This window comes from Haloferax sp. Atlit-10N, assembly GCF_003586325.1.
GTDB classification, from domain to species: domain Archaea; phylum Halobacteriota; class Halobacteria; order Halobacteriales; family Haloferacaceae; genus Haloferax; species Haloferax prahovense.
The window spans coordinates 1-55,235 of record NZ_PSYX01000009.1; the positions used below are offsets into that span (position 1 = coordinate 1).

Genomic DNA, 55,235 nt, shown 5'->3' on the forward strand with positions numbered 1-55,235 from the left:
GAACTTGGCCGATCTTTACGAACGTCGGCCCAAGGTTGAGCATCGCCTCCCGTAGACGGCGGGCACGCTGCTCGTGCTGGTCCCGTGGCACAGTGCGTGACCCACCGACGATCAGAAACCGATGCCGATCACGGAGAAAGCGTAGGATGAACGGGGTGAACGTCCCAAGAATACGAATTAGACGGAGAAGAAATCGAACCATGGGCGTTGTCATAGAGTTCTTCCGACGGCCCTTAATACGTGCCCGTCGACCTACTTCGAAATACCCAATCGGCTTGGAGACGGATCTGTGAACAGAATGCCGAGGGATCCCGTCTGCGGTATGCAACTCAGAGTTGACGAAGCGGTAGCTTCAGTCCGGCACGACCAGGTGACGTACTATCTCTGTAGCGAAGAATGTCGACAGCGCTTCGAGAAACAGCCCGCAGTATACACCGAGTAGGGAGCCTACGCACAGTAGCAAATGGCCGACTGACGTTTATGGAAGGGCGAGGCGTACTGCCAGTATGCCAGTTGAGCCGGTCTGCGGTATGGAAGCCAGCGACTCAAGCGAAATCACCGCCGATTTCGAGGGGACGACGTTCTACTTCTGTTCGTCCGACTGTCGTGATTTCTTCGAAGAGCACCCGAAGCGATTCGTCGACGAGCCACGACCCCACCTCTGTGATGCGAGTGGCGTAATGGTACCGCGCTTGCACTACGGCCGCGCCGTCGGTGAGTTCAACCTGACGGTCGCCGACCCGGAATTGCTGAGCGTCGGTCTCGAGGACGACACCGACCTTCAGTTCGATCTCGAACGGGCGAATAAAGCTGCAGAACGATCCTGATTCCTTAGCGAACTTCGGATACTTCGCTACCGTTTTCGTCGACCGATTCTCGAACCGTCATTTCCAAATCCCGGTCCTCTCGAACCGTCTTGATGAGTGCTTCAAGCAGACTGTTATACGCATTCGGGCGCTCTATCATAGCGACGTGACCGGTACGCTGTAGCCTGCAGAAAACGCTCTCGGGAATCCGCCTCGCGGTTCCGCGTGCCACCTCGATGGGAACAATACCGTCGGCTGGTCCGTGGATGACGAGCGTTGGGGCATCGACTCGCTCAATATCGGGGCGACCGTCGTACCCCCAGAAGGCCTCGGTGACAGTCGTCCACGCTGAGCGACGGTGGGGAAGCGGGTTCGATTGCAGGAAGTCCTCAACCACGACCGATGGCGTCTCCTCGTGGAAGCCGACGCTGTAGGCTAACTGCCGGATGAGCGCGTCGTTCGCGGGTATCTTATAGAGTCGGAGTGCCAGAAATAGTCGCAAAAGCGGTTTCTCCCCCGCGGGGGTGAGATCATGATCGCCCCCTGCGTGTAACACGAGCCCGGCTGTGGGATGGCGCTTCGCGTACTCGATAGCGAGGGCGGTACCGTAACTGTGGCCGTGGATGATCGGATTCGTGATACCGAGTTCATCAAGGAGATTCAGGAGGTCAGCTACATGCCCGGAGAGGGACTGCTCCTGCCGCATGGTCGAGTTTCCGTTGCCGGCGAGCGCATACGTGACCAACTCGTGGGGCCCCTCGAACGCGTCTAGTTGTGGATACGGGTTCCAAAGCGACCCGAGACCACCGTGGACGAACACGATCGCCGGGTCCGGCCCGGGGAGGTGAAGCGTCTCCAGTTCAACTGATTCCGACACCGGAACGGGTGTCGGTTCAGGAAGCGTTTCGGAAACGTCGTCGAACCGGACGTATCCCGGTGGAAAAGATGGTGACGCCATACTGAGTTAGAGATACCCCCTGCGGTGGTGTCGAATAGACGGTCCATCTGAGAGCCTGCTCCGAGGATCGTCTCGGTGGACACTAACCATCCTTGACAGTTATCGGTTGAGGGCGATTGTCTGGATGACCGGGTTACCCGTCATCGTGGATCTCATGCCGATTCCAGAGCAGGGCGAACAACCCGCCCATGAGATATCCTGCAACTAACGCGATCATGAGGCCGGCACCAGCCAGAGAGAGGTCGAAATCGACCGTGTCCTCGTACTCAACGAAGTTGGTCCGGGCGACAGTGGCGACCGCTGTTTCAGAGACGCCCGAGACGACGAATCCGATCCATGCAGCGTGCGACGCTGCGAAGATGGCACCGAATATGAGTCCTGCCCGGTTGGCGGAGATTTCCTCGCTCATGGTTCCGCCTCTCCTATCGAGTCATGAGCTGGTCGCTCTTCAGGGGCGGTTTCATCAGCGAACAAACCCAGCATGTCTGTCATACTTGTAGCACCGGCTACGGTCGCCTATTTCACTACGATTGTGGTTTCGATACTGGCATGACAGAACACCTCTCGTTAGAATGTGAAACCGATCCGTGGCTGTAGTGACGATGACCCCAACCTGTCGAATCAAATTTCGGAGTTCTCTGGTAATCGAGCGTCCAGAGCGAACGCTCGGTCGTCCTTTAGAATTGTAAGCGTAATCGACTGAAACGAGGGGAACGACAACCAACATGAAAACGTAGGTGACCATATGGAACTGGCACTCTTCGGTGCGACAGGCGGGACCGGACGTGAACTGACGGCACAAGCGACCGAAGTGAATCACTCGATTCGCGCGCTCACTCGAAGCCCTGCAAAACTCCCACCGAACCAGGCAGTCACCGCCGTAGAGGGGGATGTACTCGATCCGGACGCGGTCGAAGCCACCGTAAACGGATCAGATGCGGTCATCTGTCTTCTCGGTCGAACGTCGGACAATCCCTCCGACGTGGTCTCTCGCGGGACCGCGAACATTATCGATGCAATGCAGGAACGGGGGATCGAACGCCTGGTCGTCCTGACATCGATGGGGTTAGGATCGAGCGTCCAGCAGGTTCCGTGGTACGTCCGCCTTGCGAACGTGACGGTGCTCTATGACCTGATGGCCGACAAAGCCAGACAGGAGGAACTCGTCGCTGGGAGCGGTCTCGACTGGACGATCGTCCGCCCCGGCGGTCTTACAGATGGACCCAAAACCGGGGAGTACGAACACGGCGTCGACATTGACGCCACGGCTGGTCCGATTTCACGCGCTGACGTTGCGGACTTCCTCCTTGAGATCCTTCAGACGGACTCCTATCTCCGTGACGTGCCAGTCGTAACGACGAACCAGAGCGTTGACGCCGAATTCCTCTGGGACCAAGTCACGGCTGTCGCGCAACGTCTACGAGGATGAGTGAATAACCGTCTCACTAATTCACGATTCCAAGATACTTTGCTGAATCGGGAATTCAGGGGTTCGGCGCATAGAGCGCGTACAAGATAGAAAGCATTCCCGCCGCCGCGACTAGTGCAGCCACGAGACCTGCCTGGAAGATTGACACCTGGAGCAGTTCGAATAGAACTCCTTCGAGGAGTCCACCGAGGCCAATTAGTGCGAACCCAAGGGCGACGTAGAGCATCAGCTGTGTTCCGTGGCGTTGGTAGCCGCGATAGGCTTGGTACGCGATAACCAGAGCCAACGCGGTCATGAACAACTTGGCGATGACGAATAATGTGTGTTTCATGAATCAGTCTCCCCGCATGTTTTCGAAGATGGATGTAATCCGGTCCGCGGGATCCGGCCGGACATCGATCTGGATGTCAAACCCCTCGTCTTGGAGGAGGACTTCGATACGTTCGAGACGTGCCTCATACTCCCGATAGTGCCGACCAGCGGGATCGACATGCGTGTACTCTTCGAGAAGTCCTTGCTCAACGAGTGTGTTGACGCGACGAGAGACGGTTGGGCGTGACATATCGCATTCCTCGCTGAGCTCTTTTGCAGAGAGTCGGTCCGTGTTCGTCGCCACGAGAATATCGCGAGCGTACTCGTCGTCGAGTGTGGCAAAGATGGCTGGTGGGCTCAACTCCTCAGTCACACTCGCATACTCGTCCTAGTGGGGTAAAATAGCCGCCCGGTTTTCTGACTCAGAACACTGGCTCACCGGTATATCGTCTCTCTCTGCGTACACTCACTCGGTGAAGTAACAATGTCTACGATTCCCTCTGGCGTCAACCAACTTGAGAGCAAGGTCGGTGGCCTGACCGTCGGTGGCCGCGTCCACAGCCTCAGTGCGTGGTTCGTGCTCGCACTCCGCCTCATGATGGGGTATGCGTTCGCGTACTCCGGGTTCACGAAGATCACGGGCGAATTCGCGGCGGGTGGCTACCTCTCGAACGTCGCGGCGACCAACGGCAACCCCCTCGCGGGAATGTTCGCGTGGATGGGTTCGACCCCGTGGTTCGTCGAGTTCGCGAACGTAGCTGTCCCGTGGGGCGAGCTGTTCATCGGTCTCGGACTGCTCGTCGGCGCTGTCGTCCGCCTCGCGGCGTTCTTCGGCGCGCTCATGATGGTCATGTTCTACTTCGGGAACTGGGACATCGCCCACGGCGTCATCAATGGCGACTTCGCGTACATGCTCGTGTTCCTCGCGGTTGCGGCGTTCGGTGCGGGCCGCATCCTCGGGCTCGACAAGTACATCGAACAGTACGAGGTCGGCGGCGAGGCGCTCGTCGAGCGCTACCCCGTCCTCGAGTACATCCTCGGCTAACCACGCCGAACCATTTCAGGAGAAATACACATGACAAACTCAATTCAACCACGCGGTACTCGATCCCTCGGACTGATCGTCGTCGGTGCGCTGACGGTCGCGGTTATCGGGGGTATGGCCCTGACGCACGCAGCCGTCCCGGACGCGGTGATGTGGGATTGGCACTACGGAATGTGGGACGACGGACACATGACCGGCTGGGGACTATGGGGATGGGGGATGATGCTGTTCGGCCTCCTCTGGATGGCCCTCATCATCGGTCTTCCCATCTACTTCGTCTACTGGCTGGTGGCTCGATCTCAGACTGACGGACCCGCTGAGGATAGAGCCCTCGTGGCTCTCCGTGAGCAGTACGCCCGCGGTGAGATCGACGACGAAGAATTCGAACGCCGCCGTGGCCGCCTCACGGCGAATCGCTGACGTACGTCGCTCCCGAAGAGGAGAGATACTACCGACATCATCCGAGATGGAAATCACGCCCATCGCGGATTTTCAGATGATTCATAGACAATGGGGTAGCTGATCTGTACGAGAGAACCTACGCAGGCGCAGACTCACCAATCTCGATGTACTGACGTTCCCACTCACGGCGGGCTTCGATTTCACGGCGGCCGCGACGCGTGAGGGTATAGACATTCGTCCGCCGGTCTTTCTCGCCTTTCTCGACGAGGCCCTTCTCGACGAGTGTATCGAGGTTCGGGTAGAGTCGCCCGTGATGGATTTCTTTCTCGTAGTACTCCTCGAGTTCCTGCTTGATGGCGAGATCGTGGGGCTCTTGGAGGCTGGCGATCACGTACAGGAGGTCGCGCTGGAACCCGGTCAGGTCGTACATCGTCCCGCTAACTGATACGAAGCGCTATCGCATCCGTCTGTTGCCCCTCAGAGGGCAGTACAACCCCACAGACACCGAATCAGATACCTGTATGTTTATACAGAGGACGGGAGAACAATCGCTGCGTATGGCAGACCTGATCGTCAAATCAGCCGTGAAAGAAGCGCTCAACGACCACAACGTCTCGGCCGATTTCTACGACGCCCTCGATGAGGAAGTTGCTGACCTGCTTGACGACGCCGCGAAGCGGGCTGAGGCCAACGACCGGAAGACGGTCCAGCCTCGCGACCTCTAACGCGGCCAGCGCCAATACCCGGGGCGCATTCTCGATAGTGCGACCGGTCTTTAAGAGCGGCGTGTGAACTATGTAGTGATATGGGTACGCTCACAGAGTCGGTTGACATCGAGAACGTGGTCGCATCGACCGGTATTGGCCAGGAACTCGATCTCGAAACCCTCGCAGACGACCTCCGGGCAACCAAGTACGACCCCGATCACTTCCCCGGCCTCGTCTATCGCATGCAGGACCCCAAGGCCGCGGCCCTCATCTTCCGCTCGGGGAAGATCGTCTGCACCGGCGCCAAAAGCGTCGCCGATGTTACGGCTGCGCTCGAACAGGTCTTCGACGAACTTCGGGGCTTGGGTATTCAGGTCGATGACTCACCTGAGATTGAGATTCAAAACATCGTCTCGAGTGCGGATCTCGACCACACACTCAATTTGAATGCGATTGCGATCGGCCTTGGTCTCGAGCACATCGAGTACGAACCAGAGCAGTTTCCTGGTCTCGTCTACCGGCTCGACGAGCCGTCTGTTGTCGCACTGCTGTTCGGGAGCGGGAAGCTCGTCATTACAGGTGGGAAACGGATTGAGGATGCCGAACAAGCCCTCGAGGTGATCGAGGACCAGCTCACCGAGCTCGGCTTGCTCGGGTAACCGAGTATCGCATATGGCGAACAGTAAATTTGCTCCTTCTAACGATCTGCGTCTGGTTGAGTTCGTGATCGAGACCGATAGAAGTGAATTCACAGAATCATTCTCCCCGATGTCCGGATCGGCTGAAGGCACCGTATAATGATATTTTCGGCTGGACGTCTACTCTTTCGCTCGTTACAGAAGGTCGTAAGATGGAGCTATACAGCAATCAAAATACCCCGAGTGCAGAGTGTAAGACGGCTGGAAGAGTGCTCTATCGTGGAGCAGTCTGCTTAGTAGTTGTCTGGATCAAATGTCCGGAGTGACGTGATCTCGGCGTCGGTCAGTTCACCCTGGAGATATCGGCGTCCGAGCTCCGTAATTGCGTAATAGCCGGCTGTATCATTCGTCCGCTCGACGAGGCCCGCCGCACTGAGCGTTCGCATTCGCCGGCGGACGTGGCCCGCAGATTTCCCGATGTTCGTCGCGATGAGTGAGGGCGACTGCTCGAAGTCCGACTGTTCGTGCCCGGCGAGATATTCGAGCGCAATCATATCAACGCGAGTCAACCACGGGATTCGGGGGCGCATCCCGGGAGTCGAACGCGAAACCTGTGGTTAGTAGCATCGAAACCCCATGATGGAGATATTATATGAGTGTATTTAGATAACGATATAAGGATTCATTAGCCATGAGTCTGATAGTACTGCGATAGTGAGCCAGGATATTCTCCGTGAAACCATCGCTTTCGGCGTTCGCCCGCGCTCGGTTCATACCTCGCCTGATACGAAGATGAGGATACTCCATAACCAATCGCAGTGCCGGGTCAAGACTTCTCGGAGTGAGACAAAATGATGAGGGGACAACCAACACTCTCGACTGAACTGCTCGGAGCGGTGGAACTCAGAACGCATGGATGCCCACATTGCGGTGCAACAGCGACTGTTCGTCTCGTCGGACCGCAGTCAGCTGAGGCATCACCCTGTGGCCATACACTCCCACCAGCCGCATTTGATGAGTTAGAGGACGAAACATGAAGACAATCCCACTCCAGAGGTGGTCACACGAGCCGTTCCTGAGACTAGTCAAGCTGACCCCTTCTTTGAGAGAAATTCGAAGAGTTGACGTTGGACTCTCAAAACAGCTTGAAACAACTATCTGAAAGCTTAGACCATGTCCCTCTCATTGTCTCCAACGCGATATCTGAACCTCCGTACTTGGAGTGCCGTGCCCATCGGAGCGTTCGGTATCATTCACCTCATCGGTAGTGCAGTCGCGTTCCTCTTCAGTTCACAACAACCAGCGATTCATTTGCTGTTCTTCGGTATCCCCGGCACGATAATTCTTGGCGGCGCGTACTGGGTGAACCAGAGCCATCTGTCACCCGCCCGGTATCGGCGGATCGCTGGCTGGATGGCCATCACTGCCATCGGACTTGCCCTCGTTCCGCTACTGATGATCGCCAGTACGTCGATTACTATCGATTCACCTCCATTAGCAATTGTCATAGCGACAGGTGTCGGGGGATTCGGTGGACTCCTCGCAGGTATCAACGAAGCCCTCGCTATCGAACGAGCCCGCGATGCCGAACGGGAACGCCTTGCCAAAGACCACGCTGAAGAGCAACGCGAACGACTTGAGCAACTCAACCATCTCCTTCGACATGACCTGGCGAACGACCTCACCGTCATTCGTGGCCGGACTGAGCTGCTATTAGACGATGTCGACGGGGAAACCGCAACTGAGCTCGAAACGGTCATCCGACAAACTGACGCCGCCATCGAGCTCATCCAGAACGTCAGAGCGTATCTCGAGGCCACACGCAATGACGAAGACACGTTGACCACAAAGAGCCTCTCGACTGTCCTCGAACAGGAAGTGACTTCGCTTCAGTCAGCCTATCCAGAAGTACACGTCGAGACTGACATCCCCGCTGGTGTCACTGTTCGTGCCGACGCATTGCTCCCGTCCGTGTTCAGCAATCTACTACGGAATGCTGTCGTTCACAACCCCAGCACTCCACCAGAAATCCATGTCGCCGTCGCGCGGGAGGATGCAACGGCGACGGTTCGCATCACCGATAACGGACCAGGCATTCCGGACCACGTTCTCGAGAATCTGTTCGAGGCGGCTGACCAGGGTGATCACGGCTTCGGCCTCTACCTCGTGAAAACTCTCACCGAACGATACGGCGGCTCGGTCACTGTCGAAGCGACCAGTGACGAGGGAACTACAATCGCTGTCACGTTACCACGGCAGATAGCGTAAGTTGTGCTGGGACTGGGAGCGAATCCACCACTCACTGGCTCCGACGAGTCGGTCGTACGTGTCAGCGATGATTCTTGGGACCTTTATTCATCAGTACAGCCTATTCATCGTACCGATGACCGACACAGAAATCGAGTCTCACGGCTACTCTCCGATGGACTACGATGTGGATAGCGAGAATGACGAGGTGTACCAGCGGTGCCTGTCCTATCTTCTCACCCACGCACCGATCAACCGCAACGATACCGTGGTAGATATCGGGACGGGAACCGGTATCGTCGCGCTCGAACTCGCGTCGGAGTGTGACCACGTGGTCGGACGGGACATCTCCGACGAGTGGCTCCAGTACGCCCGAGAGAAGGCCGAGCAACGCGGTGTCGAGAACGTCTCGTTCGACCATGGGTCGTTCCGTGAGCCCAACGTCGACGAACCGGTCGATGTCGTCGTTGCAAGCTACGCGCTGTATATGGCCTACGACGAAGGTGGTGAGGACGAATTACGTGCAGCCATTGACGGACTCGCGACCGTGAACCCGCGGTGTATAGTGGTGGCCGACAAAATGCACTTCGGGCCCACGCAGACCTCAAACGATTACGAAACACTGCCACCGATTGGGACCGTCGCCAATCTCCTCGCAGGTGCAGGCTTCACGCTCACGGATGTCGAAATCATCAGTGAGTCAGTTGGCGTCCTCATCGCCACCCGGTAGCACCAGTTGATCTCAGCGGCAATCTACCGAAGCGTAGATCGGTATTGAAATCAGCACAGGTACTATCCCGTAACCCACTGCTGAATCCCTATGTGAGATAGTAAGTTCTCAACTAAGAGTCAGTATCAGCGGATCCAGGCTGTCTCTCCTCTGATTAGAACGTGGCCTGTCTGTCTCTACCGACTGGTACTTAATACGGCATCCTCCTTCTCTTCTGAAACTCTGGAACAGCGGAACGTTCAAGCAGACCACGTATTTTGTTTCAGTTGACCGTGCCGTTCAGAGCACTCGACGACGGGAAGATTGTCACCCCTACAGAGGTCGACGATCAGGAACCCGTCGAATGTCCTGAGTGCCGAGGTATCCTTTATCCTCGCGACGGCGACCACCGTGCCCGCCACTTCTATCACGCAGCCGACGACGCAACTGAGTCCTGTTCAAAGGCGAGCCAGGGAGAATCAGATACCCACGCTCGCTGTACGGCACTGGCGGTCGCTACGCTTGCTGACCAATATCCGAATGCAGCACGCGTCGGGGCTGAAATCACAATCGACGCGACAGGGACGCCGACAACCCCCGAGACTCGACGGGCCGACGCCCTCGTTGAGTTCAATGAGGAAAACCCCTTCTTCGGAGGCGGCCTCATCATCGAGGTTCAACACAAGCACCACAGCAAGGACATCGAAGGGACCACCCACGATTACCTTTCAGCGGGGTACTCAGTCGCGTGGTTGGAGTCTGAAGACTTTGGTGACGAGCAGCTGGACTACCAGGTCGCCGATAACGCGTTCCGAGCCGACGACGGTCGTGCTTTCACCATCCGTGAGTACGACCCGTGGAAGTTCGACACTCGTGTTGAAGCGAATCTCGACTGGAAGGAGGAATCTCGAGGCTGCCATTTCGTCGAAGAATACGGGAGCCACAATTGGAGCCAAGTACCAGGATATGCGCATCCGGATGGGTACGAATACGAATACTGCTGGTGGTGCGGATCACGCCGGCGGTACGATCATGAACTAACCAGGTTCGTATACGACTACGAGGGGGTGCTCGCACCAGAGGTCGACATCGAAGTTCTTCGTGACGCTGTTATTCCCTATCCCGATGTTGCGGACGATTTTGACGACTGGAAGAACGGCGACTCGTTCGGTCGTGGAAGATCGTTTGAGGGTGCATTAGCAAACCGTACCGATGTCGCACCGTGTCGCGGACCACACGGCATTCACGAATGGAGGAGAAAGAAAGTCATCAAACGAAGGTACGATGATCGCGTCGACGTCGCGCTCTGGAAATGCCAGCACTGCCCTGTTCACCTTCTCACGAACCACACCGGGCAGGGGGAGACGGAGGCGGCAATGTTGTTCGGAAAAGCTCCAAACCCGGATTGGGGATTGGACCACCTAAATGGAAATCCACGAAAGTGTAACAACCGATCTCACCACGAACAAGCGGACTGGGACTATTGCCCAGACTGCTTTCAGATAGAACCATAGGGATGGTAGTCAGAAGTAGAGAAAATTAGCTCAGAGATCGAGGTAATGCACCTCTCATCAGGGAGATTAGCCTAACAGTGCGTTGCCCGTGTTTTATACTACGGTAGCGTATCTTCCTCGACTATGGAGGCCTACTTGGATTCAGTTACCGAGTCATTTCTTGAAGGCGACCATCAGCTCTCTCAGCTGTCTGTCTCTACGTCTGTGATCGAGTCCGATGATTCTTGGAACCTCGAGGAACCGATTCCAGTCGGAGAGATCATCAATGCCTTTCGCGTCCAAAAGACACTGGTTCAGCAAGGTGGTCAGGTATTTATTCCTCTCCACGAGGATGATTCGGCAGAGCTGACTGGAGAATATCTTATTTATCGCCGAGAAACTGACGAGACCCTACTTAGTGAGGATTCTGACCCACATGAGCTACACTTTCTGAATGCTAACACGGGCGGGGATGATTTCCGAGAGATCAGAGAGGCTGCATTGACGTATCTAGCGTATCGAATGCGGTTCTGGCACTCTAGTTATTCGCCATCTGAGCTACCCTCATACTTGCCTTCTGAGTATTTCGATGATCGTCCGCCACAACCACCACGGGAACTCTCGGCTGTTGATCCCCTATCGGATGATGAATATGATGACTTTATCGACGCAACGGAGCAGGCGATGGCGAATGAGTTGGAGGCGGAACGACGGTCTGTCTGGGACTCCAATAGAGGAATGTCTATCGATAGACTGCAGCGGGAACAAGGCGGAGATGGAATCGCTTCTGCGGGATACTCCCGTTTAGCTGAGGATCGTATTTCTGTTTCAGCACCAGGGTCTGGAACGCACCGTAATCCAGTCCAATCGACTTACGGAATCCACGAGGGCAACATTGTCGGGGTTGCGTCAGGTGGTGATTCGAATTCGCCGGTCGTACCGGGCATCGTTACGCGTGTCGGGTTGAGTGATTTCAACATAGAGCTTGACTGGGAGGCGACAACTCGGACTTCTCAAGCGAAGGATGATCTCCGACGGGCAGACCGGGTTTCTGTTGCGATCCTCGACCGAAATATTGCTTTCCAGCGCGAGCGTTCGGCTTTCCGACAGATGGCCGACTCCAGTTCGGGCAAGCAGCTTCTAGCAGGTGATTCATCTCTCTCGTTCGATGCACCCTTATCGGTTTCACTGAATACTTCGCTCGAATTGAATTCCTACCAGCGTCGGGCAGCGATTAATGCTCTTCGAGCAGAGGATGCGTACTGTATTCATGGGCCACCAGGAACAGGAAAGACCCGAACACTAACAGCGGTCATCCAGTCCGCAGTCGAGTCGGGGGAACGTATCTTAGTCTGTGCACACTCAAATCAAGCAGTAGATAATCTGATCGCTGGAGAGAGCAGTCCGGATAACCCTGACGAGGAGTCTCTCCACGGGATAATCCAAGCAGAAGGATACCGAATGGCACGAATCGGCCGGCGAGACCAAATCACGTCTCGAGTTGTTTCCACCCACTATGCAGATGAAGAGACGGACCGGGCTCAGATTGTTGCAACGACGACCAACAGCGCAGATCGACTTGATCTGGCCCGATTTAGCTTAATTGTGGTTGATGAGGCAACGCAGGCGAGTATCCCGGCAACTGCAGTCCCATTTCAGCTTGGATCAAAGTTTGTGTTGGCTGGCGACCATAAGCAGCTCCCGCCGTACCATTCTGCTGAAACCGCGTCAGATGAAGCGTTCTATCCGTCATTGTTTGAGCATATATTGGACCGATTCGGAGACGATGCAAAAACCACACTTAGAAGGCAATACCGAATGCACGAATCTATCGCCAATTTCTCTAATAAGGAGTTCTACGATGGACTTTTGCTCCACGGTGAACCGAACAGATCGGCGACTATCTCCGGGTTACAACCTCTAGTTGGAATAAATATCTCCAACCCGGAATCTAATCAAGGGAATTCACGTGAAAATCCATCCGAGGCGGAGGTAGTCGTTGCACAAGTTCAGAGATCACTGAACGCCGGAGTTGATGCAAGTGACGTTGGAGTGATCACGCCATATACTGGTCAGAAAGGTCTCGTAGAGAGTGAGCTGGCTTCAGAATTTGATGCAGATACAGCAGAGAAAATCAAGGTGCAAACCATTGACTCCTTCCAAGGAGGTCAACGAGAGGTAATCATTGTCTCTTTTACGGTGAGTAATGATCGGAACAACTCTGGGTTCTTGGCGTTCCCAAATGAGGGGCCTCGTAGATTGAACGTTGCACTCACTCGTGCAAAGAAGCGACTCGTATTAGTTGGTGATTGGGATACACTCTCCTCAATCGCTCCCCACCGCGATACTTCTACAAGTTGTGCCGATCTGTATCGTCGTCTCTTGGACTATATCCATGAGCAAGGTAGGATGGTCGGGTAGACTATCTCTGAAAACGAATACCACAAATTAGTGCCATATGCCGATATGGGGAGCTACATTGGCTCTTCTACTTGGAGACTCATCGTAATTAGATGCTCTAAGGTCTGGATTGAGTAGACATCTGTAGAACTGGACTGCTCTATTGCTTCTGACATCGGTTCTGCTATAGTTTGTCCGCCTTCTCGCCCCATAATCAGGTTGTAGACAAGATTCAAAATCACCTTCGACATCTGCTTGCACACCTCACTGTTCACATGGTAGAGGTTCAACTCAGCGTCGTAATGTCGGTTCCCCAGCGATTCCGTTTGGAGTCTAAGAAAAAAGAAGCCCCATTGGTCCTGCTGTACAGCTTCCATGTCGTCTATTAGGTCTTCAACCTCGGTATCCAACTGTCCGAAAAGCCCCTCTTCCCAAAGCCACTCAATATCCGCCATCGTGACTGATAGAACGCGAAATCCGTGCTTCAAATCATTCAGTAGCGGTCGGAATCCTCGCCAAAAATTGAGGGCGGCATTCGCAGCTGCGATATGTAGGTCGGGATCTTCAACGAAGTCTAATTCATTTGTTTCCTCGTCGTAGACTGCGGAACACCCTAAGAACTCTCGTGCGATCATCTCCCGGTCTGTTGCATCTATTTCATCGATGACCTGCTCAAACTCAATTAGATCCTCCGGCTCCTCCGCTAAGCGGCTAACTGAAACCATCTCGCCGTCATCAATTTCAACTGTAAGCTCATCAAGGACACTGGCGATATCCCGTGTATAGGTATCCTCTTTCACCATCATCCAGGGCTGCTCTGGATTCCGAGCATTCACCGCGAACAGGTGGGCATATAGATCGGATAACTGAGCTAGAATATAGAGCGAGTCCATTCCGTCGTAGCGATTGTAGGGGTTGAGTTTCTTGATTCGGTTATCCCAGTAACCGAATGCGAAATTGCGACGCCATAAGTCTGCCAACGGGTTCTCCAAATCGAGTTCCTTCATATTGACCTCCTTGAGGTAGCCAGGACCAAAGGATATCGAAAAGTGACTATCCAACCTCTGCCTCTTGGTGTGAATACGATCCCCTGTCAGATTTGCAATCAGGCGAATCCACATACTCCCAAAGGTATACAATCGACACGGGAACAATTTGAGTTGTTATGGGAAACAGCCCTCTTGAGGATAGACCAACGTCCCTAGGTGGCTATGGTAGTATTGTCCCCTATCATGCTCCGATGACATATGATCCCCTTCGTGGTGATGAAGGGGTTGTTGTCCATTTCCCTACAGAGGGTTACGAATCTCCGGATCAGATACTGGATCGACTGACTCGGGCATCCCAAATGATCGATGTCAGCACAGATCCGGGGAGCCTCTATTACACAGCCATTTGCAAGAATTTCTCTTGGTATGGGACGGGGGTTGAGAATCTTCAGAGCGATCTACAATCCTCTTGGGAGCTTTCTGAGGCTCTACGAGACACATTAGAGGAGCGCCATAGCGCAGACCTCGAGATTCACAGGCCGTGCTTTGTGATCCTCGCTCCTACCCGCTACGGGATTTTCTGGTCTACGCTACGCGGATTCAAAGACAGAGACGAAAATGGGAAAGACTACGAAACTGTGTATGACCGCCAAGCTGGCGTTTTGATGGAAAACCCGGTGCTCTCTTGGCCTGCATTAGAAGACCTCGTTGACTCTGATGGACCAATCCCCCTTGTCACGACGGACGTAGAGACTGCAAATCGGAATGGCAACGATCGGCCTCTAGAAGAAGTAATCCCCATTAATCATGAGCGAACTGGTGATGCAGATATTCTAGCTGCGAAAAACCTGTATGAGAGCCAGGACGGGAGCTCAAGCCAAGAAATTCGGGAGGCAATCGACAGGACTGATCGTCTAACCTATCGAGTTAATGGCGGAACAATCGGATTCGAGAAAGAACGGGAATTCCGAGCAGAGGGTCTGTCGTTGCTACGTCCAAAGGATATCACGCTTGGGGGATGGCCAGTCGTAATCGGTACACCGACTTGTAAGGCCATCTCTGACGCCTAACTACAGGTTTCGCAGAATGGGTTCCAATCCCACTCGAAAGTTGAATTGAGGTAGAGTAACAGAGATCAGCACTAGGTTTATACCGCTTGGCAGACTCCTTTCCAGTATGAGTCTCGAAGAGACGGTTGACTACCTCGCTGAGGAATTTGACCTCGAGCGAAGTGAACACGTCCGTGAGGTTGGTCAGTCGGTCGCCGAGCTTCGCGACTGATCAGAACATTTCTCTGAAGTCCCGTTCGACGAGTCCGTCCTCCAGATACGTGATGAACTCTTGTTTCGTCGGTCCTTGACAGTCGAGCAGATCGTCCCGCTCTGCACGTTTGAGGACTGCCTCCGCGAAGTCCGTACAGTGGGATTCATGCTGCTCAGCGTACTTCGACAGGGCTTCTCGCCAGTGCATATCCAGCTCGAACTCGGCTAATCGGATTTGGATCCCATCTTTCCGTTCGACGAGGTCGACGTCCAACTCTTCGAGTTGCTTGAAACGGAGGTTGTTCCGGCGGACCGTGATGAGCCGTTTGGAATCGACGATATAGGGATCGACCCACTCTCGCCAGGAATCGTCGTCGACGTGCGTTCGTGGCATCTCAAAATCCGGGTCCACACTCTCAATACAGAACTGCAGCATCGCGATGCCAGTTCGATGATTCGCATTCGGGAGGGAATGACGGAGGATCAAATTCGACATCACCTCTCCAGAGACGGTCGGAAGTGGTGCTCCCCAGGAGACGTGATCGAGTGCCTGCTGGACCTTTTGCGGTTCGAACTCCTTGTAGAGCCGGAACTCATCCTCATCTCGAACATCGACCGCGGCTTCGAGCAACTCTACTAATCGGAATGCGACAACCTGCCCAGCACGGGGGAGGTCACGAATACGGTCGCTCAGCCATTCCTGATCGAAGTCGATGTCTTGGGCAGATTCGATCTCTGAATCGCCTTCGTAGAGCACATAGACTGGAGCTTCGAAGGGGTACCCGATGAGCTTTGTCGACTCGTCAGATTGCTCTCGCTGAGACCGGATTTCTGCTACCGATGCCGAGCTATATTTGAGTGAGAAATTCTCGGCCTGTGGGTGGTGATAGAAGACGAGCCGAGCCATCTTACTGTGGATTCGTGGGAAGTGGGTAAAGCAGTCCCGCTTTTATAATGATTCTACGACGGAGTGGGTGCGTTCACGTCTTCTAAATACTGACTTTCCCACTCACGTCGCGCCTCGATCTCCCGCAATCCGCGTTGCGTGACCGTGTACACGTTCGTCCGCTTGTCGAGTTCACCCTTCTCGAGCAGTCCTTTCTCGACGAGGTCGTCGAGATTCGGATAGAGGCGGCCGTGGTTGATTTCCTGTTCGTAATAGTCGTCGAGTTCGTCCTTGATTGCGAGCCCGTGTGGTTCCTCGAGCCCGGTGGTTACGTACAAGATGTCCCGCTGGAACCCAGTCAGATCGTGCATCTGTCTGTTTCCCGTTTTTGAGGGGTGGCATATGTTTTCTCTGGTACTCAGAGGCGAATATCCGATACGACAGGGTGGAAATTCCACTTATGAACTTCGAACATTTATATAGCGGACAAGAGAAGTCCGCGATGGAATGTCTGACCTAATCGTCAAAGCAGCCGTGAAGGACGCACTCTCGGACCACAACGTCTCGGCAGATTTCTACGACGCCCTCAACGAAGAGGTCGCCGGACTGCTCGACGACGCCGCAGAGCGTGCCGAAGCGAATGACCGGAAGACGGTCCAGCCCCGCGACCTGTAGGCCCGCTTAGCGTAGCCAACCCCCGTCACTCGAACGTAGCTTTTTGAGGTTCCTGTACAGAAGTTAGGAAACGGAGATGGCGGACGCACCGGATACCGAACGGCAGGCGGTCGACCCCGACGCGAAAGAGGTTCTCAGCGTGTCACAGCTAAACGACCGGATCGCGTCGGTCGTCCAGGACACGCCTGCCCTCAACGGCGTCCGTTGTATTGGCGAAGTCACTGACCTCCACCAGAACAGTACGGCGCTTTACTTCACGCTCACCGACGGCGGCGCCGAGCTCCCCTGTATGATCTGGGCGAACCGCTACCGGGAGATGGACGTCGATCTCGAGGACGGGACTGAAGTCATCCTCGAAGGCGATATCGATTACTGGACCGAAGGTGGGAAAATCGACCTCAAACCGTGGAAGGTGATCGTCGTCGGCGACGGCGATCAAGCAGCTGCTGTCGAACGACTGCGAAGTGAACTCGAAGAGCGTGGCTGGTTCGACGACGAGCAGAAACAGCGCCCGCCGGCGTTCCCAGAGCGGGTTGGGGTCGTAACCTCCCTCCGTGGCGATGCCCGCTATGACATCCAGAACGCGATTCACGAACAGGACCCTACCGTCGACATCCTGGTGAAGGACGCCACCGTCCAGGGGTCGGAGGCGCCCACGTCCATCGCGAACGGCATCCATCATCTGGACCGCTCCGAGGACGTCGACTCAATCATCGTCGGCCGTGGCGGCGGGAGTGATTCGAACCTCCAGGCGTTCAACACCGAGCGGGTCGCGGAAGCTATCTTCACCGCGAACACCCCGACCGTCACGGCGATCGGGCATACTGACGACCGGTTAATCGCAGATCAGGTCGCGGATGTGGCAACGATCACGCCGACGGCCGCTGGCGAGTATATCGTGAATTCCCGCGAGGAGTTCTTCGCGGGCGAGGTCAAGCCGCTGGCACAGCAACTCGACGCTGCGTACGAAACCTTCCAGCAGGAGCACGAACATGAACGAGAGCTTGCTGAAGCAGTCGACGAGGCGGCCGTACCCGAGGGCCTCCCGCCGGTCTACTACAAGGCCGCAATCGCTGTGCTGTTGTTGCTGTTGTTGGCCATCACTGGGCTTTGGTTGGGGGTGATCTAAGCGTGGCAAACGACCAAGAGATCCACGACCGGCTGGCCCGTGTCGAAGAAATCATTGAGCAGCTCGATGCGGACGAGTGTGACCTCGATGAAGGGACAAGGCTCCACGAGGAAGGTCAGGAACTCTTGGCCGAGGTGCGAGAAATCCTCGACAACGGGCGTGGAGAGGTCGTGGAACTCGAGTAGAGGCCATCCTAACCTTAACCAACAGACAACGGCATCTAACCCCGTTGTTGGTTAACGGTACCTTTGCAAGGTGAACGGACTCTCCGGTTATAATTTACTTTAGATTTTTGCGCCAGTTGGTGGCCAGAAAGCATATACCGATCTTCTAGCTATCGCACCACCATGGACCGGGGCTCAACCGGTGCATACCCACCCCGCACATATGATCACACGGGCAGTCACCATCGAAGACATCGATGATCTGTACCTGACGTGGAACAGCCATATCAACGGTTCCGCCCTCTATCGCCGCGCCCTCCGAGATGAGATGGAGCTTCGCGACGTCGACCCCGACGAGCTTCGAGATCTCTTCGAACGGGCCCGCGAACAGGGCTACACGAAAGACGAGATCGTCGACGAGACCAACCGCTACGCTGATCTGAAAGCACTCGTCGACGACGCAGAGGAGTAACCCGCTATGTCACAGGACAATACGCCCTCCGAGACGGCTTCGAATCGCGCTGAAAGCCAGTCCACGGCATCGAGTAGGCTTCCCAGGCAAGCTATGTTCATCGTCGTCGCCCTGAGCCTGTTCGCTGTGGAACCCGCCGCCGCACAGACGAATGCCGTCTGTAGTGCGGACAACCTTCCCAGCATGATCGAGGGCTTCTTCCAGCTTACCACGGCGCTGGGCATTGTCGGCCTCGCAGTCGTGTGGCAGGCTGACTCCCTTATCGAGATGTTCACGATCACGCCCGAGCAGAAGAAGGGCCTCAAGCGGCACAAACGGTCGGCGATGAAGTCCGCGGTCGTCCTCGTCGCCCTCGGCCCACTCTACACCGTCGCTGGGTCGATGATGAACCTCCCGTTGGCGCAGTGCGTCGACCTCGCCCCCTGGTAGGCGACTACCATCCCCGTCGCGAGCCCCCATGACACAACGAGAGCTCTCCGTGCTAATGGCCGCCCTGTTCGTGACGAGTTTAGTCACAGGTCTCGTCACTGCAAGCCCGCCACGGCCAGGCACGGAGGGAAATGGGCTCACTGAGAATGAATCAGCGACGCTGTGGTCTCGCGACGCGGACAACTACATCACCCAGGAAGAGTACCAGCAGCGCTACGGCGAGAGTCGGACCGCGATGCACCAGCTCGCAAACGGGACGGACATCACGTTCACGCGCCCGCCGGCGACAGCTGCAACGTGGACGCGAAACGATTTCGCTGATCTCGAAGCCGGTGGGTCGGATACGTCCGTGCATCCGCGCCACGCGTCGCTCGAAGATGGCGTGTTTATCGAGGACGCCCACGCCACGGTGTTCGCAGTACAGCCGTCGACGCGAGGTCACTTGGAGTCGGGTGACACACCGCTCTATATCGCGCCGAACGGCACGATGCGGGGGTTCGTCGACTATCGCGTTCGCGTCCCGAACGGAAGCTCTTCGGGGAACACGACGATCGAGTGGTCGCTCACGAGCAACGAGGTCGAGGAGGTTCGATTGCAGAAGGACGGCGAAACCATCGTCGAGCGCGACGGCTCGCACACGCCGGCCCTCGACTACCAGATCGAGGATGACTGGAGTGCAAACCTCACGCTTGAAGCCGAGATCAGCGTCCGGTTGAAGAAGACCACGCGAATCGACCGAGGCGACGAGACCGATGTCGAGGTCACGTACCGAACCGAATCGCTCAACGTCTCGGATTCGATCGCCGTCGAGATCTACGACCTCTCGGCGTACCCCTACTACGCCGAGTACCCCAATGGTGACGCCGGTCTGGCTATCTTCCAGTCCAGACCGTGGCAGGGGTACACGCTCACGGAAAATGGAAGCGCACGAGTGCGTGGCGTCTGGCGGTTCTACACCGCACGGAACACCAACTGGGATACACTCGTCAGGTCGAACCGGACCGACAGCGCCACCGTCGAGTCTGACGCGATTCCGGTCTATGTTCACGCGTATCCGTCGCGAATCGGCCCGCGTGCCGAACCAGTTCGCGATGGCCCAGAGATCATCGACACCTGGGGCACTGACCGACCGTCTCCGGACGGCACTCTCGGTGAGAACATCAACATCGACATCGTCAACCAGTCGTACACGACGACGTACGGTGTTGCGGTTCGCGCCGAGAGCGTCGACCGCGACGCGCTCCAGGTAGCGGGGATCGTGCGGGGTGTGAACGCCTCAATTGTGGCACCTGACGCTGGCTCTGAGCGGCAACTCCGGCGCAGTAATCTGACTGTTGAGGTTCTCCAGCAGAACGAAAGTCAGGCCACACTCCGCATCGAACTCCGAGACAACGAGACCGGCGCACCAATCGTGCTCAGCGATCCCGACCGACGATATCCAATTGGCGGGAGCACTCGCAACGGCTACATCACCATCGCGGAGCAACGTGTCGAGACCAACGCCTCCGGGGTGGCGATCGTGACGATCGACGAGCCGGGCATCTACACGGCTCGGTACCATCCGGGTTCGTGGCTCGGGCACGACCCCGCGTATGTGAGTGCGACGGCAACTGCTCGGTGGCATCCGCTCGGCACCATCGACGGTTGGTTCGCGTTCATTTTCGAGGTCGGCTGGCAGCTCATCCCGTTTATTGTGATGTTCTACGCAGGCAAGCGGATCCTCCGAATGCTCGGTCCAGAAGACATCTTCCAACGGAACCCATAGTCATGACTAGAAACCACCCACACATCAGTCGGCGAACCGCCCTCCGAACAGTCGCAGGTGCTGCCCTCGTAAGCGTCGCTGGCTGTCTGAACGACAATGGCGGTTCTGGGACGCCTGGTGACGGAACGACCTCTCCAGATGGCAACGGCCCACTTACACGTGTCGCTGTCGAGGGGACAACACTCGTCGTCGAACTCTCCGAAGAGACCGACATCGACCAAGTCAACCTCATCCAGCCGAACGGCGAGCTATTCGGAAAGCGTGACGTAGCCGCAGGTGCTCAGCAGGTCTCATTCGAGATTGGCACCGCGTATGCGCCCGGTGAGTACCGCGTACTCGCGTTGAAAGGCGAGGAGACAGTAGTTGAGATCACGACTGAACTCCGCCCCGAGATTCAGATACAGGATGTTGGACTCTATCGGAATAATCCAGATAAGCCGTGGGACGAAGTCTATGGTGAATCCGAGACAGACCGGATCAAGAATGGCGAGGCATTCGTCACGGTAGAGAACACAGGAAGCGGTCCGGAAGCGATAACTGAACTAATCTTCTCCGGGGACGTTCCCAATCCAATTGAGAACCCCAGAGGCAGTGGAATGCACGAAACCGACCGGGTAGTAGTCTCCCCTGGTGAGACGGCCGACCTGTTCAGTAGTTCGTTTCCGTTCGGTACAGAAACTGAGGACGGGATGGGATGCTCCCCAGAAGGGAATAGTGGCCAGTTTACTGTTATCGTTGAGACACGGGTCGGTGGAAATCAGGTCTCAAGCACCTACAACGTTCAATACACTGGTTCCGACGATATGACTGATTGTGAGGTCACGATCACTGAGGTATAACGATGGTCGATCTCATTGATGTCGTCCTTGAGGGTATCAAGGGCGTCGTTGAGTGGTTCATTGGGCTGTTCATGGACGGTCTCAGATCAGGGTATGAAACTCTGACTGAGGGAATGTTCGGGACACCTACTCCAGAGACGAACGGAGCTTTTGTCTTCGGTGAACCAACCAATGCACCCTGGCCAGCGATTCACGATGCTCTCATCGGCGGCGAAATCATGCTGGTTGCCCTCTTGCTCCTCGTGATGAGCGTTCAGGGCCGTCACACGGTTCGGATCTTCAATATTGGAAGTACCTACGAAGCCCGAAAAACGAAGAAGACGGCCTGGGTCGGTGCTTTTCTAATCATTACGTGGTATTGGGTTGGAACTCTTGCACTCTACCTCGTTGACGGATTCACTATCGCCCTGATGCCGGAGCTTTCCTCGGTTACGGAGGCGATGATTGGATTCTTGGAGGTATCTATCACAAACCCAGGGCTGGGACTATTGTTCGCCGTGATTGGTGGAATCTCGATGTGGGCGCTGGAGGCGCTGTTCTACATTCGGATGATTCTGCTGTATGTCTACTTGTACGGAATGCCGATTGCATTTGCACTGGCCTACGGAAACATTCCGGTCGTATCCGATATCGCGATGGGGTTCTGCAAACGGTTTGTCCCGTTGGCTGTCCTCCCGCTCCCGGCAGCGATGGTCCTCAAGGGGTACGACTTGATCTACGGCGGTGGGACTCTCACACCAGGAACAGCGTTTCTCAAATATCTCGTTGCTGCGTCCCTCCCGCTGGTCGCCCTCTACATCACGTGGAAGACGTTCAAATACGCGACCCCGTTGACGGCCAAAGTCGTCGGCGGTGCAACGAAAGGCGCAGCACTCGTTGGCGGTGTCGCCGCTGGAGCCTACGTCGGTGGCGCCGGCGTCGCGACGACCGCCGCTCGGTGGGGGCCGAAAGCCGCCGCTGGCCACGCCGTCGCGCAAAAAGCGGCTGCCCGCGGTGGTCATGGAGGAGACGATGGCGGGACGCCATCGTACCGTCGAACAGAGAATGACCCTGGTGGAGCGACAGCCGAATCGGCGAGTGACGGACGCGGGATGGAGTTTGATCGAGGAATCCACTAACAATGTCAACAGATCAAGACGCGGCCGCACGGCGTATCATGGATCAGTTCGGCGAGGAGAGTCGCATCCCGTATCTCAATATCGAGGAAGGAGACGTTGGCATGCTCATCGCCTTCCCCATTATTGGGCTGTTTATCGCTGGCCTCACCGGGATCGAATCACTGGCCCTCCCGTTCGTTGCTGGCGGGCTTGGCTTTGGCGTCGCCGTCATCTACGTCTCACCAACCCACCTGAACGCCTGGACGTGGACCAAAGACGTCTATCGGTACCTCAAACGGCCTCAGGTCACGTTCAGTGCGCCCGCCGACGCCGACACGAGTACCAACGAGTCAGAGCGGAACGAAGGCGGACTCGCGAACTACACGCCGTTCAAGCCGGACGAGCGGACACAGGACCTCACGAACATCAAGCGGGCGTGGCCGGGCGCTGGTGCCATCCAGCGTGAAGACGGCGCGATGGAGGCGTTCATCGAGATCGATCCGGCCAACATGGACTTCGCGATGTCCGACGACTGGGCGCAGCTCCAGGATGCTGGCGAAGAGTTCGCCAACAAAGAACTGGACTCGAAGCTCAAACTCCACGCCACAACCCGTTCATTTCCGGTGGAGCAGATCACCGAGACCATCGAGGAGCGCCTCACTGACGAAGACGTCACGGAGAACCCGATTTTCCGGGAACTCCTCGAAGAGTACCGGGAGACACGGCCGAAAGAGATGCGTGACCGGGGTATCCAGCAGGTCCGGTACTACATCGGCGTTGAAGTTAGCCCGATAGAGGTCTACGACCGCTTCCGCGACGAGGGTACCCCCGCCGAGAAGCTGACCCAGTTCCCCGTCATCGGGTTCCTGTTCAACCCGTTCGTCACCCGCCGCGAGGACCTTACCGACGTCGAACGTCGTGCGCAGATGTTCGAGAAGCTCGACAGTCGCGTCAACGACGTGCGATCCGAGTTCATCCAGCAGGCGTCGGGGTGGTCCGCACGTCGACTCAGCACGGTCGAGCTGTTCGTTCTGAATATGGACTTTTGGAACGGCCGCGAACACGACTACGACGAGGCAGAACGTGCCGTTCGCGACCAATCGATCATCGGCCACTCACGCCGGGAGGACCCACACGATGCGTAACGTGATCCTCCAGGCAAGTGGTGACGCGCTTGGCCCCGTCGCCGAGTGGTTCCAGAACCTGACACCAGCAGAGGGTGCAGTACTTGCCCTTGTGGTGGGTCTCGGCCTTGGCGTCGGCAGTAAGTACCTCTGGGACCGCTTCACTGCGGATGATGAACCAGACGTGGACTTTACCGATGTCCTCGACGAGGAGACACTCGAAGAAGGCGAGGCCGAACGCAAGCTCCTCGACGACATCTCCGAGTCGCACAAGACCGTCACCGCGCCCGGAGCTGTCGAGTGGGAAACGCGCGCCGCACGGGTCGGCGAGCAGTGGACGACGACGCTGTATATCGCTAACTATGCCGACTATCCCAACGACGGGTATCTGAGCGACCTCTTCGAGATGACCGACGTCCAGTTCGATCTGACGGCCCACATCACGCCGAAAAATCAGGAGCGGGCCCGGAACGAACTGCAAGACATCGCTGACGACCTTCAGGTGGATGCTGACCTCGAACAGAGTATCCGGAGCGCCTATCTCCAAGAGCGCGCCAACGAGGCCGCAGCGACGTACAAGGCCGTCGAGAACGGCGCGAACGTCTTCGACCAGGGGATGTTCATCACGGTCCGGGCCGACGAGAAAGACGACCTCAGAGACGCTGTCCAGAAGGTCAAGAGTGCGCTTCGCGACGACCCGGCGAACCTCACGCCGAAGACCGCAATCTGTCGGCAGGACCTCGCCCTTCAGTCCGCCGCGCCCATCGGCGACAACGAGTTCGGCCGGACATCGATTGCGCTCGGTGGCGCCGTCGGTGCGTTACTCTCCTCGCCGCACAACGCGACGATCCTCGAGGAGGGCGGCGTCGAGTTCGGGATTCACAAGGACAACCAGAGCCCCGTGGTCATCGACCCGTTCGCCCGAGATAACGGGTACGCGATGTTCACCGTCGGCGACACGGGTTCGGGGAAGTCGTTCAGCTCCAAGCAGAACTTCATCCGCTCCATCGAGCAGAGCAAGGACCGTATCGGCATCATCCTCGAGCCGTTGAACAACTGGGCGGGGGTCTCAGAGGCGCTCGACGCCAAGCGAATCACCGTCGGTGGGACGCTCGGGCTGAATCCGCTGGAAATTCGAGAGACGCCCGAGCACGTCCAGCGGGCGATGGGCGAGGACGCGAGCCCGTTCAACGAGAAGCTCGACGACGCGATGAGCTTCCTCACGAACTTCTTCGCCCTCCGGGGCATCTCACTGGGAGATCGGCGCACCACGCTCGAACTCGCCCTCAAACGTGCCTACCAGCGCAACGGCATCACCGACGACATCTCGACGCACAGCAATCCGAGTCCGACCATCCGCGAGATGATGGACGTCTTCGAGGACATGGTCGACGACCCTGAGGAGTTCGTCGTTCGATCCGACGAGGAGGCAGGGAAGATCAAAGAGGACGCGACGTGGCTGCTCGATCAGCTCCGCCCCTTCGAAGACGACGGTCGCCACGCGAATCTCGGCCAGGAGTCCGACTTCGACATTCGGGACGAGAAGGTCATCTACCTCGACCTCGCTCAGCAGGAGGGTAGCGTTGACAGCAGCACGGCGCTGACGATGCAGCTGCTCATCTCGCTGGTCTACGAGCGAGCGAAAGTCTCGGAGAAGGAGGTCGTGTTCTACATCGACGAGGCGCGCTACATCATGCAGGACGCCGCGAGCCTGGCGTTCCTCGAAACGGTGTTCCGGCACCACCGCCACCACGACCTCTCGATCCGCCTGGTCACGCAGACCGTCGACGAGTTCTTCGAGCACGCCGAGAGCGAGGCCATCTTGGATCAGTGTGCGGTCAAGCAGTTCCACCGCCTCGACGGGATGGACGAGGAGTGGGCCGACGAGTTCGGGCTGAACTACGCGCAGATGCGGTTCGTCCAGGACGCCGTGCCGGGCAACGAGGACGCCGGCTTCTCCGAGGCCCTGGTGGGCGTCGACGGCGAGTGGCGCGGCATCCAGGTCAAAGCGATGCCCAAGGAGAAGCAGGTCATCGACTTCGAGCCAACCGAGCAACGGCGAGCCTCACTCCCCGGGACTGGTGAGAACGCCGTGGACGCGGACGTGCAGGCGTTCCAAGATGAGATTGAACGCCGAGCGACCGACAACGGACAACGCTCACCTGAGCGGACGCCAACAGAGACTGATGGCGGGGAAACGGGAGGTGACGACGATGCGTGAGTACCTTCGCGTGACGCCAACCTCCGAACGCCTCAATCCGGAGCGTCTACCGCAGGCACTGGAGAGCCTCCACAAACTGACCTCAACGGACTCGACAGGGCTAGCTGACAAACTCAATCCGCTACATAGCGACACACCGCTACGATTCGAATTCCTCGCGCTCAGCGAGGGGGCGGATGACCCCGTCGAATTCTACTACGGTGCCGACGACCATCTGGATACCCTGAAGAAACGGCTCCGGTCGATCTATCCCGAGACGTTCGACATCGAGCGTACCGAGGTCGACGTCGCATCCCGACTCGTGCAGCCTGTCGAATTCGACCGCGAGACATTCGTCGAGCACTATGAGTCAGGCGATCTCACGTACGAGTTCGGCTCTGACGAGCAATACGAGTGTGGCACTGACGACAACAGTCAAGCGAGGCCAGGGGACGCTGAATCAGTCGCGGATGGAGGAACAGTCGGCAACCAGTCTCCCGACCACTTCATCGAGATCGGCGATACTGCCCTCGAACTCGCCCCACCAGATGCGATTCCCGAGGATGAGCCACTCACGACACTTGCCAAACCAACGGTAACATCGGAGGGGACGATACTCGCCCGGCCAGCGACCGAATCCGTCTCCCCACTCGGCGTACGGTGGCAGGGGTCGGCAACTCGGAAGCAAGACTGGATGACCTCACTCTCGCCATTTACTGCCGACGACGAAGCAGAACTCCCAGCCGTGGATCAACCAGGGGGTGCGCTCGCGTCGCTCGTCGATCACCTAATGGAGGCGACAGCACCAGTAGCGTTCCAGGTCGTCTTCCAGCGACGCGAGAACTGGCAGTCCGATGCCGACCTTCGCAAGGAGGACGTCATCGACGGACGAGACACACTCGCACAGGAGATTATTGGCTCCCTCTTCGAACTCGACGATCAGCCGGAGAGTCGGGATAGAAACCAGCTGAGCGACGCGGTTGCAAAACGTGTCGCGGCAATCGAGGCAACAAATCCGAAGCGGTCGTTCACCGCGAACATCCGAGCAGTCGGGATTCCATCCGGTGGTGACGGTCGCGATGATCTCGATGAGCGGATACAGTCACTGGTCCCAGTATTCGACCCGCTTGACGGGCCGTACTACCAGGTTGAAGCCGAGCGGTTGCGTGACAGCGGCTTCCGGGCAGCCACGAAAGACCGGAACGCACGAGCGGCGCTGCAGCGGCTCTTGGATCGTGAGATCACGACTGGCCGTGGAAAGACCCGACCGGAGTTCGTCCTGAGTGGCCGAGAACTCGCGCACTTCGTACTCGTCCCCTCCTCGGAACAGCTTACTGTCGAAGGGGCACGTGGGACGCGTGCAGAACAGCAGAGTCGGAATCCGTTGCCCCGTCCTCATCAGGACCTCATGCGTGAGTTCCGAGACGGGATGGCAATCGGGTATGCCCTCGACGACACCGGCGAGGCCGAAGACGTGCCGACACACATTCCACCCGGGCTGTTGCCCACTCATTTCGGTCGGTTCGGAACAACCGGCTCTGGGAAGTCGAAAGCCCTCATCAACGACCTGCTGTCGCTGTACGACAACACCGAGGGGCCGACGATCCTCATCATCCCGAAGAACGACGATATGGCCCAGAATTACATGCGGGCTCACGCGCGTCGGTTCGGAATGACCGACCTCGAAGAGAACGTCGTCCATTTCCCGATCCCGGACGTGCTCCCTGGGTTCTCGTTTTTCGATCTCGAACCGTCGGTGGAGAGCGGACGGCGCCGCGAAGACGCCGTCCAACGGAAGGCCGACCACTACGAAGAAATTTTGAAGCTCGTGATGGGAACCGACCGCTACGAGCGGGCGACTGTGGCCCCGACTCTCATCAAGACACTCATCAAGGCACTGTTCGACGAGGAATACGGGCGTGAGAACGGGCTATACCGAGCGTCCACGGACTACTTCGCCCACCGACAGCTCGAACACGTCGTCGACCAGCTCTGGGAGGCTGGGCCACCGAACGAGAACATCGGCGACGCCCCACGGTCGAGCGACGAGGAAGTCACGCGGACGATTCGACGGCAGCTCCAGTTAGATCCGAACACCTTCGCGAACGTGATGGGTGGTGTCGGAAACCGCCTTGCGTACATTTCACAGGATACGCATCTGCGGCAGATCTTCAACAATACCGAGAACCAGTTCGACTTTCGGGATGTCCTTGACGAGGATACGGTCATCCTCTTCGACCTCGGCGACCTCCGCGATGACGCCGCCCGGATTATGACCGGTGTGATCCTGACCAATCTCGATGCAGCCCTCAAGGATCGCAAACAGGCGCTCTCCCAGCACTCGGACGACTACGTCGTGAACTTGCTCGTCGACGAGGCAGCGTCGGTCGTGGTCTCCGACATCATGAACGATCTCCTCGAGAAAGGGCGGGGATTCCGGCTCTCTGTTGGCCTGTCGATGCAGTTCCCCGAACAAATGGAGGCTGAAGGTGGGCGGAAGATCTACCTGAACGCTCTGAACAACATCGGCAGTTCGCTCATCGGGAAAATCAACGTCGACCGAGAACTGGCGCGAGCGATGGCCCACGAAGAAATGGACCCCGCAGATTTCGCCAATCGGATTCGTTCGTTGCCGCGCGGAGAGTGGATCGCCAGCCTGCCAAGCCCGACGTTCGGTGAAACGGGTCCGTATCCGTTCAGTCTCGAACCACTCCCGATTCCGCCGGGCCACCCTGAAAGCGAATCTCCACTCACAGCGCGTGAAGAGGAGGAGTTCACTGAGACGCTCTCCTCGATGCACGAGGACATCAGTGACGAACACGGCGTGCCGGCTGCAACAGACGCCTCAACAACGAGAACACCGACCGACGGACACGAGGTGCTCGATATCGGGAGCGACGACCTGGACGTCACGATTGCGAACGTGGTTCGGAGTCTTCAGCTCCGAGAGGGATGCCGCGAGGAGAACGGCTGGGTAGCCGTTGAAGCAGTTGACGACGAACTCAGACGGCTCTTCGACGACGTCGACGCCGAGCCGCCGTCGTATGATGCACTCGCGGACATCCGAGAACGATCACGATACCTCGATACGACCGTCGATATCGACGCCGACGAGCTCCGCATCCGGCTCACTAAAGCCGGAGAAGAGGTCGCAACACCCGATACTGGTGACGTGCAGGCCGCTGGTGGAAGTGCTCACGACGCAGCACTCCGCCAGATCGAGGAAGAACTCACTGCACTCGGTTTCACCGTCTCGATCCTCGCACAGGATGGCAGCGAGAAACCTGACGCGAGGGCGAGCCACCCCGACGTTGCCGATCGATTCGCCATCGAAGTCGAAACGACGACACCCGAGAATCCCGCGAAGGTACTCACGAATCTCCGGAAGGCCCAAGGAGCAGGGGATATCCCGCTGTTTGTCGTTCGACCAGGAAACGACGAAACTGAGTGGGCCAAGCGCGTTGACGGCATTCTCACACCACCCGTCCGTACCCTTCAGAATGACGCGACACGGTTCTACACGACTGACTCGAATCTCACGTTCAACGGTGGAGCGACCGAAGAAGGTGGAGTGACGGCCGTGCGACCGGCGACCGACGACGAGAACGGGACCCAGAACATCTGGCAGCGTGATGGCGACGAGATCGTCCTTCGTGATACCAGCGGGACGGAACACATCCGCCTCCCATCGCCTGGAAAACTCTCGAAAGATCGTGTTCCGGCCATCTACAGCTACGACCACGCTGCCGACGAATACGTCGTATACGAGCACGGTGAGCAACACATCTACGAGACGAAACCGGCGTTCGAGGACGACTGGGTACGTGTCAAGAAGCCATTCGTCCCCGAAGCCGAACTCCCCGTACCAGATTACACACGTTCGACGTATGGCATCGTTATCCTTCACGATGAGGCGGAATCGGTCGTATATGAAAACGATGAGAAGCGGCCACTCTCGGCAATCACCGACGGGCCGCTCCGTCCGGCATCGCCCGAATCAGCGGCCGCTGACGAACTACCTAGTCAGATCGAACAGGCAGATGAGACTGTCGAGGAAGACCAGGAAGACCAATCGCCACCTTCTTTCGAATCGTTCGTCGACGAATATCTTATCGAAGACGTGGATGGGGCCGTGCCGAAAGATGACGTATTCGGCCTCTACAACGACTGGGCAGAGGCACACGGCATCGATGATCCGCTGAATAAGAGCTGGTTCACACGGAAGCTCAACACCCACATCGAGGTGGACTCCACGAAGAAGCGAATCGACGGGGAACCCGTCTGGCATTACACTGGTGTCCGCATTCGCTCTGAAGAGAGATCAGAGTCATGAAATGGACGTACACGGTCCAATTCCCGATATCATCGCGACATCTCGGGGCCTGTTCCACCCAAGCAGAATCATGATTTCAACTCACCAGACTCACAAGTCGAGAATCCCCCGACGGCGGCATGTTCCACCCAAATTCTCAATGGGCGGAACACCAACGAACCGACCGAAATGGGTGGAACACGCTCACGTCCAGCGATTTGCAACCAGCAATAGCGAGTGTTCCACCCAACAACCAACTAGGATAGAACGGGGGGTCCCCGTTGGGACCAAGGGATTGGATCGAGACGTAACGCAGAGAGAGTTCTGTGCTGGCTCAGAGCCAGTGAGAGCCATGCGAGGTGCTACGTGAGGAATGAGTGACCCTATCGTCAACGAGCCGGAGGCGATTCCGGAGACGTTACGCGACCGCGACCAGTGGGTGTGCTGGCGGGAGGCAGAGCGGGACGGCAAACCGACGAAGATTCCGGTGACGCCAGGGGCTGGGGGGTTCGCGTCAGCAACAGAGTCGGAGACCTGGGCGAGTTTCGAGGCAGCACTCGACTACACCGAGACGGAGCACGCCGATGGCGTCGGGTTCGTGTTTACCGACGACGACCCCATCGTCGGCGTCGATCTGGACGACTGCCGCGATCCTGAAGCCGGCGACGTCGACGACGCGGCACTGGACATCATCGCACGACTCGACTCCTATACGGAGGTGTCACCGTCCGGTACTGGCTATCACGTCTTGATTACCGGCACACTCCCCGACGGGCGGAATCGGCGTGGGAGCGTCGAACTGTACGACATGGCACGCTTTTTCACCGTCACTGGCGATCACGTCGAGCGGACACCCACTCGGGTTGCACGCCGGCAGGACGCGCTCACAGCGATTCACCGCGAGTACGTCCAGGACACCGAGCGTGACACAGCACCCGAGTCCGAGCACCATGATGGCGCTGACGACCGGTCACTGACGACCGGTGCAGCCGACGTTGACGTCGACCTCGAAGACGAGGACCTCCTCGAGAAAGCGCGCAACGCATCGAACGGCGAGAAGTTCGAGCGGCTTTGGAACGGAAATACGGTCGGCTACGACAGTCAGTCCGAGGCCGACATGGCGCTGTGCTGTTTGCTGGCGTTCTGGACCGGTGGTGACCGAACCCAAATGGAGCAGCTGTTCCGCCAGTCGGGATTGCTTCGGGAGAAGTGGGACGAGGTCCACTACGCTGACGGGTCGACGTACGGGGAGAAGACCATCGAGCGAGCGATTGCAACCACGTCGGAGTTCTACGACCCGGACGCCGGCGACGACGCCGCAGATCCCCACGGCACACCTGACGGGGTCGCAACTGGCGGGACGCCTGACGAGGCAGACCGGAGTCGTGCGTATCTGGCGGAGAAAAACCGCTTGTTGAGTAAGCGCGTCGACGAACTCGAGGCAACACTCGAACAGAAGACTGAGCGGATCGAGACCCTCGAAACAGAGATCGAGCGCCTCACCGACGAACTCGCAGCCCGTGACCAGGAGACTGCGCAATCCCACGAGGAAGACTCCGGTACTGCGATCGAGACCGGTGATGACTCAGAGCCAGCCTCTCTGTTGAGTCGATTCTTCGGTGGCCAATCTTAGTAGCGGCGCCGCTTCACCGCCATCCGAAAAGCCCTCCCTCGAGCGTTCTGATTCTGCGAGCCGAGAAGATTAACCAACAGACTCGCTATATCGCGCTATTTGTTGGTTAACTACGCTCAATCTCGCCGCAAAACGGGGGCTACCGGGGGGAGACTGCATTGCAGGAAACTATTCCTCGAAGTAAGAACTATATCCTTCGCGCTGCAATCCTGAATATGTCCGGGACAGACGCCGCCGATGGGCCGCCCCCCTTCGAGGAGCCGTTCAGCAGCGACGACGTCGAACAGCGCATCTACGGCACCATCCTGCAGACCCGCGAGCCGACGACGGCGAGCGCGATCGCCGACACTGCCGACTGTGACCCCAAGACCGCCCGGAAGTATCTGGGGTGGTTCGACGACCTCGGCATCGTCACCCGACACGACGGCCATCCAGCCACCTACGAGCGCAACGACGCGTATTTCGAGTGGCGACGCATCAACCAGCTCGCGGCCGACCATTCCGTCGAGGACCTGCAGGATCGCGTTCGCGAGGTGACGACGCGCATCACCGAGTATGAAGAGGCGTACGACGCCGCGTCACCGGCCGCGGTCGATGCCGTCGCCGCCGCGGAGGGCAACGACGAACGGACCATCGACGACGTGTACAGCGACCTCGGCGACTGGGCGACCGCCCGCGAAGAGCGAGACTGCTACGAACGGGCGCGCCAGCAACGCACGGGTAGCGAACGCGAACAGGCATCCGGGTAGCCCGCTCGATGGTGCCACCGACAGGCGATGGTGGGAGCCCGGCCCCCATCGATCGCCCAATCCTCGAGTTCCTTCAGACACGGCTCCAAGCGACGAGGCAGGTCTCCGAAGCGGTCATCACGGATGCAAGCGGCCATCTCGGGCTTCAGGTCGTCTTTGCCTCATCGTACTACCCAGCACCCGTCGACGACGCAACCCTGACTGTCCGCTGGTACACGAACGACGACTTCACAATCCACTATCGAGAGGTCCATTCGGAGCACACCTGGGAATGCCGATGGGATCAGCATCCGAACCCCCACAATACGCGCGACCACGTCCATCCCCCGCCCACCGCCCCGACACCCGGTGATGATGACTCCTGGCCGACCGATCATCGTGATGTCCTGCAACTGGTCCTCGACGAGGTCGAAGACCGGATTGCAGTACTGTGGGACGAATAGACGACTCCCCCGCAGTGGCGTTTATCGCGCCGACCAAGGGTGACGGCGCTCAGCCCGATAGGCACCACCACGAGAGCCGTCGTGGTGTCCAGTCTGGTGTCAGCTGAGTGCAGTCACAGGTGAATCCATGTCTACGTTCAGTAACTCCGAGACAGCGAGTGCATCGCCGTCAGAAAACCACACGAGGCCACCCCGAGAGACCGAGGACACAGATTCGCAGCCGTCGTGGCCAGACGATGCCAGCAGCGAGGATGGAACGCCAACGCTCAGGCTGAACCACTGTCCGGAATGCGGGGCTCGTCGCTTCGTCTCGAAACTCCTCGTGTACGAGGTCACAGGCTACGACGAGGGCGGCGAGCAAGAATTCCGCCGCCAGCACGTCCGGGCAGAGTTCGAATACACCTGCAGCGATTGCCAGACGACACTCCGGACGCTTCCCGCAGATCGCCGCGATTACTACGATGAAGTCGCAGTCCTCGAAACGGAACGACGGGCAGCCCTCCGTGATCAACTCCGCCAGCTGGGGAGGCGGGTTTGGCAGCGCCTTGCAGCGCGGACGACGTGGCTGGCACTCGGGCTCGTGACACTCGTGACCGGGCTCGTGATCGCACTCTAACAGACCGACAGGGACCGACAGCAAGGGGTGGCTCACAGTAGGTGTTGGAGTAGCGTCATGCTCCCTTCCAACCAGGAACGAGGCTAGCTGAAGGCAGATCGCTGACGTAGGACATCGTGCCCGCACCGCAGGTGTGTCTATCGGCGCCAGGAGGCGTGAGGCGCGCTCGAAGCGCGTGCAGAAGCGTGAGTTCCTATGCCTGGTCAAGATATCATCGACGACACGACAGACGACTACGAACGACTCGAAAACGAACTCGTTGCACAGGATCGGGATGCGTCCCGAGTCGCGACGGCGGACATCGATGAGGCGACTGCCCGCCGTCTCGTTGGCGACCTTGTCGAGGACGATGTGGTGACGCCGATCCCTGACCAACGCATTCTCGTCCACGAGCCCAGTAGCAAGCCCTTCGAGTCGATCACCCAGCTCGCTGTGTTCCATCGTGGCTGGCAGGCCGCCACCGACGCCGACCCGGAGGACAACTGATGCAACAGACGCTTTCTGGGTGTGCGTTCTGCGATTCACCGCCCGGTGCAGAGATGGGCGAGGCGCATACGTGGGGGAAAGACGAACGGGTGACGCACCCAATCTGTGTCGACTGCGCCACCCAGACGCGGTCGGATCCCGACGAGCGCGACCACCACGCCTGCGACGGGTGCGGACTGGTCGTCGACGCCCTCGCGGCACTTACCCGGTTCCGCGTCGAACTCGGCCATCTCGAGGGGCCGCTCCAACTGTGTGCTCGCTGTAGCCCTGGTGGGCTCGCGACGTACTGGACGCGTGACCTCGAGGAGCATCTCGTGGACGGGTGACGCTTGGCCGAGTGAGGCTCACATCGTACACACGAAAACGGCTAAGTGCGTTGGCTCACAATGTACACATCATGAGCACCGATAAGAAGCGCGTGCAGTTTCGGGCCCCCGATCGCCTCATCGACCGGGCCGACGCACTGGCCGCAGTCCTCGGGGAAGACCGAACAGACGTCCTCGTGACCGCGCTTCGGGAGTACCTCCAAGAAGCTACTCACGACGACGCACTCACCCAGGAGATCGCTGCCGCCTATTACGACGATGAGATCACCTTCGAGCAACTCAAAGCGCTCGTCGGCGCCGAGGAGGCGGCAAACCTCCGAGTGTTGAAACAGCAGTTGGACGAGGACTTCATCGACGAGGTCGCCGACGCTTAGATGTCGCGGCTTATCGCAGACGCCTCCGCCCTCGTGAGTCTCGGCATCGTTACTGACGACGATCCCGATCCACTCGCACTTTGTCTCTCCCGGTACGAGGTCGTCGTCCCAACGGCGGTCATCGATGAACTCCGAGAGATCGCCTCCTACGATGACGTCCATGGACACGCCGCGTCCGCCGTCCTCGACCAAACGGAGTCATTCACGACACAATCGGTGGACCTCGATGCCGAGTTCCCCCTCGATGACGGTGAAAACGCGGCGGTCACGCTCGCGAACGATCTCGATGCTGCGCTCTTCCTCTGTGACGAGTTCAACCAACTTGGCTTGATCCACGCCTCCCTCGCTGATACCAGGCTCGTCACAACACCGACACTGCTCTCGGTTCTCGTTCGAACTGAACACCTATCAGCTGCTGATGCGCGGCTGCTCCTCGATGCGATCAGTGACGCCCGTAGCTGGGGCGCGAACAGTTACGTGCAGCGAGCTCGCTCGTTGCTCGAGGAGCCCTGACACCATGGAGGATCCTTCGAAGTGATTTGGAATGTCCGATAACGACGCTCTCTACGACGTTCGTGAACGAACGAAGAACCCCGAGCACGCATCAGTTGACGACGTGGTCGAACTCATCCTCGAGCGCGCACAGCATCCCCGGACGGAGCACCGGGATGCACATCTCGACGAGATGATGGCGACTGTCGTCGACAGGTACGGGACCGGCCCCGTCCGAACTGTTATCCAACGTATCCTCGTCGACCACCACCCCTTTCGGACTGCCACGCATGACCTCGAGATGCGTAACGTCGACGGTGTTCGTATCGGGACAGCAGCCGGCCAGTTCCTTACAGAATTGAACGCGCAGCACGACGATTGAAATACAGTTTCTGAAAGCCCTCGGCCGCTCGGCATCCCGCGACCACCGCTGCGCTCCTCGTGCCTGTGGTGCTTGCGGGGTCGGGGGACGACCGAGACGGCCTCGCCCTTTCTGAGTCCGCCAGGACGGTAGATGCCTCACCGAGCGACGTAGCCGGCTGAACAGGTGTGTACGTAGCGGCCCGCCCCGCTCGCCGCTGCCGCCCTCCGCGTCGCTCGCGACCGACCATTCCGGGCGTGCGGGCGCTCTCCGCACCGCCCGCGCCCGTTCCGGGCTAAAATGGATGTGCCCTCGGCGCCAGCGGGTATCCCCGTCGGTTGCGCCCCTTGCGGGCTTTCGCGTTCCAGCGCTTTGTGCCGCCTGCGCTGTCGCGCGCCACACCGCGGCGCGCGTTCTCGGCGACAGTCGCCCTGGACACGGACCCGCACATCGGGCCGGACACGAGCGGGCATATCCCGCTGGCCGCTCGCTCCGGGCGGGTCGGCGCGCGGTGCTGGATGATCGTCCGCCTCGTGCGCGCTCTCGCTCGCGCCCACAGGGCGCTCGCGAAGGCGCGAGCGAGAGCGCGCAGACGAGTCTGTCGGTCGTTGTCGTCGAGGAAATCCGCGATGTAGGAGCATCGCGGTGTCGGGCGCGTGAGCGCCTTCAGGAACCAGTGAGTTCCAATGTCAAGTAAGAACGTCTCCAGTGAAGTAGTTTCGGTCGATGAACAGGCTTTCGAGAAACACGATGAAGCTGAGGTCGACGAGGATGGGTTCGAGGTCGTCGACGAGACCCCGGAGTTCCGAGCGACGGTCGACATGGAAGTACAGGCGAAAGTCGATTCCAACCACCCAGATGCGCGGGTCGAGGAGGGCCCGGATCACATGTTCGGGAAGACTCTCGAACAGGAGGAGCGTATCGAGGCCCGGGAAGCCGAGCTGGAGCACATCAGTGCCCAGGCGGAACTCAGTCAGCAGGAGGGACGCGCGAAGCGGACGCGGGAGGTCGTCGTCGAGCAGTGTGGCCGGGACGAGCCCGAACCGGTGGAGTGCACGGATCCCCGAGAGAAGCTGACGCAGGAGGAACTCGCGGCGGTGAACAAGCAGGCGATGCGGATCAGCGATGAAGTGCAGGGCGGCTGGTCGAGAGCGGTCGTCGCGAAGCAACTGGCCGAGAAGGTGCAGCGCGGAGAGGACGTGACGAAGGCGGTGCTGGAGACCCTTGAGGAGTTGAAGGCGGCGCCGGGGGCGATCGTGCCCATCGCGGACGTGCCGGACGTCCCGGTCGGTGAGGTGACAGTTCAAGGAACTGTGCAGACCCTTTGGGAACCGAGCAGTAGCGCGATTCAGCAAGTCGGGCTGATAGCGGATGACAGCGGGAAAATCAAGTTCACCTGCTGGGAACGGTCGAATCAAACCGTGGTGCGGGAAGGCCAGACAGTGCGGTTCCGGGCAGCAGCGAAAAACTGGTACGAAGGTCGGTGCTCAATCGCGCTGACTGGGTGGTCGGATATCCACTTCCCAGAGCGCGGTCGGTGGTGGGAAGCATAGCCAGTCGGAGCACTCTTCTTTTTTTGCTGTGTGCCGGACCGACCCAGACCCCGCCACCCCACCCTCCGCTCCGTGCTCGCTTCCTACGGTCGCTGCGCGCGCAGCCACGACCTTGCGGACTAATAGAGGAGATCATAGACAGTCCCTCCAGAGGTCGAGATCAATCTATGCTTCCTGACGTGACTAGTACGTAGAGCGTGTGGACTGAACGAGGTGGTTCACCAGCGACGAGCGGCTTCATAGGCTACTGTGGTTGGGAGGAGGACAACCAGTAAGACGAACGTGATTTCGCCTATTGTTGGGCCAGACTGCGTGAGGGCGCTATAGACATACAGTGCGGCGACAGCAAGCACACCGACAATAGCGGTGATGTATCGAGGATCACCCCACGAGGACGGAAATTCTGAACCAGACATACCTTTCGAAATTCCTGCTGGCATGATATATCTTCCCTCTGTATGCAACACGGAAATTCTATCGAGTACTGTAGGCTGGTCTCAGCGGTCAATTCCCCGATATAACAGGGTGTTATATGTCGTGGCTATCAAAATAACCATATGCCAACAACTGTGGATAACGAGGAAGCCGACCGTTCACGCACAGAGTTGGCCGGGCTCGCAGCCTTGGGGCTCGCGTACGTGTTCGCCGGTCTGGGGTTGTTCTACGGACTTGCAATCGACTCAATGCAGGTGTTCACCGCTGCAGTAATCGCGATTTTAGTACTGCTGGCTGTTTCAATGGGCATCATCGTACGGAACGAACCATTTGTTTCCCGAGAGAACGTTGTGATTTCAGTCTGTGTATTCGTAGCGGTGGCGCTCTTCCTCGGATTGAGTACCTTCACTGCTCTTCCGTATACCATGCTTGTCGGCGTCCTCATTCTCGTCGGCGTAATTATTCCTGGGCTGGTTCTTCAGTATGGGCCGTCAATTGTCAATTGAGATGGCTCACTCAATACCCTGTAACTACCAATTAGAGTGGTCGGTCGATGTTATGGGATGAAAACAGGCGATGGTGAGTTGAGGGAGGCTTATCGTACATAGCGCTCGTTTGATAGAATCCAACTGTTCTCAGATACTGCCCGTTCGAACCGTTCTCTGTGGCTATACCTCGACGGCTACGCTGACTGCGTCTCTGCACGAGTTTTCCGGTACAAATAGACGAGCAGCCCTGGTACTCCCAGGAACCCATACGTGACCCCGCGAAGTTGCGGCGAGGACAATCCTCGTTTCACCGAATCCCGGTACACATAGTACCCGACCGTCGGCCAGAAAATCAAAAGATACAGCCCCATACGAACGAGGAGGCCGTTGTATGCAGTGAGCCAATCCATACTCACGCCGTCGACTGTTGTCGCCGAGCGACACGCCAGATCAGGACCCCGAGCCCGACAGCGACAACGTAGCCGAGGACGATGAGCGGGTCACGTCCGTTCAGGAGCACGTCGTAGAGCACGACGAACCCTCCAAGCACACTCCCGACGATCAACCAGAGGAGCTGGCTGCCTTCGGTCTTCGCTTTCAGTTCGAAGCCAGTCGCTAGACGGATCCCGACCATTACCGCTGCCAGCACCGCTGCTGTGAGGAGTGGTAATCCAAGCGCAGTGAGCGCTGTCGCCGCAAGCACATCTGTCGACGTGAGGATGAGCGACCAGCCAAACAGGCCGATGGCCAGCCAGACGACGCTCCGCCAGAGCTCCTCGTTGATGATTTCGCGCGTATCGGGTTTCATAACGGAGAACTACGACTTGGGCAACAATAAATGTAGTCTGGTTGGAGTTCAGACATCCCGGTCGAGGAGGAGCCAGGGCGACGCGCCCCTTTTTTGCTGGTGTGTAGCGGTCACCGCCACCTCCCACCACCTCCACGGTCCGGGCTGCTCACGGCGCTCACGCGCCGTTGCGCGGCCGGGCTTTCGCCACTGCACCTCATCGGAGTCAGCGCCGTTCCGTGTGGTATATTTGTGCCCCCTCATGGGTGAGGGGCATTCCGAGAGACGGAGACCAGGTGATCCCCCTCGTGCGTATTCATGGCTACCAGAGAGATCTACGAGACGACGTTCGACGAAGACGTCCAAACCGAGACCGACTCGAACCAGTGTCCCGAGTGCGATGGCCGGGTCACCACCAACGCGGTCGAAACCGTCTGCGAGGACTGTGGCCTCGTCGTCGACGAGCAGCGAATCGACCACGGGCCGGAGTGGCGAGGATTCGACGAAGACGAGCGCGAGCGCACAGGCGCTCCGTTGACGGCGGCGCGGCACGATCGTGGGTTGTCGACGAAGATCGGCCGCGGGACCGATGCAAACGGGAACGAACTCTCAGGACAGAAGCGACGGCGGCTCGCTCGGATGCGCCGTGAACAGACGCGTGGGCGGTTTCAGTCGAAAGCCGAACGCAACCTTGCACACGGGCTTAGTGAAGTCCGCCGGATCAGTAGTGCACTCGAACTGTCCGAAACGATCCGTGACCAGGCCTGCCAGCTCTTCCGCAGCGCTCAGAACGAGGACCTCCTGCAGGGCCGGTCGATCGAGGCGATGGCCGCCGCGAGTGTCTACGGCGCGTGTCGGTGTAACGGGCGGCCGCGAACGCTCGACGACATCACCGAGTCGGCGCGCGTCGAGCAATCGCGGATGACGAACGCATACACGACGCTGAATACGGAACTTGGCCTGCCAGCCCAGCCCGTGACGCCCAGCGCGTTCGTTCCGCGGTTGGCGTCGGAGCTCGACGTCTCCGATCAGATCCGGCAGCGGGCTCGGCAGTTGGCGGAAGCATCCGAATCGACCGGAGCAACCACGGGGGTTCGACCATCCGGGTTCGCTGCAGCCTGTCTGTACAAGGCCGGACGCGAAGACGGACGGTGGCTCACCCAGTCGGACGTCGCTGACGTTGCGAACGTCTCGGTGGTCACCGTGCGGACCCACCGCGACGCGCTGGACGAACTGGCTGTCTAACGCCCACACTGCTGATTTTCGATTGTATGTCTGTAGGCTGATTGATGTGAGAGCCATTATTTAAACCCGAAGACGAAGCATGATACGGCCAGATCACTCTATGACCGACCAGTACGCCGACTACGAAGCCCTCCGACCGCTCGGCGAAGCGACCCACGTTCCCGACGATCAACTCGCCAGTAGTAGTGGCGAGCCCCGGCGGCAACGCTCTGGTGGCGTCGACGCGGGCTATCCAGACGACCCGACAGAAGGTGAGACCGAGTGCGATTCCTGTGGAGCGTCGATCCCCGCTGGCCAGTCGAAGTGCCGGTTCTGTCTCACGAACCATCTCGAAGCAGCCGACGATCAGGACACATCGACTGCCGAACAGACTCTCCTCCATATCATCCACATAGTCGTTGAGGCGTCGACGTTCTACGGCGCCGTCGGGAAGGGATCTGCTGCGGCCACCCTCCTCGCGAAGGCAGACGATGACCCAGTAGTCGATGACTGCAAGCTAATCTATGATCTCGACGAGGAACCGGCCCCACGGCTTGTCGATCAGTGGCCCTCGCTCCCCTCGGCGACACGGGTCACGTCTGAATGTGGTAATCAGCTGCTCGCGGCTGCTCGTGAGCGGACGGCGTGGACAGAGACGACGCAGTCCTGTCACGACGGCGAGCACACGACGTTCCTCTACGAGGAAACCGGGAGTGGGGTTCACTCCGAAGATCGTCTTGCAAGCCTACGTGAGGACGCAGACGGCGACCTCTGGCTGGTGCCAGCGATTGCGGTCCAGGAATCCGTTGACAAGACCGATACCGAACAGCCACGACGCGAGCGCCCGAAGAGAACTCACCTCGAGTGTCGGGAGTGTGATCGGAAGACTAAGCATCGATTCCGCGAGTTCGAGGCTGTCCCCGATGACGAGTGGACCGGGCAGCCAATGTGGGGCTGTCAGCGGTGCGGCACGCCACGCTACGGGCCCGAACCCGAAGCCGATCAGTAAAGACGACGTCAAATTAACCAACAATTCTGGTGTCGGCTCGGAGTTGTTGGTTAACAGAAGCCAGCTCGCGACCACCCGACGATACCACACCTGCTGACTGCCCGCCGGTGTTTTTCGGCGCCGAGAATTGGCGGAGGCGCACACATGGATCCACGAGACACCCCCGGCTATCGACTCCACCGCGCGCTCAGTAGCCTCACCAGTATCGACAGCGACCAATTGGAGCCCGCTGATCGAGAGCGAATTAGCACCGCGACGACGCTCCTCGAGCAGGTAGATTTTCTCACCCAACCGAATACGACGAGGGACGGTGACATCAACAGAGAATCCTGACAGCTCGACGCATCGGCAGCGCAACGTCATGTGGCCGTCACAGCGTGAGCAGTTGCTCGCCCCCTGAAAGGGTGCGGGGGCGCGAGACCGCTCCCGAGAACAATCCATGGCAACATTGCAAGCCGCAACGACATCGACCGGCGCGCTCGTATCGGATCCACAGGCAGTCCGCGAGCTCTGTGAGAACCACTGCTTCGGGACGCTCAACTGGGAAGTGGACGACGACGGCGAACTCGTTATCTGGGGCTACGACAGCTTCGAAGTGTACGAGGCCCGTGAGAACGGTCTTCCTGACTACGACGGTGGCATCGTCACTCACGAGTTCCTCCGGTCGCTCGCGGAGTATCTCGAACCGAACGAAGAATTCGACATCCAGACAGCCGGATTTACCAAGTGCCGGTTTCCCGTGCTGGCGAAACGGTACGTCGTTCGCGACGGCGAAGTCCTCCACGCGGACCTCAGTTCCCCCGACCCGATCGACGAGTAGCGTTGTTCGTCCCCCGGGAGGGGTGCGGGGCGATCCAGTCGTGGGTCGTCCTGCAAGGAGATTGTTCAATGGGCCACCGCGCACTCGTTGCGTACGAACGCACAGACGGACAGTACACGCTCCACTACTCTCATTGGGGTGCAGCGAATCTCAAGCTCAAGCACCGAATCTCGGCCGAAACACCGTTCGGTGGCGACGACACCGACTCGAAGTGGGCGAAACAGCTGCTGGCGGAACTGGCCGATGGCCTCGAAGCAGATGGCGTCGACGGCTACCTCGCCGGCGAGGATCGTCCGTCGTCGGTCGTCAAGCCGAAGCCCCGTGCCACCGGGCTCACCCTCGACGAGATCGTCGCGGACCACCTCGACTATCTCCACCACGAGGCGATCTTCGTGGTGTCACCCACCTTCGAGGTGACCGCCTATCGGACGCTGTGGTTCGGGCTGCAGTACGACTCGGAGACGGTCGAACAGGGAGAGACCGTCGGGAACGGCGCGCTCGCGACGGTGCGCTGGTACGACGGCAAGCCGGTCGGCGACGGCCACCTACAGGGACAGTTCGCGGCCCTCAAAGACGTCGTCGGCGACATGCTCGATAAGGGCGTCTTCACGCCGTCAACGGCGATACAGTATCTGAAACGGAAGCTCGCTGAGCGGGTCGGAGACCGACAGGAGCTGCTCATTCCGACCGGAGAATCACCCTTCGAGACAGCGAGTCTCGGCAAGCCGTAACACCAATCCCTTAGTGGATATCGGGGGACGTCTAAGTATGTCAAATCAGTCTGAAGATGACGTTCGTGTTTGGCTTGTCGAACGGACGTACTCCGATGACGAGCAGAACCTGATCGTCCTCACCTACGCAACACCCGATGGAGAACAGTACTATCGGAAGGAACGCGCACTCACGTCCTTCACCGACGTCCGAGATACGACAGCAGCAGTCGATGCTGAACCCGGCAATCTTGGCATGGTCGATGACCCCGACCTCCAGGAGCAATACGCGGCCGAAGCACAGCGAATGCAGGAGGTTCACGACCCGGACGACGTGATCTGATACCCGCCAGTAGACATCGCCCCAAGCCATGGGTTATGTCGTGGCAGGCCTTAGTCGGGGTATGCGCGAACTCGTCTTCGCTCTCGAATACGAGCCCGGCTGCAACAGGGTGGCGGACGCCCTCGCAGACCACCCCGACGCTCGCGTTCGTTCACTCTCGCTGCACGCCACTGCCGACCAGCTCTGGCGAGTCGACCATGCCACCGGCACTCCGGACGCACTCGACGCCATCGAGGACGCGTTTCGCAACAGCGACTACTACGCCGACTGTCTCGCCACCGAGGACTGCGGCGCAACCCAGACCACCCGTGTCCTCGACCGCACGGACGACACGCTCATCCTCTACTCCGACTGGGAGCGGACCCCTGCCTGTGCCTCAGTCCCCCACATCGCCCGCGACCACCTCGGCGACGGTGTGCTGTTCGAGACCCGTCACGAGGGCCGCCACTACACGTGGCGGCTCATTCACTCCGACGAGGGCGATGTGGCGGCGTTCTTCGATTCCCTCGGGGTTGCCGTCGGGGAATGCGCCCAGATGGAGATGCTCCGCACCGCGGATACGACGACATCAGCTGGGGGAGGCGACGGGACACCGAGCGGCCTGCCGCCAGCACAGGAGGCCGCACTCCAGGCCGCTGTCGAACACGGCTACTACGAGTCACCCCGCGAGGTCGACGTCGGCGAACTCGCCGAGCATCTCGACGTGCCACGGTCAACACTCACCTACCGACTCCGTCGGGCGGAAGAACATTTGGCGAAGCAACATGTCGCCGGCGAGCGGGTAGCGGAAGAACGGCTGGCATCGCACTGAGGGCCGCAGTTGGAATATTCCAACAAAGACATATGGAACTCCCACTCCTACCGTGAGGTAATGACAGAGAATCCGGACGCAGCAGGAGAAACGAGCGGCGGCGGACAGCGACGTGAGCTGACCGCCCGCCTCGCCGTTCCCGAGATGGACTGTCCCTCTTGCGCCCAAAAGGTGGACAAGAGCCTCCAGCGTGTCGACGGCATTACTGACGCCACGCTCCAGCCGACCACCGGCACGGCCAACGTCACGTACGACCCTGATCGGACTAGCGAAGCCGACGTAATCAAGGCGATTGAAGGCGCCGGCTACGAGGTCGTCGGGGGCTCGGACGCTGAGGGCGATGATGAGGACAACCAGGCGACCGACGGCGTCGACATCGCGCCACCATCGGAGGTCTGGACGAGTCCTCGCGCGAAGAAGACGTGGCTCGGCGCGGCGTTCGTCACGCTCGGCCTCCTCTTCGAATTCCTCCTCACCGGACAGAACGTCACGGTGGCGAGCGTCCTCGAGTACCCGCTCCACATCGCAGATGTCCTGTTCCTCGGCGCCGTCGCCGCCAGCGGCATCCCCGTCGTCCGTAGCGGGTACTACTCCGCGAAGAACCGAAGCCTCGACATCGACCTGCTGATGGGGACGGCGATCATCGCGGCGACCGGTATCGGCTACTTCGTCGAGGCCGCCACGCTGGCCGTCCTATTCAGCATCGCCGAGCTGCTCGAGGACTACGCGATGGACAGGGCACGGGACTCCCTGCGCGAGCTGATGGAACTCTCGCCCGACGAGGCGACCGTCCTTCGCGATGGTGAGGAAGTGACCGTTCCCGCCGAGGAGGTCGACGTTGGCGAGACCGTCGTCGTCCGCCCCGGCGACAAGATTCCGCTCGACGGAACGGTCATCGACGGCGAGAGTGCAGTCGACCAGTCGCCGATCACGGGCGAGAGCGTCCCCGTCGACAAGACTGCCGGCGACGAGGTCTACGCCGGCGCGATCAACGAAGAGGGGTACCTCGAGGTAGAGGTCACCTCGACCGCTGGCGATTCGACGCTCTCGCGCATCATCGAGATGGTACAGGGCGCACAGGCGAAGAAGACCGAGTCTGAGCAGTTCGTCGACCGCTTCTCCGGCTACTACACACCCCTCGTCGTCGTGCTGGCAATCCTGACCGCCGCTATCCCGCCGCTGGTTATCGCCGACCCCATCTCGGTGGACGTGGCCGGGTACGGGTTCACTTTCGCCGGCGACTGGCAGACCTGGTTCATCCGCGGGCTCACCCTGCTGGTAATCGCCTGCCCCTGTGCGTTCGTCATCTCCACACCCGTCTCGGTGGTGTCGGGCATCACCAGCGCCGCGAAGAACGGCGTCCTGATCAAGGGCGGCAACTACCTCGAAGCGATGGGCGAAGTCGATGCCGTCGCGCTCGACAAGACGGGGACGCTCACGAAGGGCGAACTCGCCGTCACCGATGTCGTCCCGGTCGGCGACACCACTGAGGATGATCTGCTCCGTCGCGCCGCCGGGCTGGAGCGGCGCAGTGAGCACCCCATCGCTGCGGCGATTCTCGCCCGTGCTGAGGAGGCGGGCGTGGGCGACCTGCCCGACCCGAGTGGCTTCGAGAGCCTCACGGGGAAGGGCATCCGGGGCGAGATCGACGGCGAGACGTACTATGCGGGCAAGCCCGCGCTCTTCGAGGAGCTGGGCTTCGACCTCGCTCGAGCACGCCGCGAGACAGACGGCGGCGTCGTGGCGGAAGAGGCGACCGAGGCCGACGACGGGGCGTTCGCCGAGGACGCGCTCACCTCACTGGAGCGGGAGGGCAAGACGGTCGTTATCGTCGGGACGGAGTCGGAACTGCTGGGTGCGATCGCCATCGCCGACGAGGTACGCCCAGCCTCGAAGCGGGCTGTCGAACGCCTGCACGAGCTGGGCGTCGAGCGCGTAGTGATGCTGACCGGGGACAACGAGGGCACCGCCCGCGCCATCGCCGAGCAGGTCGGTGTCGATGAATATCGCGCCGAACTCCTACCCGACGAGAAGGTCGACGCGGTCGAAGAGTTACAGGCGAAGTACGGTGAGGTCGCGATGGTCGGCGACGGCATCAATGACGCCCCCGCGCTGGCCACTGCGGAGGTCGGCATCGCGATGGGCGCGGCGGGCACCGACACCGCCCTCGAAACGGCTGATATTGCGTTGATGGGCGACGACATCGGGAAACTCCCGTACCTGTACGACCTGTCGCATACGGCCAACGGCGTGATCCGGCAGAACATCTGGGCGAGCCTCGGCGTGAAGCTTCTGCTCGCGTTAGGCGTGCCGCTGGGCCTGGTCAGCGTTGCGCTGGCAGTCGTTGTCGGAGATATGGGGATGAGCCTCGGCGTCACCGGGAACGCGATGCGGTTGTCACGAATCGAGCCCGATCGAATCATCGACGCCTGATTCTGCGGCGGGAAGTGCGGGCAGGACGCTCTTCTTTCGGGACTTACCTCCGCTACATCGAGACTAGTTGTGGTTTGTCTGGGGCAGAAAGGACTGAGCCCCACCGTTGGCTCGTGATTTGATGCCCGAGAATTCAGACGACGATCCATTCCACGATTGCGAGTTAGATCCCGACGCAGTCCTCGGGACGCGCACCTTCCACGATGTCCTGTTCACCGATGAGACGGAGACACCGGTGAACGTGCTCACTGGCGAGACGCCCGCACATTCACAGGCGACCGTCGAGGAAGCGAAGGAGTTCGCTGCGAGTATTGACACCGACACGCCACAGATTGCACTTCCGGCGTCAGTTGAGACGCAAATCGAGACGCAGAGTAAGCCCTACACGTCGGCTGCGTTCTTCCACTTCAAGGCGACGGGCTCGCTAAGGCGTCACCGCGCCTACCACGCCGCATATGACTCGGATGCGTTCACCGTCGACTTCGAAGCTGACTACGAGTCCGGAAACCTGACCATCACAGTCGATCGAACGAACGAGTCCTAAGAATCGACCGCTAGATCAGGGTTTTTCGAGCGCCGGCGATGGGTGCCGGCGCAGCAGGAGCGAACGATCAACCACTCCCGGTGCGTCGGCGTTTCGAGGTGTTCGAGATGCACATGGTAATTTACGCTCTGGTAGAAGAATCGACCCACGACGACGCACTGGCCAGCGGAAAGTCGGTGTTCGACCGCCTGGTCGGCGCGGACCCACACGCCGGCGCTGTCTTCGACTACCACGTGACGTTCGATGAGGAGGACACGTCCGTTGCGGGGAAGGCGCGATGGGGTGAGTTACCGACTGCAGCCCCCGTCGACTCCGATGACGGCCAAGACCTGCTTGAGCGTGGCTGGGAGGCGACGAAAGAGGAGTTCGAGCGCAATCTCGAACGGGTGAGGGAGGCACTTGACGAACTTTCCGATGAGGAGATCATGCGCGACGAAGATCTCGCTCGGCACGCCTTCCACCAGGTCGGCGCCTACGACGGGCCAACGATCTTCCTGTACAACGAATATGCGAACGGGATCCGTCACCGTGAGCAGCTGGATCGAGTGCTGGAGGAGAGCGAGGAACTCTGGATCGTGCCCGCCGACGTCCACTTCTAACAGATGTCCCGGATCACAAATTGGAAGCGCGAGAGTCGGTCGCCCACACTCGCATACCGGAACACCGAGACCGGAGCTCGGGCAGTCTTACACCGAGCACCGGACTCGTACCGCTACAAGTGGCGTGGCGTAATCCTCGTCGACGGCTACCCAGTGTGGTCGCGGGGGTACGAGACGAAAGACGCGAAATCGTTCCGTAACGAGCTCCGGGAACGGCCAGCGCCCGAACTGAGTTGTCCCGAGTGTCCGAACAGCGATGTGGCAATCGGCGGAAAAACGGCTGACGGCGCGAAGGTTCAGCGTTGGTTCGAGTGTCGGAGCTGTGGGTACGAAGCATCCTCGAGAATCGTGTACGGCGCCGAGCGCTGATTGATTGGAACGTATCTGCGATGGTGTTTATTTTTGGGCCAGAATGGGTGGCCCGTCTCAATCGGGCCAGATCCACAGATGAGTCTGGAAGTCATCGACCGCCACAGCGAAGCACTGTTCGAGTGCCTCTGGTGTCCCGTCTGCGGACACGAGGTATTCAGTCACATTCCCTTCGAAGGTGTGTTCTGCAAGAACTGCAACACACAGGTCGAACTCCAAGAATCCCGAGAGACACGTGGATACGAGGAGGCCGTCCTCGCCTGCTTCGACACCCACTCAACGTGGAACCTCCACGTCGACGAGAAGCTCCGTCGCGACCTACCCGATGGGTCGGCACGGGTGAAGATCCTCGGCGCACCAGATGCCTACAAGGTCGACTGGTGGAGTCCAGCACCTGGGGAGGATTGGGAGCCTGTCGAGCGTGGTGAATTCGACGACGTGGAGGAACCAGACGAGGTGTCACATCTCGCGTAGCGGATTGCAATCCCGCAACGACTGCGTGGTGTTGTTTCTGCGCCGGCGATGGGTGCCGGCGCACACGCGCCGGCGAGTACCGATGTCGACACGGAGCCAACTCCGATTCGTCCAACGAGTCGAACAGACCGGTGAGACAGATGGCAGCGCCGACCGCGTCGCGCAGGTATACCGGCATTCGGATGGCCACCCGAGGAGCGTCCTCCGGGATCTTGCACAGCTGAAAGAGCTGCTCGATGCGACCCGGGCCGAGCGCGGACCGGGCTACGCGGCGGCGACGTTCGTGTTCCTCGACAAGCTCTCGACGATCGACCTCTATCTGGATGGCGACCCAGAACGAACGATCGACGCGGCTCAGCCAGCGGATCTCCTCGAGCCGTCCAATATGGAGCATCTGGACCAGCCGCTGTTCCTGCTGGGACACGGTGTCGAAGATCCATCTGACGGCATCCACGGCGACGAGGAATACCTCTACGTCGTGGAACTCCCGACGGAGAACCCGTTCGACGAGCCGACCGAGTGGACAGTCAAAGTGAGCGGTCACTCCGCGTTCCCGCGCTGGGACGGCCCGATTGACGAGGCCTTCGAGCAGGCCAGCTGGCAGTTCCACGGGTCGCTAGAGACCGCACTCACAGACGTCGTCACTGAATAGGAATTTCGTCAACCTAAATCCAGAAACGTATTTATATGAATGGGGCTTAGAGTGGACACAGATGCTCACTAGAGCCGGACTCGCTGTCATCGATGCGTTGAGTACCGGCCGGGACGCGACGGCGGCTGACCTCGAGACGGACACCGAGTATTCGCAGGCACATCTGTACGACGTCCTCGATGAATTGATCGAAGCGGGGCTGCTCGACGAACGCCGTGGGCCCAACAACCAGCGGCGGGTCCACCTCGCCGGCCACCCGGTCGTCGAAGCGTACCGGACCCTGCAGTCGGAGCTCAGTCACGTCGAGTGGCCCGACCTCCTCTCGGCAGCCACACTCCGGGTGTGCTGGTATCTTGACGAGCCGCGCCGGGTGGCCGAGATCGCCGAGCGACTCGACATTACGCGACAGGGCGTCCACAAGGCGTTGTCACCGCTCAAGCATCGCGCGATGCTGTCCCCATCCGGCCCGGAGTACGCGTTGAGTGCGGACCTCTCGCCGCTGCTGGCGTTCGCCCGTGCCGTCGTGCAACACGAGCACCGGTCGCGAGTCCGGACACTCGCGCCGAGTGCGACCGTCGAGTGGTGTGATCCAAAGCGAGCACTCGTCCACATGCAGACAGCCGCGGATACGGAGGCACTCGAGGCCGCCCCCGACTGGCAACTGACTGGGCTCGCCCGGTTTGCAGAGTACGGCCTGCAGTTTTTCCTCGCGGGCGAACCCGCGTTCTGGTATGCCCCGGACGAGGAACTCACACCTGCCGACGTGGTGTGCCACACGCTCGTCCGCGATCGCGGGTCCCGCCGCGTCAGCTATGCGATGCTCCTGATCGAGGAGTTGGACATCGACCAGGAGACGCTCACGGAGACGGCGCGGTGGTACGGGGTGGAATCCGCAGTCGCTGCGATGTATCGGTCACTCCAGGGCGAGTCCGACGGCTCGGCGGAGTCCCCTGTCATCATCCCGAGTGAAGCAGAATTCATGGCGCTCAAAGAGCAGTACGGTGTCTCATGACCGTGTTCAGTGGCGGCGACGCGATCAGAGAGTTTCTCGAGGAGTTCGACAGCTGGCTCTCGGAATCTGTGACGGTGTATCTCCTCGGCGGGTCTGCGATGACAGTTCAAGGGTTGAAAGACCAGACGGAGGATATCGACCTCGCGCTGGGTGTGGTGTCCGAATTCGAGCACGTCTATCAGACGCTCACGTCCCAAGGATTCACGGTCGTTGACGAGCCGACCGAGTCGTTCGAGGGGGTCGGAAAGACTGTCGAGTTGCAGCACGATGCGCGGGGACTTCAGATCGATCTCTTCGAGCGGCAAGTCGTCGGGAAAGTGTGGATCACCGACCGGATGCACGACCGGGCAGCGGAGTTCTGGGCCGGGACCCACGCGACAGCATTCGTCCTCTCCGATGAGGATATGTTCTTGCTCAAAGCGGTTTCCGGTGGTGACCTAGCGAGTGGCCGGCGACGCGACATCGAGGATATACGGACGTACGCCCAGCGAGGGGTAAACTACGAGGTGATTCTGAACGAGATCAACGAGCAGCGACCGTTCAACACCGGCGCGACTGAAGCACAGCAGATCCGCGACCGCTCGCACCCGCTGTTCGCAATCGAGATGGCGGTGAACTCCCTCTCGGGACTTCCGAATACATTCGCGTCCCAGATCACGGAATTCGCCACGGAATTCGAAATCGAATACACCGTTCTGGGAGCGGTCGACGATGGCATCGACAACGTCGACGCCATCCGGGAGCGAGTCCTCGCGAATGTCCGGGCGCTGTCGGACGACCAGGAAGACGCCGTCGACGACGCGATTGACCGACTGGTCGCCAAACAGATTCTCGAGCGCGACGGGGATGTAGTTCGTCCCCGGTAAGCAAGCACTCCGGTCACAGTTGGTGTTTTCCGTCCCGCGAGGGGTGCGGGACGGCCCATCCGTCCCGACCTACGAATGAGTTCTGCAAGCGACAGCAAGGTTGCCCCCGACCACTGGTGGTTGTACCGCCGAACAGACGATGATCACTTCGTGTTCGCCTAGAGTTCTCGACATCCGTCCTCTGCTATGTCCAGCCACCCTCGGACTGGTTAGTCCGGGTTGACCGGGCCGAGGGACGATCCTTTTCACCAGCACGACCTCCGGCCGCAAGCGGCAGCGTTCGACCTCGCCAAGAGCGTCATAGAGCTTTGCGCGTTGCTGCATCGGGAGGTCGTCACGGAGCGGAGCCAAGCGCGAAAGCCGATATAGGTTGGTTCCCGACCACCGGATCCGCGGCCGTGAGCAATCGGGGGACTGAGCGCAGTCCAGACACCGCCCGTCGTTTCCAGCCCTCGGACCAGCTACACCGCGGCCGAGATCAAGGCCGAAAACGTTGATGGCAGCTAACCGAGCATACCGAGCCTCCCTATCCCCTGAGTCCGGAAACGACCGAGTAGAACGCTCAGCCATTCGACTCTGATACAAACAGCTCGGTCCAATAGATCTCGTCGTCGTACCGGACGATGTACGAGCCGGACACTGACGAATCCGACTCGTCGTCCTCGTAGACCGGCGTGGCCTCGGATTCGCGAGCAAATCGATCAACGAGTTGGCTGAATGCCTCCGGGGGATCACCCTCGTCAACCTGATACCCGTGGTCGTGTTCAATCGCCGTCGACACGACCGAGGTCTGCTCTTCGGAAAGATCAGTGAGGACAAACGCATGATCGGCCCGTACCGACCGGCCAAATTCCGCCGCGGATGCATGGACCTGCTGGGCGGTATACTCGTAGGTGCGTTGCTCAGTTCCGCTCGATTCCTCAACGCCAACGCGAGCCGTGGTGCCGCTACTCCACTCAATAATCTCATAGTCGGGGGACGGAACCAACACGGAGTCAACGATCTCGTCATCGGTATAGACGGTCTCCACGCTCTGTGCCTCAAAAGGACCCCCGTCGTCCCATCCGAAGCGCCCAAGGACGCCCTTGTCGACCGTTGGTAGATTCTGGTATCGGATCGAGTCCTCGTCTTGGCTAGCACTCTCGACTGTCGAGAGCGTGAGGCGGAATGTGGTTGCTGATTCCGCGTCGAGGACCTCGTACGAGAGTTCGTAGACCGACCCGTTGTAGATGAAGGGGCGGTTTTCAGGAGCCGGTGCGTTCGTCGCGGTAACTGTCTGCGATCCGTTCGAGATCACGGCCGTCGCCAATTCACGCTCCGACGTACGGTGCTCTAAGTCGATTCGGTACGTGACGCGTCGTGCGATCTCGGTATCCGAGACCGGCGTCATCGCAAAATCCGCCACGGGCGAGGTGCCGGGATCACCAGCGTTCCCGGGGGTAGCACCGCTTCTGGTGCCAGTACATCCCGCGAGCGAGAAGGCAAGCCCGCTTGAAATCGAAGCGAGGACTGCTCGCCGGTCCATATCTCCTCTTATTCATCACGAAATTATAAACTGCCGGTAGGCTAAACCGGGTGTTTGAGTCTTATATCGAGAAATCGTCCACCCGTCTCAATTATCCAGCCTAAATCCCCTGTATCCTAGAATATCAGATAATTCCTTTTCACGTTCTGTTTGTTGACCCCCCGAGAGGGGTGCGGGGGGTGCTCGAACGAGCAGCTCCCGAACAGACCGATGAGTAGACCTAGCGACACACACTCGCACGAACAGACACGTCCACCGAGCGACCGCGACATCGCCTACGTCGGGTATCGGCAGAGCGGGCGGGCTATCGTTGAGAAACGTCCTGGTCACGAACGGCTCACGCCAGAGCGGAGTCTCGCGCTGGTAAAACACAGTCCCTCGGGCTTCGAATGGGGATATGGCGGCGGTGGTCCGGCGCAACTCGCGCTCGCACTCCTCCTCGACTACACGGGTGCCGAAGCGTTCGCCCTCGATCACTACCAAGCATTCAAAAACAAGGTCGTGAGCCAGTTGGACTGCGCGGGGTCCGACGAGTATTGGCGACTCACCGCCAGCGAGATCGACGCAGCCCTTCGTGAGACGACTGACGAGCCAGTCGCACCGACCATCTAAGCACCACTCACCGAGAGCAATCCATGTCAGAACACACCCAGCCATCTCGTGCGGATGACGAATCGGCCGAAGCCAGTGAGCAACCGACACAAACGGAGTACATCGAACGCAGTGACGTCGGCGTCTCCCTCACCGTGAAGCTCAAGCGTGGAACCGGTACCAGGGATCAGGACGAGGTGATCGCGAAGGCGAAAGGCAAGACCCTCGAAGACGCCCGCGAGGACATGGAACTCCTCCGGGAGTACATCCACGATCTTGCTGAGGACGCTCGCCAGATCCAGCCAGCAGCCCCACACGAAGAGTAATTCTTTTGGGTGATGCACAGAATTGTGTAACCATAGGATGTACGAAGTATGCGGTGAGAAGGAACTCAAGGTCATCCTCGCGCTTGACCAAGGCGATTCCATCTCCGGCGTCGCGCGAAAGATCGACGAGAACCGGGAGACGATTCGGCGCGTCGTGAACCGCATCGAAGAAGCGGGATACGTCGCGTACGATGATGGCCTCCAGCTCGTCGATCAGACGCTCCGAGACGCCGGTCTCGAGTTCCTGACGACGGCAGCAGCCACCTCGCCGCCATCCATCACGGAGGTGTACGTTCTCCCCCAGTTCGCCGGCCTATACTATGCATTCACATCCATCGATGCAGTCTACGTCTGGACTCGCGGTGGCTACCAGGTCGCCCGCGACCCGGAGGATTATCCCCTGTTCATCGCTGTTCGCGAGCAGGACGTCGACGCCTGGAAGACGTTCTTCGATCGGTTCGGAATTCCGACTGCGGAAGAACGCCAGCCCGCTGACGACCTTGATGGTGCCATTCAGGTCGTCCTCGAGCCCCGGCCACAGATCGATGCCGAGATGGTCGACGGACGGCCTGTCATTCCGCTTCAGGAAACCGTGGCATTCGCGAACGAGTACTACGCAACCTTTCAGTCTGCCCTCGACATGCTCGGCCGAATGTACGACGACGTCGACACCGATGCGAATTATCGCCGGGAGCCCGCCTGAGCATGAGCCAGGAAGACCGCAGTGAGGCGCTCATCCAAGTTCTCGATGAACTGGAGCAGTCAAATATTGGATTCGTCCTCGTTGGTGGGTACGCGATCAGTCAGTTCGAACCGCGGTTCTCGACTGACCTTGACCTCGTCATCGCTCCGGACGACTACGATGAAGTCGTTGCATTCCTCGAAGCGCGCGGGTTCGAACGGCAGGCTGACCTCGAAGTCCCACCGGAGGAAACCATCTATAATCGTGAAATCGAACTCTTTGAGCGCACTGAAGGGCTGCCACATCCGGTCGGCGTGGATATTCTCGTGAACGGCCTCGGCTGCCGACAAACCAAGGCAGAGTGGTCGTTCGACTATCTACGCACACACAGCTCTCCGACGACGATTTCAGGCGGGACTCGGTCGACGACCGCACGCGCAGCGGATGGAGAAGTGCTCGTCGCCGCCAAACTCCATAGTGGTCGAAAAACGGATCTCGCGGATGTGCTTGCAGCGATTCCCTCAATTGACCTCGACACGGTCGAAACACATCTGCATCGCGGAGACGCTGATTCGCTTCGTGAGCAACTCGGTGATGCACAAGCCTTCATCGAAGAAGGCGGGTTGGATCACCGATTCAAGAGCATGTTCGGCCAATCGTCAGCATCAGCCGAAGACATCGAGATGCTCCTCGAGTTCCTCAAACGACAACAAACGTGAGACAGCCCCCCACGTGAGTCCAGCACCGACGACATCTGTGCATAGCTGTCACTGAGAGAGAAGCGACTAGGGAGAACGGACGCTGTTTGTCCTCGCCTCAGCAGGAGCGGAGGCGACCATCCGTGAGCGACACAGGAGAACAATACCCAGACCCGAACGAACTGTCGCCAGCACAACGTCTCGAACCGCCGAATACGCGACTCATCAACGCCGGTATCGTGACGATCACCGACATGGAAACGCTGCGAGCGTGTGTCGCCTATGAGAACGCGAATCAGCAACGGCTCCAAATCC

General features: G+C 59.1%; 64 protein-coding genes (1 of these 64 running past the window's edge). 53 read left to right on the forward strand and 11 right to left on the reverse strand.

Annotated elements, in window-relative coordinates:
- Nucleotides 1-506: 506 nt before the first annotated feature.
- The gene (locus tag C5B91_RS18635) at nucleotides 507-827 is read left to right on the forward strand and encodes a YHS domain-containing protein (RefSeq protein ID WP_119712794.1); all 321 of its coding nucleotides are present in this window, start codon (nucleotides 507-509) and stop codon (nucleotides 825-827) included.
- Nucleotides 828-831: 4 nt separating this feature from the next.
- Here the strand turns inward: C5B91_RS18635 and C5B91_RS18640 are convergent, their stop codons facing one another.
- A complete protein-coding gene (locus C5B91_RS18640) occupies nucleotides 832-1,764 on the reverse strand; it encodes an alpha/beta fold hydrolase (protein WP_119712795.1) in 933 nt (310 codons plus the stop codon).
- A gap of 133 nt (nucleotides 1,765-1,897) precedes the next feature.
- The gene (locus C5B91_RS18645; protein ID WP_119712796.1) at nucleotides 1,898-2,173 is read right to left on the reverse strand and encodes a hypothetical protein; all 276 of its coding nucleotides are present in this window, start codon (nucleotides 2,171-2,173) and stop codon (nucleotides 1,898-1,900) included.
- A 336-nt stretch (nucleotides 2,174-2,509) separates the two neighbouring features.
- Between C5B91_RS18645 and C5B91_RS18650 the strand changes: the two genes are divergently transcribed.
- Entirely contained in the window at nucleotides 2,510-3,193 is a 684-nt protein-coding gene (locus C5B91_RS18650; protein ID WP_119712797.1) for an NAD(P)-dependent oxidoreductase, read from the forward strand.
- 55 nt (nucleotides 3,194-3,248) lie between these two features.
- On the opposite strand, the gene C5B91_RS18655 is transcribed toward C5B91_RS18650, so the two are convergent.
- Nucleotides 3,249-3,524, reverse strand: a complete 276-nt coding sequence (locus tag C5B91_RS18655) for a hypothetical protein (RefSeq protein ID WP_119712798.1) — start codon at nucleotides 3,522-3,524, stop codon at nucleotides 3,249-3,251.
- Between the two features lie 3 nt (nucleotides 3,525-3,527).
- The gene (locus C5B91_RS18660) at nucleotides 3,528-3,878 is read right to left on the reverse strand and encodes a winged helix-turn-helix domain-containing protein (protein WP_119712799.1); all 351 of its coding nucleotides are present in this window, start codon (nucleotides 3,876-3,878) and stop codon (nucleotides 3,528-3,530) included.
- Between the two features lie 111 nt (nucleotides 3,879-3,989).
- On the opposite strand from C5B91_RS18660, the gene C5B91_RS18665 reads away from it, so the two are divergent.
- Both C5B91_RS18665 and C5B91_RS18670 read left to right on the forward strand, forming a co-directional pair.
- Entirely contained in the window at nucleotides 3,990-4,550 is a 561-nt protein-coding gene (locus C5B91_RS18665) for a DoxX family protein (protein WP_119712800.1), read from the forward strand.
- A gap of 30 nt (nucleotides 4,551-4,580) precedes the next feature.
- Nucleotides 4,581-4,970 carry an SHOCT domain-containing protein gene (locus C5B91_RS18670; RefSeq protein WP_119712801.1) on the forward strand — a complete coding sequence of 130 codons (390 nt, stop codon included), beginning with the start codon at nucleotides 4,581-4,583 and terminating at the stop codon, nucleotides 4,968-4,970.
- 118 nt (nucleotides 4,971-5,088) lie between these two features.
- Here the strand turns inward: C5B91_RS18670 and C5B91_RS18675 are convergent, their stop codons facing one another.
- On the reverse strand, nucleotides 5,089-5,382 hold the full coding sequence (locus C5B91_RS18675) for a PadR family transcriptional regulator (RefSeq protein ID WP_119712802.1): 294 nt from the start codon (nucleotides 5,380-5,382) through the stop codon (nucleotides 5,089-5,091).
- A gap of 127 nt (nucleotides 5,383-5,509) precedes the next feature.
- On the opposite strand from C5B91_RS18675, the gene C5B91_RS18680 reads away from it, so the two are divergent.
- Both C5B91_RS18680 and C5B91_RS18685 read left to right on the forward strand, forming a co-directional pair.
- Entirely contained in the window at nucleotides 5,510-5,677 is a 168-nt protein-coding gene (locus tag C5B91_RS18680; protein ID WP_119712803.1) for a DUF1931 domain-containing protein, read from the forward strand.
- Between the two features lie 80 nt (nucleotides 5,678-5,757).
- Nucleotides 5,758-6,318, forward strand: a complete 561-nt coding sequence (locus tag C5B91_RS18685) for a TATA-box-binding protein (protein WP_119712804.1) — start codon at nucleotides 5,758-5,760, stop codon at nucleotides 6,316-6,318.
- Between the two features lie 272 nt (nucleotides 6,319-6,590).
- Here the strand turns inward: C5B91_RS18685 and C5B91_RS18690 are convergent, their stop codons facing one another.
- Nucleotides 6,591-6,851, reverse strand: coding sequence for an ArsR family transcriptional regulator (locus C5B91_RS18690; RefSeq protein WP_147374890.1), 261 nt, complete (start codon nucleotides 6,849-6,851; stop codon nucleotides 6,591-6,593).
- A 673-nt stretch (nucleotides 6,852-7,524) separates the two neighbouring features.
- On the opposite strand from C5B91_RS18690, the gene C5B91_RS18695 reads away from it, so the two are divergent.
- The 4 genes from C5B91_RS18695 (at nucleotide 7,525) to C5B91_RS18710 (ending at nucleotide 13,167) form a co-directional block, all read left to right on the forward strand.
- A complete protein-coding gene (locus tag C5B91_RS18695; protein WP_158589917.1) occupies nucleotides 7,525-8,565 on the forward strand; it encodes a HAMP domain-containing sensor histidine kinase in 1,041 nt (346 codons plus the stop codon).
- 115 nt (nucleotides 8,566-8,680) lie between these two features.
- Nucleotides 8,681-9,274 (forward strand): class I SAM-dependent methyltransferase, encoded by a 594-nt coding sequence (locus tag C5B91_RS18700; protein ID WP_199708847.1) that lies wholly within the window; start codon nucleotides 8,681-8,683, stop codon nucleotides 9,272-9,274.
- 272 nt (nucleotides 9,275-9,546) lie between these two features.
- Nucleotides 9,547-10,767, forward strand: coding sequence for a competence protein CoiA (locus C5B91_RS18705; protein ID WP_119712884.1), 1,221 nt, complete (start codon nucleotides 9,547-9,549; stop codon nucleotides 10,765-10,767).
- Between the two features lie 123 nt (nucleotides 10,768-10,890).
- Complete coding sequence (locus C5B91_RS18710; RefSeq protein WP_119712808.1) at nucleotides 10,891-13,167, forward strand: DEAD/DEAH box helicase; 2,277 nt, start codon at nucleotides 10,891-10,893, stop codon at nucleotides 13,165-13,167.
- A gap of 53 nt (nucleotides 13,168-13,220) precedes the next feature.
- Here the strand turns inward: C5B91_RS18710 and C5B91_RS18715 are convergent, their stop codons facing one another.
- A complete protein-coding gene (locus C5B91_RS18715) occupies nucleotides 13,221-14,153 on the reverse strand; it encodes a hypothetical protein (RefSeq protein WP_147374891.1) in 933 nt (310 codons plus the stop codon).
- A 158-nt stretch (nucleotides 14,154-14,311) separates the two neighbouring features.
- Between C5B91_RS18715 and C5B91_RS21985 the strand changes: the two genes are divergently transcribed.
- The gene (locus tag C5B91_RS21985) at nucleotides 14,312-15,205 is read left to right on the forward strand and encodes a hypothetical protein (RefSeq protein ID WP_147374892.1); all 894 of its coding nucleotides are present in this window, start codon (nucleotides 14,312-14,314) and stop codon (nucleotides 15,203-15,205) included.
- Between the two features lie 211 nt (nucleotides 15,206-15,416).
- Here C5B91_RS21985 and C5B91_RS18720 read toward each other — a convergent pair whose 3' ends face one another.
- Entirely contained in the window at nucleotides 15,417-16,304 is an 888-nt protein-coding gene (locus C5B91_RS18720; protein WP_119712810.1) for a hypothetical protein, read from the reverse strand.
- 53 nt (nucleotides 16,305-16,357) lie between these two features.
- Nucleotides 16,358-16,654 (reverse strand): PadR family transcriptional regulator, encoded by a 297-nt coding sequence (locus C5B91_RS18725; RefSeq protein WP_119712811.1) that lies wholly within the window; start codon nucleotides 16,652-16,654, stop codon nucleotides 16,358-16,360.
- A gap of 136 nt (nucleotides 16,655-16,790) precedes the next feature.
- Here C5B91_RS18725 and C5B91_RS18730 point away from each other — a divergent pair, with 136 nt between their 5' ends.
- The 22 genes from C5B91_RS18730 to C5B91_RS18845 all read left to right on the forward strand — a co-directional run bounded on the left by C5B91_RS18730 (nucleotide 16,791) and on the right by C5B91_RS18845 (nucleotide 38,463).
- Entirely contained in the window at nucleotides 16,791-16,958 is a 168-nt protein-coding gene (locus C5B91_RS18730) for a DUF1931 domain-containing protein (protein WP_119712812.1), read from the forward strand.
- A 76-nt stretch (nucleotides 16,959-17,034) separates the two neighbouring features.
- Nucleotides 17,035-18,087 (forward strand): exodeoxyribonuclease VII large subunit, encoded by a 1,053-nt coding sequence (gene xseA, locus C5B91_RS18735; RefSeq protein ID WP_119712813.1) that lies wholly within the window; start codon nucleotides 17,035-17,037, stop codon nucleotides 18,085-18,087.
- Between the two features lie 2 nt (nucleotides 18,088-18,089).
- Nucleotides 18,090-18,272, forward strand: coding sequence for an exodeoxyribonuclease VII small subunit (gene xseB, locus C5B91_RS18740; protein ID WP_119712814.1), 183 nt, complete (start codon nucleotides 18,090-18,092; stop codon nucleotides 18,270-18,272).
- A gap of 202 nt (nucleotides 18,273-18,474) precedes the next feature.
- Complete coding sequence (locus tag C5B91_RS18745) at nucleotides 18,475-18,723, forward strand: hypothetical protein (RefSeq protein WP_049987855.1); 249 nt, start codon at nucleotides 18,475-18,477, stop codon at nucleotides 18,721-18,723.
- Between the two features lie 6 nt (nucleotides 18,724-18,729).
- Nucleotides 18,730-19,152, forward strand: coding sequence for a hypothetical protein (locus C5B91_RS18750; protein ID WP_119712815.1), 423 nt, complete (start codon nucleotides 18,730-18,732; stop codon nucleotides 19,150-19,152).
- Nucleotides 19,153-19,180: 28 nt separating this feature from the next.
- Nucleotides 19,181-20,917: a hypothetical protein gene (locus tag C5B91_RS18755; protein WP_119712816.1), complete on the forward strand. Its 1,737-nt coding sequence runs from the start codon at nucleotides 19,181-19,183 to the stop codon at nucleotides 20,915-20,917.
- A gap of 2 nt (nucleotides 20,918-20,919) precedes the next feature.
- The gene (locus tag C5B91_RS18760; protein WP_119712817.1) at nucleotides 20,920-21,756 is read left to right on the forward strand and encodes a hypothetical protein; all 837 of its coding nucleotides are present in this window, start codon (nucleotides 20,920-20,922) and stop codon (nucleotides 21,754-21,756) included.
- A 2-nt stretch (nucleotides 21,757-21,758) separates the two neighbouring features.
- Complete coding sequence (locus tag C5B91_RS18765) at nucleotides 21,759-22,874, forward strand: hypothetical protein (protein WP_119712818.1); 1,116 nt, start codon at nucleotides 21,759-21,761, stop codon at nucleotides 22,872-22,874.
- 2 nt (nucleotides 22,875-22,876) lie between these two features.
- Entirely contained in the window at nucleotides 22,877-23,998 is a 1,122-nt protein-coding gene (locus C5B91_RS18770; protein ID WP_119712819.1) for a hypothetical protein, read from the forward strand.
- Complete coding sequence (locus C5B91_RS18775) at nucleotides 23,991-26,198, forward strand: VirB4 family type IV secretion system protein (RefSeq protein ID WP_119712820.1); 2,208 nt, start codon at nucleotides 23,991-23,993, stop codon at nucleotides 26,196-26,198. The genes C5B91_RS18770 and C5B91_RS18775 overlap by 8 nt, the downstream gene beginning before the upstream one ends.
- Nucleotides 26,164-30,510: a primase-like DNA-binding domain-containing protein gene (locus tag C5B91_RS18780; RefSeq protein ID WP_119712821.1), complete on the forward strand. Its 4,347-nt coding sequence runs from the start codon at nucleotides 26,164-26,166 to the stop codon at nucleotides 30,508-30,510. The genes C5B91_RS18775 and C5B91_RS18780 overlap by 35 nt, the downstream gene beginning before the upstream one ends.
- Nucleotides 30,511-30,862: 352 nt before the next feature.
- A complete protein-coding gene (locus C5B91_RS22525) occupies nucleotides 30,863-32,122 on the forward strand; it encodes a hypothetical protein (RefSeq protein ID WP_199708849.1) in 1,260 nt (419 codons plus the stop codon).
- A 215-nt stretch (nucleotides 32,123-32,337) separates the two neighbouring features.
- Nucleotides 32,338-32,871 (forward strand): sugar-specific transcriptional regulator TrmB, encoded by a 534-nt coding sequence (locus C5B91_RS18790; protein ID WP_119712822.1) that lies wholly within the window; start codon nucleotides 32,338-32,340, stop codon nucleotides 32,869-32,871.
- 8 nt (nucleotides 32,872-32,879) lie between these two features.
- A complete protein-coding gene (locus tag C5B91_RS18795) occupies nucleotides 32,880-33,314 on the forward strand; it encodes a hypothetical protein (protein WP_119712823.1) in 435 nt (144 codons plus the stop codon).
- A 127-nt stretch (nucleotides 33,315-33,441) separates the two neighbouring features.
- A complete protein-coding gene (locus C5B91_RS18800; RefSeq protein ID WP_233547717.1) occupies nucleotides 33,442-33,930 on the forward strand; it encodes a hypothetical protein in 489 nt (162 codons plus the stop codon).
- A gap of 195 nt (nucleotides 33,931-34,125) precedes the next feature.
- A complete protein-coding gene (locus C5B91_RS18805; RefSeq protein ID WP_119712824.1) occupies nucleotides 34,126-34,416 on the forward strand; it encodes a hypothetical protein in 291 nt (96 codons plus the stop codon).
- Nucleotides 34,416-34,742, forward strand: a complete 327-nt coding sequence (locus C5B91_RS18810; protein ID WP_119712825.1) for a hypothetical protein — start codon at nucleotides 34,416-34,418, stop codon at nucleotides 34,740-34,742. The genes C5B91_RS18805 and C5B91_RS18810 overlap by 1 nt, the downstream gene beginning before the upstream one ends.
- Before the next feature lie 71 nt (nucleotides 34,743-34,813).
- Entirely contained in the window at nucleotides 34,814-35,116 is a 303-nt protein-coding gene (locus C5B91_RS18815) for a hypothetical protein (protein ID WP_119712826.1), read from the forward strand.
- On the forward strand, nucleotides 35,117-35,629 hold the full coding sequence (locus C5B91_RS18820) for a hypothetical protein (protein ID WP_079235407.1): 513 nt from the start codon (nucleotides 35,117-35,119) through the stop codon (nucleotides 35,627-35,629).
- A gap of 31 nt (nucleotides 35,630-35,660) precedes the next feature.
- Nucleotides 35,661-35,990 carry a hypothetical protein gene (locus C5B91_RS18825; RefSeq protein ID WP_119712827.1) on the forward strand — a complete coding sequence of 110 codons (330 nt, stop codon included), beginning with the start codon at nucleotides 35,661-35,663 and terminating at the stop codon, nucleotides 35,988-35,990.
- A gap of 665 nt (nucleotides 35,991-36,655) precedes the next feature.
- Nucleotides 36,656-37,522 carry a DNA-binding protein gene (locus tag C5B91_RS18835; protein WP_119712828.1) on the forward strand — a complete coding sequence of 289 codons (867 nt, stop codon included), beginning with the start codon at nucleotides 36,656-36,658 and terminating at the stop codon, nucleotides 37,520-37,522.
- Nucleotides 37,523-38,079: 557 nt separating this feature from the next.
- Nucleotides 38,080-38,463 (forward strand): hypothetical protein, encoded by a 384-nt coding sequence (locus tag C5B91_RS18845; RefSeq protein ID WP_119712830.1) that lies wholly within the window; start codon nucleotides 38,080-38,082, stop codon nucleotides 38,461-38,463.
- 394 nt (nucleotides 38,464-38,857) lie between these two features.
- Here the strand turns inward: C5B91_RS18845 and C5B91_RS18855 are convergent, their stop codons facing one another.
- Nucleotides 38,858-39,253 carry a hypothetical protein gene (locus C5B91_RS18855; protein ID WP_119712832.1) on the reverse strand — a complete coding sequence of 132 codons (396 nt, stop codon included), beginning with the start codon at nucleotides 39,251-39,253 and terminating at the stop codon, nucleotides 38,858-38,860.
- 297 nt (nucleotides 39,254-39,550) lie between these two features.
- Here C5B91_RS18855 and C5B91_RS18860 point away from each other — a divergent pair, with 297 nt between their 5' ends.
- The 15 genes from C5B91_RS18860 (at nucleotide 39,551) to C5B91_RS18930 (ending at nucleotide 51,098) form a co-directional block, all read left to right on the forward strand.
- Nucleotides 39,551-40,477, forward strand: coding sequence for a transcription initiation factor IIB family protein (locus C5B91_RS18860; protein WP_119712833.1), 927 nt, complete (start codon nucleotides 39,551-39,553; stop codon nucleotides 40,475-40,477).
- Between the two features lie 100 nt (nucleotides 40,478-40,577).
- Nucleotides 40,578-41,465: a hypothetical protein gene (locus C5B91_RS18865; protein ID WP_115862221.1), complete on the forward strand. Its 888-nt coding sequence runs from the start codon at nucleotides 40,578-40,580 to the stop codon at nucleotides 41,463-41,465.
- Between the two features lie 144 nt (nucleotides 41,466-41,609).
- The gene (locus C5B91_RS22695; RefSeq protein WP_096396460.1) at nucleotides 41,610-41,798 is read left to right on the forward strand and encodes a hypothetical protein; all 189 of its coding nucleotides are present in this window, start codon (nucleotides 41,610-41,612) and stop codon (nucleotides 41,796-41,798) included.
- A 106-nt stretch (nucleotides 41,799-41,904) separates the two neighbouring features.
- Nucleotides 41,905-42,285 (forward strand): hypothetical protein, encoded by a 381-nt coding sequence (locus tag C5B91_RS18875; RefSeq protein WP_006183452.1) that lies wholly within the window; start codon nucleotides 41,905-41,907, stop codon nucleotides 42,283-42,285.
- 68 nt (nucleotides 42,286-42,353) lie between these two features.
- A complete protein-coding gene (locus tag C5B91_RS18880) occupies nucleotides 42,354-43,016 on the forward strand; it encodes a DUF6735 family protein (RefSeq protein WP_006183451.1) in 663 nt (220 codons plus the stop codon).
- 37 nt (nucleotides 43,017-43,053) lie between these two features.
- Nucleotides 43,054-43,338: a hypothetical protein gene (locus C5B91_RS18885; protein WP_119712834.1), complete on the forward strand. Its 285-nt coding sequence runs from the start codon at nucleotides 43,054-43,056 to the stop codon at nucleotides 43,336-43,338.
- Between the two features lie 61 nt (nucleotides 43,339-43,399).
- On the forward strand, nucleotides 43,400-44,149 hold the full coding sequence (locus tag C5B91_RS18890; RefSeq protein ID WP_006183449.1) for a helix-turn-helix domain-containing protein: 750 nt from the start codon (nucleotides 43,400-43,402) through the stop codon (nucleotides 44,147-44,149).
- A 60-nt stretch (nucleotides 44,150-44,209) separates the two neighbouring features.
- Nucleotides 44,210-46,582 carry a cation-translocating P-type ATPase gene (locus tag C5B91_RS18895; protein WP_199708850.1) on the forward strand — a complete coding sequence of 791 codons (2,373 nt, stop codon included), beginning with the start codon at nucleotides 44,210-44,212 and terminating at the stop codon, nucleotides 46,580-46,582.
- Nucleotides 46,583-46,703: 121 nt separating this feature from the next.
- Entirely contained in the window at nucleotides 46,704-47,126 is a 423-nt protein-coding gene (locus C5B91_RS18900) for a hypothetical protein (protein ID WP_006183447.1), read from the forward strand.
- 107 nt (nucleotides 47,127-47,233) lie between these two features.
- Nucleotides 47,234-47,725 (forward strand): hypothetical protein, encoded by a 492-nt coding sequence (locus C5B91_RS18905; RefSeq protein ID WP_119712887.1) that lies wholly within the window; start codon nucleotides 47,234-47,236, stop codon nucleotides 47,723-47,725.
- A gap of 3 nt (nucleotides 47,726-47,728) precedes the next feature.
- Nucleotides 47,729-48,094: a hypothetical protein gene (locus tag C5B91_RS18910; RefSeq protein WP_004594498.1), complete on the forward strand. Its 366-nt coding sequence runs from the start codon at nucleotides 47,729-47,731 to the stop codon at nucleotides 48,092-48,094.
- Between the two features lie 78 nt (nucleotides 48,095-48,172).
- Nucleotides 48,173-48,568: a hypothetical protein gene (locus tag C5B91_RS18915; RefSeq protein WP_119712835.1), complete on the forward strand. Its 396-nt coding sequence runs from the start codon at nucleotides 48,173-48,175 to the stop codon at nucleotides 48,566-48,568.
- Between the two features lie 82 nt (nucleotides 48,569-48,650).
- A complete protein-coding gene (locus C5B91_RS18920; RefSeq protein ID WP_119712836.1) occupies nucleotides 48,651-49,220 on the forward strand; it encodes a hypothetical protein in 570 nt (189 codons plus the stop codon).
- Nucleotides 49,221-49,281: 61 nt separating this feature from the next.
- Nucleotides 49,282-50,232 (forward strand): MarR family winged helix-turn-helix transcriptional regulator, encoded by a 951-nt coding sequence (locus C5B91_RS18925; RefSeq protein ID WP_119712837.1) that lies wholly within the window; start codon nucleotides 49,282-49,284, stop codon nucleotides 50,230-50,232.
- Entirely contained in the window at nucleotides 50,229-51,098 is an 870-nt protein-coding gene (locus C5B91_RS18930) for a hypothetical protein (RefSeq protein ID WP_119712838.1), read from the forward strand. The genes C5B91_RS18925 and C5B91_RS18930 overlap by 4 nt, the downstream gene beginning before the upstream one ends.
- 562 nt (nucleotides 51,099-51,660) lie before the next feature.
- Here C5B91_RS18930 and C5B91_RS18940 read toward each other — a convergent pair.
- Nucleotides 51,661-52,623 carry a hypothetical protein gene (locus C5B91_RS18940; RefSeq protein ID WP_142980749.1) on the reverse strand — a complete coding sequence of 321 codons (963 nt, stop codon included), beginning with the start codon at nucleotides 52,621-52,623 and terminating at the stop codon, nucleotides 51,661-51,663.
- A gap of 210 nt (nucleotides 52,624-52,833) precedes the next feature.
- Here C5B91_RS18940 and C5B91_RS18945 point away from each other — a divergent pair, with 210 nt between their 5' ends.
- From C5B91_RS18945 to C5B91_RS18965, 5 genes are all read left to right on the forward strand, one after another.
- A complete protein-coding gene (locus C5B91_RS18945) occupies nucleotides 52,834-53,235 on the forward strand; it encodes a DUF6166 domain-containing protein (protein WP_119712840.1) in 402 nt (133 codons plus the stop codon).
- A gap of 23 nt (nucleotides 53,236-53,258) precedes the next feature.
- Entirely contained in the window at nucleotides 53,259-53,540 is a 282-nt protein-coding gene (locus tag C5B91_RS18950; protein ID WP_119712841.1) for a hypothetical protein, read from the forward strand.
- Nucleotides 53,541-53,577: 37 nt separating this feature from the next.
- Nucleotides 53,578-54,243 carry an RNA polymerase subunit sigma-70 gene (locus C5B91_RS18955; protein ID WP_119712842.1) on the forward strand — a complete coding sequence of 222 codons (666 nt, stop codon included), beginning with the start codon at nucleotides 53,578-53,580 and terminating at the stop codon, nucleotides 54,241-54,243.
- Between the two features lie 2 nt (nucleotides 54,244-54,245).
- Nucleotides 54,246-54,941 carry a nucleotidyltransferase domain-containing protein gene (locus tag C5B91_RS18960; protein ID WP_119712843.1) on the forward strand — a complete coding sequence of 232 codons (696 nt, stop codon included), beginning with the start codon at nucleotides 54,246-54,248 and terminating at the stop codon, nucleotides 54,939-54,941.
- Between the two features lie 122 nt (nucleotides 54,942-55,063).
- Nucleotides 55,064-55,235, forward strand: the 5' portion of a protein-coding gene (locus tag C5B91_RS18965; RefSeq protein WP_119712844.1) for a hypothetical protein. It continues 50 nt past the right edge of the window; 172 of the gene's 222 nt are visible here — the first part of the coding sequence; the start codon lies at nucleotides 55,064-55,066; its stop codon lies off the right edge, out of view.

Bases quoted from the DNA above. Each gene is read 5' to 3' on its own strand.
- C5B91_RS18635 (WP_119712794.1), top strand. From the start codon at position 507: ATGCCAGTTGAGCCGGTCTGCGGTATGGAAGCCAGCGACTCAAGCGAA.
- C5B91_RS18640 (WP_119712795.1), bottom strand. From the start codon at position 1,764: ATGGCGTCACCATCTTTTCCACCGGGATACGTCCGGTTCGACGACGTT.
- C5B91_RS18645 (WP_119712796.1), bottom strand. From the start codon at position 2,173: ATGAGCGAGGAAATCTCCGCCAACCGGGCAGGACTCATATTCGGTGCC.
- C5B91_RS18650 (WP_119712797.1), top strand. From the start codon at position 2,510: ATGGAACTGGCACTCTTCGGTGCGACAGGCGGGACCGGACGTGAACTG.
- C5B91_RS18655 (WP_119712798.1), bottom strand. From the start codon at position 3,524: ATGAAACACACATTATTCGTCATCGCCAAGTTGTTCATGACCGCGTTG.
- C5B91_RS18665 (WP_119712800.1), top strand. From the start codon at position 3,990: ATGTCTACGATTCCCTCTGGCGTCAACCAACTTGAGAGCAAGGTCGGT.
- C5B91_RS18670 (WP_119712801.1), top strand. From the start codon at position 4,581: ATGACAAACTCAATTCAACCACGCGGTACTCGATCCCTCGGACTGATC.
- C5B91_RS18675 (WP_119712802.1), bottom strand. From the start codon at position 5,382: ATGTACGACCTGACCGGGTTCCAGCGCGACCTCCTGTACGTGATCGCC.
- C5B91_RS18680 (WP_119712803.1), top strand. From the start codon at position 5,510: ATGGCAGACCTGATCGTCAAATCAGCCGTGAAAGAAGCGCTCAACGAC.
- C5B91_RS18685 (WP_119712804.1), top strand. From the start codon at position 5,758: ATGGGTACGCTCACAGAGTCGGTTGACATCGAGAACGTGGTCGCATCG.
- C5B91_RS18690 (WP_147374890.1), bottom strand. From the start codon at position 6,851: ATGATTGCGCTCGAATATCTCGCCGGGCACGAACAGTCGGACTTCGAG.
- C5B91_RS18700 (WP_199708847.1), top strand. From the start codon at position 8,681: ATGACCGACACAGAAATCGAGTCTCACGGCTACTCTCCGATGGACTAC.
- C5B91_RS18710 (WP_119712808.1), top strand. From the start codon at position 10,891: ATGGAGGCCTACTTGGATTCAGTTACCGAGTCATTTCTTGAAGGCGAC.
- C5B91_RS18715 (WP_147374891.1), bottom strand. From the start codon at position 14,153: ATGAAGGAACTCGATTTGGAGAACCCGTTGGCAGACTTATGGCGTCGC.
- C5B91_RS21985 (WP_147374892.1), top strand. From the start codon at position 14,312: ATGGGAAACAGCCCTCTTGAGGATAGACCAACGTCCCTAGGTGGCTAT.
- C5B91_RS18720 (WP_119712810.1), bottom strand. From the start codon at position 16,304: ATGGCTCGGCTCGTCTTCTATCACCACCCACAGGCCGAGAATTTCTCA.
- C5B91_RS18725 (WP_119712811.1), bottom strand. From the start codon at position 16,654: ATGCACGATCTGACTGGGTTCCAGCGGGACATCTTGTACGTAACCACC.
- C5B91_RS18730 (WP_119712812.1), top strand. From the start codon at position 16,791: ATGTCTGACCTAATCGTCAAAGCAGCCGTGAAGGACGCACTCTCGGAC.
- xseA (WP_119712813.1), top strand. From the start codon at position 17,035: ATGGCGGACGCACCGGATACCGAACGGCAGGCGGTCGACCCCGACGCG.
- C5B91_RS18745 (WP_049987855.1), top strand. From the start codon at position 18,475: ATGATCACACGGGCAGTCACCATCGAAGACATCGATGATCTGTACCTG.
- C5B91_RS18750 (WP_119712815.1), top strand. From the start codon at position 18,730: ATGTCACAGGACAATACGCCCTCCGAGACGGCTTCGAATCGCGCTGAA.
- C5B91_RS18755 (WP_119712816.1), top strand. From the start codon at position 19,181: ATGACACAACGAGAGCTCTCCGTGCTAATGGCCGCCCTGTTCGTGACG.
- C5B91_RS18760 (WP_119712817.1), top strand. From the start codon at position 20,920: ATGACTAGAAACCACCCACACATCAGTCGGCGAACCGCCCTCCGAACA.
- C5B91_RS18765 (WP_119712818.1), top strand. From the start codon at position 21,759: ATGGTCGATCTCATTGATGTCGTCCTTGAGGGTATCAAGGGCGTCGTT.
- C5B91_RS18770 (WP_119712819.1), top strand. From the start codon at position 22,877: ATGTCAACAGATCAAGACGCGGCCGCACGGCGTATCATGGATCAGTTC.
- C5B91_RS18775 (WP_119712820.1), top strand. From the start codon at position 23,991: ATGCGTAACGTGATCCTCCAGGCAAGTGGTGACGCGCTTGGCCCCGTC.
- C5B91_RS18780 (WP_119712821.1), top strand. From the start codon at position 26,164: ATGGCGGGGAAACGGGAGGTGACGACGATGCGTGAGTACCTTCGCGTG.
- C5B91_RS22525 (WP_199708849.1), top strand. From the start codon at position 30,863: ATGAGTGACCCTATCGTCAACGAGCCGGAGGCGATTCCGGAGACGTTA.
- C5B91_RS18790 (WP_119712822.1), top strand. From the start codon at position 32,338: ATGTCCGGGACAGACGCCGCCGATGGGCCGCCCCCCTTCGAGGAGCCG.
- C5B91_RS18795 (WP_119712823.1), top strand. From the start codon at position 32,880: ATGGTGCCACCGACAGGCGATGGTGGGAGCCCGGCCCCCATCGATCGC.
- C5B91_RS18800 (WP_233547717.1), top strand. From the start codon at position 33,442: ATGTCTACGTTCAGTAACTCCGAGACAGCGAGTGCATCGCCGTCAGAA.
- C5B91_RS18805 (WP_119712824.1), top strand. From the start codon at position 34,126: ATGCCTGGTCAAGATATCATCGACGACACGACAGACGACTACGAACGA.
- C5B91_RS18810 (WP_119712825.1), top strand. From the start codon at position 34,416: ATGCAACAGACGCTTTCTGGGTGTGCGTTCTGCGATTCACCGCCCGGT.
- C5B91_RS18815 (WP_119712826.1), top strand. From the start codon at position 34,814: ATGAGCACCGATAAGAAGCGCGTGCAGTTTCGGGCCCCCGATCGCCTC.
- C5B91_RS18820 (WP_079235407.1), top strand. From the start codon at position 35,117: ATGTCGCGGCTTATCGCAGACGCCTCCGCCCTCGTGAGTCTCGGCATC.
- C5B91_RS18825 (WP_119712827.1), top strand. From the start codon at position 35,661: ATGTCCGATAACGACGCTCTCTACGACGTTCGTGAACGAACGAAGAAC.
- C5B91_RS18835 (WP_119712828.1), top strand. From the start codon at position 36,656: ATGTCAAGTAAGAACGTCTCCAGTGAAGTAGTTTCGGTCGATGAACAG.
- C5B91_RS18845 (WP_119712830.1), top strand. From the start codon at position 38,080: ATGCCAACAACTGTGGATAACGAGGAAGCCGACCGTTCACGCACAGAG.
- C5B91_RS18855 (WP_119712832.1), bottom strand. From the start codon at position 39,253: ATGAAACCCGATACGCGCGAAATCATCAACGAGGAGCTCTGGCGGAGC.
- C5B91_RS18860 (WP_119712833.1), top strand. From the start codon at position 39,551: ATGGCTACCAGAGAGATCTACGAGACGACGTTCGACGAAGACGTCCAA.
- C5B91_RS18865 (WP_115862221.1), top strand. From the start codon at position 40,578: ATGACCGACCAGTACGCCGACTACGAAGCCCTCCGACCGCTCGGCGAA.
- C5B91_RS22695 (WP_096396460.1), top strand. From the start codon at position 41,610: ATGGATCCACGAGACACCCCCGGCTATCGACTCCACCGCGCGCTCAGT.
- C5B91_RS18875 (WP_006183452.1), top strand. From the start codon at position 41,905: ATGGCAACATTGCAAGCCGCAACGACATCGACCGGCGCGCTCGTATCG.
- C5B91_RS18880 (WP_006183451.1), top strand. From the start codon at position 42,354: ATGGGCCACCGCGCACTCGTTGCGTACGAACGCACAGACGGACAGTAC.
- C5B91_RS18885 (WP_119712834.1), top strand. From the start codon at position 43,054: ATGTCAAATCAGTCTGAAGATGACGTTCGTGTTTGGCTTGTCGAACGG.
- C5B91_RS18890 (WP_006183449.1), top strand. From the start codon at position 43,400: ATGCGCGAACTCGTCTTCGCTCTCGAATACGAGCCCGGCTGCAACAGG.
- C5B91_RS18895 (WP_199708850.1), top strand. From the start codon at position 44,210: ATGACAGAGAATCCGGACGCAGCAGGAGAAACGAGCGGCGGCGGACAG.
- C5B91_RS18900 (WP_006183447.1), top strand. From the start codon at position 46,704: ATGCCCGAGAATTCAGACGACGATCCATTCCACGATTGCGAGTTAGAT.
- C5B91_RS18905 (WP_119712887.1), top strand. From the start codon at position 47,234: ATGCACATGGTAATTTACGCTCTGGTAGAAGAATCGACCCACGACGAC.
- C5B91_RS18910 (WP_004594498.1), top strand. From the start codon at position 47,729: ATGTCCCGGATCACAAATTGGAAGCGCGAGAGTCGGTCGCCCACACTC.
- C5B91_RS18915 (WP_119712835.1), top strand. From the start codon at position 48,173: ATGAGTCTGGAAGTCATCGACCGCCACAGCGAAGCACTGTTCGAGTGC.
- C5B91_RS18920 (WP_119712836.1), top strand. From the start codon at position 48,651: ATGTCGACACGGAGCCAACTCCGATTCGTCCAACGAGTCGAACAGACC.
- C5B91_RS18925 (WP_119712837.1), top strand. From the start codon at position 49,282: ATGCTCACTAGAGCCGGACTCGCTGTCATCGATGCGTTGAGTACCGGC.
- C5B91_RS18930 (WP_119712838.1), top strand. From the start codon at position 50,229: ATGACCGTGTTCAGTGGCGGCGACGCGATCAGAGAGTTTCTCGAGGAG.
- C5B91_RS18940 (WP_142980749.1), bottom strand. From the start codon at position 52,623: ATGGACCGGCGAGCAGTCCTCGCTTCGATTTCAAGCGGGCTTGCCTTC.
- C5B91_RS18945 (WP_119712840.1), top strand. From the start codon at position 52,834: ATGAGTAGACCTAGCGACACACACTCGCACGAACAGACACGTCCACCG.
- C5B91_RS18950 (WP_119712841.1), top strand. From the start codon at position 53,259: ATGTCAGAACACACCCAGCCATCTCGTGCGGATGACGAATCGGCCGAA.
- C5B91_RS18955 (WP_119712842.1), top strand. From the start codon at position 53,578: ATGTACGAAGTATGCGGTGAGAAGGAACTCAAGGTCATCCTCGCGCTT.
- C5B91_RS18960 (WP_119712843.1), top strand. From the start codon at position 54,246: ATGAGCCAGGAAGACCGCAGTGAGGCGCTCATCCAAGTTCTCGATGAA.